We start from the raw sequence: 56723 nt of genomic DNA, 5'->3' as shown, positions 1-56723 counted from the left end.
TGGGCGGTCCGGTGGCGCACGACCTGTGGGTGACCGTCGGCTGGTCGGTGGCCATCACGGCGGTGATGGCGCCGATCGCCATCCACAAGTTCCGTACGAAGAGCTGACGGCCGCGTGCCGGACGTCAGATGAGGGCGGTCGCCTCCCCGGCGGAGAGGCGGGTGCCCTCGTCGTACGCCGTCCCGTACGCAGCGCCGCCCAGCACGTCACGGACCGCGTCGGCCGCGCGGCTACGGATCTCGCGCTCGGCGAGTCCGGAGACATGGCCGGGCGGCAGCAGGGCGTCGGCGGCGCCGAGGCAGCGGGCGGCGTCGTGGGCGCGAGCGGGGTCGAAGCCGACGAGGGCGGCGGCGCCGGTGGCCAGCAGGGTGGACCGCAGGTGGGGGGCGATGGCGCGGGACAGCTCGTCGTCCGCGCGGGAGACCGCTTGCCTGGCCTTGTCGATGGCCTCCTCGTAGTGTCCTTCCGCGACGTCGAGCCAGGACTCCGCGCCGAGGATGAACGCGTCGAAGACGACGAACGAGGCGGCTCTGAACTCGGCCCGCAGCAGCCGGAGTTGCTCACGCGACTCGGAGACGCGGTCGGTGACGCCGAGCCAGGCCGCGAGGAAGAGCCGGGCGGCGGGCAGGGCCTCGTTGACCATTCCTTCCGCCTTCTCGATCACGTCGCGCAGCAGTTGTTCGCCTTCCTCGGTCCGGCCCGCCTCCAGGAACACGTTGCCGAGGCGGGCGGCGAGGACGGTCTTCTGGGCGCGGGCGCCGAGTTGTTCGGCCAGTTCCATCGCGTCCCGGAAGTCGATGGCGGCGCTGTCGTACTCGGCCCTGCGTTCGCGGGCCTCACCGCGTGCGGAGAGCGCCTCGGCGGCTCCCCAGGCGTCCCCGAGGCGGCGGAAGATCTCCAGCGACTCGTCGGCGTCGCGGGTCGCGTCGCCGGCCCAGTCGCTGCGGTTGGCGAGGACGTTGGCGCGCATCTGCAGACAGGCGGCGAGCTCCCACTCGTAGGCGGGTTGCGCCTCGCGGCAGGTGCGCACGGACTCGCCGACGATGACGCTGAGCCGCTCCATGTCACGGGTGAGCATGACGGCGTAGAACCAGAGGAGGCCGGGGTAACGGCAGGTCTGCGGGGCGCCGGGTTCGTAGACCTCGGTGATGGCGCGCAGCTTCTGCCGGGCCTCGGCTGTCTGCCAGACCTCCAACTCCAGGTCCATGGAGGCGAGATGGACGAGGTGGACGCCGCGTCGGGCCTCTTCGAGGAGTTCGCCGTGCCAGGGCGGCGGGGTGTCCGTGCAGCGCTCCCACACGGGCTGGGCCGGGCGGGCCGGGAGGGTGAAGGGGTCGGGGCCGAGGGTCATGACCTCGCGGGACCAGTTGCGGCCGGCGAGTCGAAGGTCGCGCATCTGCCAGTACCAGGAGATCGACAGGACCAGGCAGAGCGCCTCCTGTTCGTCACGGGTGGTGACGGCGTGGCGGAGGGCGGCGCGAATGTTCTCGCTCTCCCGCTGGAACACGTCGAGGGCGGCGAGCTGACCGGGGCCTCGCAGCAACGGGTCGGTGGTGCGGGCGAGTTCGCGGTAGTGCGTGAGGTGCGCGCGCTCGGCCTCGGGTCGGGCGCCCGACTCGTCGAGTCGCTCACCGGCGTACTCGGCGACGGTCTCCAGGAGCCGGTAGCGCATGACGTCGCTGTCGTCCGAAGGGGCGGCCACGACAAGGGACTTGTCGACGAGTGAGGCGAGCGCTTCGAACGCGACGGGCCCGCACACCGCCTCGGCGGCGGCGAGGTCGCAGCCGCCCGCGAAGACGGACAGCCGCCGCAGGACGTCCCGTTCGTCCGTGTCGAGCAGGTCCCAGGACCAGTCGACGACGGCCCGCAGGGTCTGCTGGCGGGGCAGCACGGTACGGCTGCCGGAGGTGAGCAGCCGGAACCGGTCGTCGAGCCGGTCGGCGATCTGCCGCAGGGACAGCAACCGCAGCCGGGCGGCGGCCAGTTCGATGGCGAGCGGCAGTCCGTCGAGCCGTCCGCAGATCTCGGCCGCGGCCTCCGGATCGTCCTCGACCCGGAACCCGGGCCGGGCTGCCGCCCCTCGGTCGGCGAGCAGCCGGAGCGCGACGGGCTCGGGGAGCGGTTCGACGGGTCGCACCAACTCCCCCGGTACGCCCAGGGGTTCGCGGCTGGTGGCGAGCACGGTGATCCCCGGGCAGCGCGCCAGCAGCTCCGCGACGAGGTGCGCGGCGGCGTCGACGACGTGCTCGCAGTTGTCGAGGAGGATCAGCATCCGCCGGTTGGCGCAGTGTTCGGTGAGGCGTACGAGGGGGTCGTCGTGGCGTTCCGCGGAGGCGACGCGCAACTCCTCGGCGCCGGCCCCGCGCAGCACCGTCTCGCGTGCGCCGAGGGCGGTGAGGACGGCCTCCGGTACGGCGTCCGGGTCGACGACGGGCGCGAGTTCGGCCAGCCACACGCCGTCGGGCGCCGGGTCCGCCGTACCGTCCCGTACGGCTTCGGCGGCCTCCTGCGACAGCCGTGTCTTGCCGGCTCCGCCGGGCCCGAGCAACGTCACGAGCCGGGCGCCGGCGAGGTCGCCCCGGATGGCCTCGATGTCCGCCTCCCGGCCGACGAAGGAGGTGAGGCGGGCCCGGAGGTTGCCGGGCGGCGGGGGTGGCGTCGAAGGCGGCGGTGCGGGCGAGGCCGGGGGCGGGGTGCGGGAGGCGTCGGCGGAGACGCTGGGCCGGGGCGTACGGCCGGCCGGGGCGCCGCCGTGTGCGGGAGCGGCTCCCGCGGGGTTCGTACCGGCCGGGCCGAAGGCAGCGGTGGGGTCGACGGCGGCGGAGCCGAAGGCAGCGGCGGCGGTGTCCCGCGCGTCGTTTCCCGTGCCGCCCGGTCTCAGCAACTCCGCGTGCAGGGAACGCAGTTCAGGGCCGGGGTCCGCGCCGAGACGGTCGGCCAGCAGCCGGCGTACGTCGTCGTACGCGGCCAGTGCCTGGGCGGGGCGGCCCGCGTCCCGCAGTGCGCGCAGCCGGAGCGCCTGGAGGGGTTCGTCCAGGGGGTGGCTGTCGCACAGGGCGGTCAGTTCCGGCAGCGACTGTTCGGCGGCGCCCAGCGCCAGCGCGGCGGTGAGACGGGCGCGGCGGGTGTCCAGTCGGCGGGTCTCCCAGCGGGCGGCCTCGGCGGTGCGGTCGGGAAGGTCGGCGAGGGCCGGTCCCTGCCACAGTCCGAGGGCGTCGTCGAGGACCACGGCGGCCTTGGCCGGGTCGTCGTCGGCCAGCGCGCGCGTGCCCTCCTCCGCGAGCCGTGCGAAGCGGTGCAGGTCGACGTCGTCCGGCACGGCGCACAGCCGGTAGCCGCCCTCGGCGGAGGCGATGGTGTCCGGGCCGAGCACACGGCGCAGTCGACCGACCAGCGCCTGCAGCGCGGCCGGCGCGTCGGCGGGTGCGTCACCGTTCCACACCTCCTCCACCAGGACGCCCGCCGGAACGGTCCGGCCGGGCCGCAGGGCGAACACGGTCAGCAGGGCGCGCAGCCGCGCGCCGCCGACCGGGAGGGCGGTGCCGTCGGGACGGAGTGCCTGGGTGGTGCCGAGGATGCGGTAGCGCACGGGTCCATTCTCTCCGGGGACGGATGCGTGGCGCGCGCGGGTTTACGCGCGTGTGATCAGGGAGAAGTCCAGGATCTCCGGGAACATCCAGGAACCTCCGACCCTCGGTGGGACGTTCCTCGCAGAGCACGGGTACCGTCGACCCGCCCGCGCGGTCGCGTACGGCACTTACCACCGAGTCCTCAGGAGTCCCGCCCCATGACCACCGCCACCACCCGCAACAGCGACCGGCGGATCAGCCCGGTCTTCGTCGGGATCCTGGCCGTCACGGCGGTCACGGGCTGGGCCACCTGGACCGGGTTCGCCGAACAGCCCGGTGTCGCCGTGTTCCTGTTCGTGACGGCCGCGTGGATCGTGTCGCTCTGTCTGCACGAGTACGCGCACGCGCGCACCGCGCTGCACAGCGGTGACATCTCGGTCGGCGAGAAGGGTTACCTCACCCTCAATCCTCTCAAGTACACGCACGCCCTGCTCAGCATCGTGCTGCCGGTGATCTTCGTGATCATGGGCGGGATCGGGCTGCCGGGTGGTGCCGTCTTCATCGAGCGGGGGCGCATCCACGGCCGCTGGAAGCACAGTCTGATCTCGGCCGCCGGTCCGCTGACGAACGTGCTGTTCGCGGCGGTGTGCACGGCGCCGTTCTGGCTGGGCTCGCTGGACGGCGTACCCGGCGAGTTCCGGTTCGCGCTCGCCTTCCTGGCCCTGCTCCAGGTGACGGCGGCGATCCTGAACTTCCTGCCGGTGCCCGGGCTGGACGGCTACGGGGTCATCGAGCCCTGGCTGTCGTACAAGATCAAGCGCCAGGTGGAGCCCTTCGCGCCGTTCGGACTGCTGTTCGTGTTCGCGCTGCTGTGGGTCCCGTCCGTGAACGCCGCGTTCTTCGACGTGATCGACACGGTGCTGCGCGGGCTGGGGATCGCCCAGTTCGAGACGTACTGCGGTCAGGAGCTGTTCCGCTTCTGGCAGGGGACGAACGAGCTCTGCTCGGTCAGCTGACCGAGCGGCGGTCGGCGGCCCGGCGGTCGGCGGGCCTGCCGCGCCGGGCGTAGTACCAGCACATGTTGGACGACAGCCCGGCCAGCAGCACCCACACGATCCCCAGCCAGTTGCCCTGGACGAAGGACACGACGGCCGCGGCCACGGCGAGCACGCAGACGATCAGGGCGTAGAGGGCGAGGCGGGGCATGTGGACTGCTCTCCTGTTCGGGGACACCGGCCGGGGGACACTGCCGGAGACCCGCCCAGTGTCCCCCATCCGCTCAGATGTCGGTGACGCGCAGGCCCGCGTGGGCCTTGTAGCGGCGGTTCACGGAGATCAGGTTGGCGACCAGCGACTCGACCTGGTGGGCGTTGCGCAGCCGGCCGGAGAAGACCCCGCGCATGCCCGGGATACGGCCGGCCAGGGCCTGCACGATCTCCACGTCCGCCCGCTCCTCGCCGAGGACCATCACGTCCGTGTCGATCTCCTCGATCTCCGGGTCCTGGAGCAGTACGGCCGACAGGTGGTGGAAGGCGGCCGTGACCCGGGAGTCCGGCAGCAGGACGGCGGCCTGCTCGGCGGCGCTGCCCTCCTCCGGCTTCAGCGCGTACGCGCCCTTCTTGTCGAAGCCGAGCGGGTTCACACAGTCGACGACGAGCTTGCCGGCCAGTTCCTCGCGCAGGGATTCGAGGGTCTTGCCGTGTCCGTCCCAGGGGACGGCGACGATCACGATGTCGCTGCGGCGCGCGGTCTCGGCGTTGTCGGCGCCCTCGACACCATGGCCGAGTTCGTCGGCGGCGGCCTGGGCGCGGTCGGCCGCGCGCGACCCGATGATCACCTTCTGTCCGGCCCTGGCGAGCCGGTAGGCGAGGCCCTTGCCCTGCGGCCCGGTCCCACCGAGCACGCCGACGACGAGCCCGGAGACGTCGGGAAGGTCCCAGGGGTCCTTCGCGGGAGCCTTCGCGGGGGTCGCGGCGAGGCTCTCGGCAGGGGTCTGTGCACTGTCGGTAGAGGTCATGGGCCGACCTTACGTCCGTGTCCGCGCGCCCATGGGCTCAGGTGAGCCGGGTCACGGGGACGCGCCGGAAGGGGATCCTCTCGTACGGGCCGAAGTCACCGGTCTCGAAGAGCAGTCCGACGGTGTCGGCGTCGACACGGACGAGGTCGGAGTAGGCGGCGGGCAGCCCGTTCACCGTGTCCGCCGGGCGCCAGGTGGTGCCGTCGTCGGTGGAGACGCGGATGGTCATCAGGGCGCGGGCGGCGGGATCGGCGGGGCCGGAGAAGAGGAGCAGGTCGGGGTCGCGCAACTGGAGCACGCTGCCCTGGCACACGGGGGCCGGCAGTCCGGCCTGCGGGCGGAAGGGCTTGACGAGGGTCTGGCCGCCGTCCGTGGAGTGCGCGTCGGCGCGGTTGCCGGGCGACGGCGAGTCGTTACGGGTGTTGAAGTAGACGCGGCCGTCCGGGAGTTCGGCGGCGGTGGTCTCGTTGACGTTGATGTAGCCGTTGGTGTTCTCGTCGAGGTATCCGATGCGCCAGGTCTTGCCCCGTTCGTCGCTGAGCAGACAGTGGCCGCTGTTGTAGCGGGCCTCGTTGCCCAGGTCCGTCCCGGTGGGCGGGATCGTGTGGTTGGCGGCGACGACGATCCGGCCGGTGCTCAGCTGGATGGCGTGGCCGGGGGTGGTGGCGTACCAGCGCCAGTTCGCGTGCTTCACCTGGGCGGTGATCTCCACGGAGGAGGACCAGGTGAGGCCGTCGTCGTCGCTGTGGCGGACCCAGATCCGGCGTCCGTCGGCCGCCGACACGTTGCCGAGCAGGATGTCCTTCTCGGTCACCGTGCCCGAGGCCCGGATGTACACGAGGAGGATGCGGCCGTTGTCGAGGACGACGGGGGCCGGGTTGCCGGCGAGGTTCTGGTCGCCGTTCTTGGCGGCGACGATGAGCGGGCCCCAGGTGCGGCCGCCGTCCGTGGACCGCTTCAGGACGATGTCGATGTGCCCGTGGTCCGAGGCGGAGTCGACCCGGCCCTCGCAGAAGGCCAGCACGGTGCCGGCGTGGGTGACGACGACGGCCGGGATGCGGTAGCTGGCGTAGCCCTCCTGGCCGGACCAGAAGGGGATGCTCGTCTCTACTGTCATGTGCGGCTCCTTGACGTTGACGGTCACCGGGTCGATATCGGTGACCGGGTCGGTGTCGGTGTCGGTGACTGTCCGTACGGGGGTGGACCGGGTTCTTACCCATGTTGGGCGAAAACATGGTGAAGGGAGCGCCCCGGGTTGTCTGTTGCGGCAGGATGCGCGGTCATGGACGCCGTACGGGTCGCGTTGTTGCGCGAAGTGCTCGCTGGAACCGAGTGGTTGGGGGCCACCCGGAGGTTCGCGGCGACGTTACGGGGTTCCGTGGTGTCGTACGGGGGCGGGTTGCTGTTGGTGGGGACGCCGGAGTACGAGCCGTGGCACCTGGCGGCTCATCTCGTGGACGAGGCGGCCTGGTCGGGGACGCCGGAGCTGGCGCCGACCCTCGTACGGCACGACACGCCGGCGTCCGGTCCCGGGCGGCTGTCGGTCGGGCTCGGGCGGATCGAGGCGGCGCGCCGGGGTGAGACCTTGCTGGTGGTGGCGCCTGAGGGGATCGGCGGCGCCCTGCTGGAGCGGGTGCACGACGCTCGGCGGGGTGGGGCGAAGGTGCTGGTGCTGGGGTCGGGTGAGGGCGAGTTGGTGTCGATGGCGCACGAGTCGCTGGCGGTGCCGGAGGGGTTGGAGCTGGACCTGGACACCGTGCAGCACCTGGTGAGCGCGGCGGCCGGGGAGAACGGGGTCCCTGTCGCGCGGGGGCACCGGCGTTTCCGTGACCGGCTGGCCCGGCTGGCGGACGTCCTGACGGCACCGCCGCCGTCCCGCTGGTAAAAAACATTTCCCACCCACCCACCCGTCTCACCACGTCACCCGCCTTCGGCGGAACCACGCCACCTGCTCCCCGATCGGCGAACCGCAGCCAGCCCCGCCCCGCCCCGCGAGAACGGGTTACCGAGGGGCCTCCTCACCCCCCGAAAACCTGTTGCCCCGGCTCCTCCCCACCGCTCAACATGACCCCACGTGACCTCCCCTCTCCGTGCCCTCCTTCCCGATCTCTCGCCCTGGCGAGCCTCCGTCGATTTCCGGAAGCTCTGGATGTCGGGGCTGATCACCAACTTCGGGAGCTTCCTGACCTTCGTCGCGCTGCCGGTGCAGTTGAAGGAGCTGACCGGATCCGCCGCCGCGGTCGGGGCGATCGGGGCCGTGGAACTGATCCCGCTGATCGTGTTCGGGCTGTACGGCGGGGCGCTGGCCGACGCCGCGGACAAGCGGACGCTGATCCTGTGGACGGAGGCCGGTCAGGGGCTGCTGTGCGCGGTACTCCTCGTCAACGCGGTGCTGCCCGACCCGCTGATCTGGCCGCTGTACGTCGTCGCCGCGCTCACCTCGGCGCTCGGGTCGGTGCAGCGGCCCGCGCTCGATTCGCTGATGCCGAGGATCGTCGCCCATGAGCACCTTCCGGCCGCCGCCTCGCTGAACTCCCTGCGCTGGACGGTCGGCGGGGTCGCGGGACCGGCTCTCGCCGGGGTCGTCGTGGCGTATGCCGGGCTCGGCTGGGCGTACGCCGTCGATCTGCTGACCTTCGTGGTGTCCGTGTTCCTCGTCGTGGGGCTCGCCTCCTCCCCCGCCTCGCACGAGGCCGCGAAGCCGTCGCTGCGGTCCATCGCGGAGGGTGCCCGGTACGCGTGGAACCGCAAGGAGCTTCTGGGGACGTACGCCATCGACCTCGCCGCGATGTTCCTCGCGATGCCGCTGGCCGTCCTGCCGTTCCTCGCCGACGAACTGGACGCCGAGTGGTCGCTCGGCCTGATGTACGCGGCGATCCCGGCCGGCGCGCTGATCATGAGTCTCACCAGTGGCTGGACCTCGCGGGTTCATCGGCACGGGCGGATGGTGGTGCTCGGGGCCGCGGGGTGGGGGCTGGCGGTGGCGGCGGCCGGGATCGTCGGCAACGTGTGGCTGGTGCTGCTGTTCCTGCTGGTGGGCGGCTGCTTCGACATGATCAGCGGGATCTTCCGGGGCGCGATGTGGAACCAGACCATCCCGGACGAGCTGCGCGGACGCCTCGCCGGTATCGAGCTGCTCTCCTACTCCGTAGGCCCACAGCTCGGCCAGGTCAGGGCGGGTGGCGTGGCCGCGTGGCGCGGGGTACGGGCGTCCGTGTGGTCGGGCGGCCTCGCGTGCGTGGCCGGGGTGGGCCTGCTGGCCCTGTGCCTGCCGGGCCTGATGCGGTACGACGTACGAACGAACGAGCACGCGGTACGCCTGCGAAAGCAACGCGAGACGGCAACCGGCCTGGCGGCAACCCCCTAGGGGCGCGGGGAACTGCGCGACCAGCCACAGCGCACCCGCACCCCGAAAACCGCCTCGACCACCCCGCCCGTCAGTCCTCGCCCTCGCCGCGCGCGTGCGCATCGTGCCACTTGGGATCGTTCTCCCACTGAAGGTTGCGCTCGCGGGCCGTCTCCATCGCGTGTTCGGCCTCCGCGCGGGTGGTGTACGGGCCGAAGCGGTCCTTGCCCGGGCAGTCCGGGCCCTCCTCGACCTTCTTGTGCTCCAGGCAGTAGTACCACTCGCCCGGTTTGCCGACCGTGCGCTTCTTGAACAGGGCCATGGTCAGGACTCCTTTCACCAGGGTCATCGTCCCCCACCACAGCTCGTTAAACTCGCTGGCATGTCTGGCCAGTCACTGCTCGTACCAGGGGAGCTCTCTCCCATCCGCTCCGTACCCGGGAACATCCGTCGCCCCGAGTACGTCGGCAAGCCCGCACCGACCCCGTACACCGGGGCAGAGGTGCAGACGCCCGAGACCATCGAGGCCATGCGGATCGCCGGCCGGATCGCCGCACGGGCGATGGCGGAGGCCGCGAAACTCATCGCGCCGGGGGTGACCACCGACGAGCTGGACCGGGTGGCGCACGACTACATGGTCGACCACGGCGCCTATCCGTCCACCCTCGGCTACCGCGGCTTCCCCAAGTCGCTGTGCACCTCCGTCAACGAGGTCATCTGCCACGGCATCCCGGACTCCACGGTGCTGCGGGACGGCGACATCGTCAACCTCGACGTGACGGCGTACATCGGCGGGGTGCACGGCGACAACAACGCGACGTACCTGGTCGGGGACGTCGACGAGGAGTCCCGGCTGCTGGTGGAGCGGACCCGGGAGTCGCTGGACCGGGCCATCAAGGCCGTCCGGCCGGGACGGCAGATCAACATCATCGGCCGGGTCATCGAGTCCTACGCCAAGCGCTTCGGCTACGGCGTGGTCCGCGACTTCACCGGGCACGGGATCAACTCGTCGTTCCACTCCGGGCTGATCGTCCCGCACTACGACAGCCCGCACGCCACGACCCTGATCCAGCCGGGCATGACGTTCACCATCGAGCCGATGCTGACGCTGGGTTCGTACGACTACGACATGTGGGACGACGGGTGGACCGTCGTCACGAAGGACCGCAAGCGCACCGCCCAGTTCGAGCACACGCTCGTGGTGACGGACTCGGGCGCGGAGATCCTGACCCTGCCGTAGCTCGCCGGCCCGCCGGCCCGCCCTCTTCCGAGGGCGGGCCGTGCTGTTTCAGCGTTCCAGGAACACCCGGCCCCCGACCTCGACCCACCCCATCGGCTGCGGCGCCGTGAGGATCTGCGACCCCCTGCCCTGCGTGATGTTGAGCGCCCGGCCCAGCTGGTGGGTGAGCAGCAACGCCGCCGCCCCCGTGGCCTCGTCCTCCTCGATGCCGTCGTCGCGGCCGGGGAAGGCGCGGGCCCGGATCCGGCCCGCGGCCTCGTCCTCCCAGGCCCACGCGTAGATCCACTCCCCCGGCGGCGGCACCTCCAGCGCGTCGACCTCGGCAGCGGAGCCGTACCGCCGCAGTGTCCGCGCCGGTACCCACTCCGCCCGGGCCTCGATCCAACTGAACTCCCCGTCCAGCCGCGCCCCCACCAGCCCGGCCGGGGTGACCAGTTCGGGCACGTCGAGCAGCCAGGCCGTACCGACGCAGGGGTGGCCGGCGAAGGGCAGGCGCAGATTGGGCGTGTAGATGTCGATGACCCCGCGCTCGGGGTCGTCGACGAACACCGTCTCGCTGAAGCCGAGTTTCGCCGCGAACGCCTGCCGCTCGCTCCGCTCCGGCATGACGGAGCCCTCGCGGACCACGCCCAGCTCGTTGCCGTATCCCCCGTTGGGCGCGCAGAAGACGCGGAGTACGTCGTAATCAGTCACGCGCGCATCAAACACCCAGGTGGCAGCCGCCACCAACTCCGCGCCCCCGTAAGCCCCGACGCGTCCGTACGCCGACGCCGGACCGCGCGGACCGCACCCGCGCCCGGAGCTGTCCTGATCTCATCGATCCGACGCTCTTGACCTGTGCGTTACCTGTGATTGACGCCTGCTTTAGCTTCTCTTTAGATCCACATTAAGCGGCCGTGATCGGGGCGTGCCCAGGTGGCACCCATGAGAGGTGAATCACCGATTGTCCGGGTATCACTGAGGCAAGCCTTAGGTAAGTTAGGGCCGCCTCACCAAACCTGTGTGAGCCCGACCACGGCGTTTTTTCGCCATTCGCCATTCGCCGTTCGCCGTTCGCGATTCTCAGGAGCCCGCATGCGACCCGTCAGACTCTCCGTCGTCACCGCCGCCGCCACCGCGGCGGCTCTGGCAGCCGTCACGGGGTGCACGGAGAAGAGTGCTTCGGGCAGCGGCGACCGCGTCATCAGCGTCACCGCGACCGACGACAAGTGCGAGGTCTCGAAGAAGGAGTTCCCGGCCGGGCACGTCGAGCTGGCCATCGAGAACAAGGGCTCCAAGGTCACCGAGGTGTACGTCCTCTTCCCGGACGACCGGATCGTCACCGAGCGCGAGAACATCGGCCCGGGCACCAAGCAGAAGGTCACCGCCGAGGTGAAGGCCGGCGACTACACGATCGCCTGCAAGCCCGGTATGAAGGGCGACGGCATCCGTCAGGCCGTCAAGGCCACCGGCGGCAAGGTCGCCAAGCGCGACCCGCGTCTGGACGCGGCCGTCGCCGCCTACCGCAAGTACGCGCAGGAGCAGGCGGACGCGACGCTGCCGCTCGCCAGGACCTTCGCGGACGCGGTCAAGGCCGGCGACCTGGAGGCCGCCAAGAAGGCGTACGCGCCCTCCCGTATCGGCTGGGAGCGCACCGAGCCGGTCGCCGAGTCCTTCGGTGACATCGACCCGAAGGTCGACGTCCGCGCGGACGGTCTGGAGGCCGGTCAGAAGTTCACCGGCTGGCACCGCCTGGAGAAGTCCCTCTGGGAGGACAAGAAGATCACCGCCGAGGACAAGACCCTCGCCACCGAGCTGATCACCGACCTCACCGACTGGCAGAAGCGGGTCGGCAAGGCCGAGATCACCCCGACGTCGATGGCCAACGGCGCCAAGGAACTCCTCGACGAGGTCGCCACCGGCAAGGTCACCGGCGAGGAGGAGCGCTACTCGCACACCGACCTCGTCGACTTCAAGGCCAACGTCGAGGGCGCCCAGGACGCGTACGAGCTGCTGAAGCCGGTCGCGAAGGAGAACGACGCGGCGCTGGTCACCGAGCTGGACAAGCAGTTCGCCGCGCTGAACACGCTGCTCGACAAGTACCGCGCGGACAAGAACTCGTACGACTTCACCTCGTACGACAAGGTCGGCGACGCCGATCGCAAGCAGCTCTCGGACGCGGTGAACGCGCTCGCCGAGCCGCTGTCCAAGCTCGCCGCCGCCGTCGTGAAGTAGAGGGGACCGACGCCATGACGGAGACACCGGAAACGCCGGAGACACCGGAGAAGACCGACGGCGGCACCTCGCGGCGGGCGCTGATCGGCTGGGGCGGGGCCGGGCTCGCGCTCGGGGCCGCCGCGGTCGGGGGCGCGGTCGCGATGAGCCGGGGCGGCGACGACGTACAGACGGTCGCCGCCGACGCGGGCGGGGCCGTCGAGTTCCACGGCGGCAACCAGGCGGGGATCGCGACGCCGGTGCAGGACAGGCTGCACTTCGCCGCGTTCGACCTGGAGACGGACGACCGCGCCGAGTTCGTCCAGATGCTCAAGGACTGGACGGCGGCGGCGCGGCGGATGACCGCCGGGCTTGCGGTCGGCGAAGGCGCCTACGGGGGGCTGGCGGAGGCGCCGCCGGACGACACCGGTGAGGCGCTGGGGCTGAAGCCGTCGCGGTTGACGCTGACGGTCGGGTTCGGGCCCGGCCTGTTCGAGAAGCTCGGGATGGCGGACCGACGCCCTGAGGCGCTCGTCGATCTGCCGCAGTTCTCCGGCGACAACCTCGACAGGAACCGCAGCGGCGGCGATGTGTGCGTGCAGGCGTGCTCGGACGATCCGCAGGTCGCGGTGCACGCCATCCGCAACCTGGCCCGGATCGGCTTCGGCAAGGTCTCGGTGCGCTGGTCGCAGCTCGGCTTCGGCAAGACGTCGTCGACGACTCCCGAGGAGCAGACCCCGCGCAACCTGCTGGGCTTCAAGGACGGCACGCGCAACATCGCGGGCACCGAGACGGACCGGCTGAAGAAGTTCGTGTGGGTGGACGGCGCGGACACCGACGACAACTCGGCCTGGATGGACGGGGGTTCGTATCTCGTCGCGCGGCGCATCCGGATGCACATCGAGCCCTGGGACCGGACCTCGCTGCAGGAGCAGGAGGACATCTTCGGCCGCGACAAGGGCGAGGGCGCCCCGGTCGGCAAGGCGAAGGAGCGGGACGAGCCGTTCCTCAAGGCGATGAAGCCCGACGCGCACGTCCGTCTCGCACACCCCGACTCCAACCACGGGGCGACCCTGCTGCGCCGCGGCTACTCCTTCACGGACGGCACGGACGGCCTCGGCCGTCTGGAGGCGGGCCTGTTCTTCCTCGCCTACATGCGGGACGTCCGCAAGGGGTTCATCCCCGTGCAGCGCAACCTGGCGACGGACGCGCTCAACGAGTACATCCAGCACGTGGGTTCGGCGGTCTTCGCGATCCCTCCGGGCGTCCGGGACAAGGACGACTGGTGGGGCCGAGCACTGTTCTCCAAGGAGGCGTAGGCGTCGTGTTCGCGAACTATCTGATCGGCCTGCGCGAGGGCCTGGAAGCCAGTCTCGTCGTCTGCATCCTCATCGCCTATCTGGTGAAGACGGACCGCCGGGACGCCCTGAAGCCGATCTGGATCGGCATCGGGGTCGCCGTCACGCTGGCCCTCGGCTTCGGCTGCGCGCTCGAGTTCGGCTCCCAGGAGCTGACGTTCGAGGCGCAGGAGGCGCTCGGCGGCTCGCTGTCGATCCTCGCCGTGGGTCTGGTGACGTGGATGGTCTTCTGGATGCGGCGTACGGCCCGGCATCTGAGGTCGGAGCTGCACGGCAAGCTGGACGCGGCCCTCCAGATGGGCACGGGCGCGCTGGTCGCGACCGCGTTCCTGGCGGTGGGCCGGGAGGGCCTGGAGACCGCGCTGTTCGTGTGGGCGTCGGTGCGCGCGTCGAGCGACGGCACCGAAGGTCCCCTGATCGGCGTGCTGTTGGGCATCGCGACGGCGGTCCTGCTCGGCTACCTCTTCTACCGGGGCGCCCTGCGCATCAACCTGTCCAAGTTCTTCACCTGGACCGGCGGCATGCTGGTCGTGGTCGCGGCGGGCGTCCTCGCCTACGGCTTCCACGACCTCCAGGAGGCCGACTGGGTGCCCGGCCTGACGAACAAGGCCTTCGACATCAGCGAGACGATCCCGCCGGACAGCTGGTACGGCACGCTCCTCAAGGGCGTCCTGAACTTCCAGCCCGACCCGACCGTCCTCCAGGTCACGGTGTGGGCGCTGTACCTGGTCCCGACGCTCGCGCTCTTCCTGGCCCCGGTAGGGTTCGCCTCCGGGAAGTGGAAGGTGAAGCCAGCTGATGAGCAGCGTGAGCAGGGGGCGCGGCCCTCGAAGTCCACAAACGCCTCGTAGGCCGCGAACGCCGCGGAGTCTTCTTGACCGGAGCGTCCTCGCGGCAGCCTCGGTGACCGTGCTGGCGCTGGCCGCGAGCGGCTGTGTCGTGGTGCACGGCGAGCGAGAGGTTCTCCCGGCGGCGAGCCCGACGGAGGCCGCGGAGGCGCTGAAGGACTTCACAGCCGCGTACAACAAGGCGGACAAGGCGTACGACCGTGCCCTGGACGCCGACTACGTCACCGGCGCCCTGGGCGCGATCGACGCGGCCCGGCTGGACGCGGGGCACGAGGTCAGCCCGGCCGGCAACCCCTCGTACGTACCGCTGGAGTTCACGGACGCCAGGTTCACGATCCCGAAGAAGGCGGGCTGGCCGCGCTGGTTCGTCGCGAACGCCGACGCCAACAAGGGTGACGACGCGCGCTGGCTGATGGTGTTCACGCGCAGCAACGTGGCCGAGCCGTGGGCGGTGGCGTATCTGACGCTTCTCGACCCGGACGACGTGCCGAGGTTCAGGACGGACAAGGACGGCCTCGCGGAGCCGGTGACGGCGAACTCGGCCGAACTGGCGGTCGCGCCGAAGGACTTGAGCGCGGACTACGCGACGTATCTGAAGGACGGCGGCGGCGACGTCTTCACGGCGGGTGTGCACACGAGCGGCTGGCTGGAGCAGCGCAGGAAGAGCGCCATCAAGCCCGGGCTCGTCACCCAGTACATCGACGAGCCGCTGGCCAAGGACGACTTCGCCCCGCTGGGCCTGCGTACGGCGGACGGCGGCGCACTGGTCTTCTTCGCGACGCACCACTACGAGAAGCAGACGGCCGCGCAGGGCACGTCGATCCCGGCGCAGAGCGACAGTGTGCTGGCGCTGACGACGGGCGAGATCAAGCAGTCGCTGACACTGGAGTTCGTGTCGAACCAGGTCGTGCTGGACCCGGGCCGGGGCGCCGCGAACCAGGGTGTGGAGTTCCTGAGCCGCATCCAGGGCCTGACCGCGGCGCAGGGCGAGTAGCCCGACTCCCGCTCACCAGGGGGCTGTTCGCCCTCAGCCCCGGTGGGGCCAGGCCGCGGTGGCGTGGTCGGGTTCCTCGCCGGCGTAACGGGCGCAGGCGTCGGTGAGGACTTCGAGCAGACTGAGGGGGTCGGGGAGGGCGAACTCCGGCCCGCGCACCCAGTACACGCCCTGGTCATTGGGCAGCCGGGCGGGCGGTACGAGGACGTAGGAACCCCGGCAGTGCCAACGCAGGCCCGGATGCTCGTCCGCGGTCTCGGGGTGGCAGTCCAGTTCGCAGGGCCACCACTCGTCCTCGTCGTCCGGGGTGCCGCGGGTGAGGGTGAAGAAGAGGAGCCGTCCGTCGTCGCTCTCGGCGACGGGTCCGACCTCGATCCCGGCCCCGAGCAGCCGCTCCAGCGCCTCGCGCCCCGCGTCGAGGGGTACGTCGAGGACGTCGTGGACTATGCCCGTCGCGGTGATGAAGTTGGCCTGCGGCTGGTGCTTGGCCCACCGCTCGATCTGGGCCCGGTCGGTGGTGGACTGCGTGTGCCAGGCGAAGGAGACCGGGTGCCGGGCGGGCGTGGGACAGCCCACGCGGTCGCAGGAACACCGGTAGGCCGAAGGGTGCGCGGCGGGCGCGAGGGGCAGTCCGGCGCGGGCGGCGGCGAGCAGCAGTTCCTCGCGGCGCCCGCTCTCGGCGGCGGTGGCGGCGTCCTCCCGCGCGCTCGTACGGCGTCCGCGCAGCCACTGGGAGATCCTGCCCTGCCGGCCCGTCGTACTACCGCCGAACTCCGCGCTCATGTATCGCCTCGCCTCGCTGCTGTTGTGCGGACAGCCTGCTCCATGCTCCCACCATCCTGCGCCGTGGGGGGACGGAGTCGCCATCCGGGGTAGGGGGGACGAGGTGTACGAGAGGTGGGATCAACCGTTTTCCTGCTGATTAGCGGTATTTACCACCCACTGTTTTCAGCCAACTTCGCGCTTGCCGCCGCCGGTGGAGCCGATCCCGTTGAGGGCGTAGTCGACGAGGGTGTCCGTGTACTCGTACGAGATCGGGCCGGTGTACTGGAGCCAGCGCTGGGCGAGCGGTGAGACGAAGAGTTCGAGGGCGATCCGGGGGTCGACGCCGGCCCGCACCTCCCCCGCGTCCTGGGCGGCGCGCAGTCGCTGGACGTAGAGCTGGAGGGAGGGTTCGAGGAGCTTGGCGACGTATCTGCGGCCGAGTTCCTCGTTGACGAGGCCCTCGGCGGCGAGGCCTCGGGAGGGGACCGCGAAGACCGGGTCCAGCAGCTGGTCGACGGTGAGACGCAGGACGGCCTTGAGGTCGGCGGCGAGGTCACCGGTGTCGGGGATGACGTACGCCTGCCCGGGTGCGGCGGCCTCGGCCGCCTGCTCGCTCAGATCGAGAAAGGCCTCCATGAGCACGTCCCCCTTGGAGGACCACCACCGGTAGATGGTCTGCTTCCCGACTCCGGCGCGGGCGGCGATGCCCTCGATGGTCGTCTTCTGGTACCCGACCTCGCCGATGAGCGCGAGGGCGGCGTCGTAGATGGCGCGGCGGGACTTCTCGCTGCGGCGGGTGGAGTCGGGGGCGGGTTTCTGGACCATGTGGGGAACTTATCAGGTTGACAAGACGGAGCGTCTCGCCGGACAGTGGAGACGTTCGGTGCGCGAGACGATACGTATCGTCCTACATGGAGGGAATCTGTCATGTCACGAGGCGGAGCCGGAAACATGCTCGGGGTCGGCGGCACCCGCAGCAACCTGGGCCGCGGTGCCCTGCGAGGCGGCGGCCGGGGCGGGCAGGTGGGTGGCGGGATCGACCCGCAGGCCCGGAAACGGGAACTGCTGCGCAAGCTTCAGGAGAAGCGCGCGGAGGAGGAGAGCACACAGCGGAAGCAGTGACGCGGCGCTCAGCGCAGTACGGCCGCCAGCAGGTCCGTCCCCAGTGCCGTCAGGTCGGGCAGGTTGAGGCTGTAGCGGACGTAACGGCCGTGCCGCCGGGCCGTGAGGAGGTCCGCGCGGCGCAGGACGGCGAGGTGGCGGGAAACCTCCGGCGGTGAGAGGTCCCACACATGGGCCAGCTCGCCGGTGGTGTGCGGGCCACGGGCCAGGGTGCGCAGCAACCGCAGCCGTACGGGATGGGCGAGTGCCTCCAGCCGCAGGGTGACCGTTTCCAGCGGTACCGGCTCCGCCGGGCCGGGCTCGGCCACGGGGTACTGCACCACCGGATGCCAGCCTGGCGCGTGGACCGCCACCAGATGGGGGCGGCCGAAGACGCTGGGGATGAAGGTGACTCCGGCGCCGTGGGCGGCGGTCGCCTTGTCCTGGAGCTTGTCGACGACGATGCAGTCGCCGTCGGGGGCGAGGGCGACCGCGCCGGAGACCGAGGCGAGCGCGGCGCCGACGCCCTGGCGCTTCAGCAGGTCGTTCTTCACCCGCAGGTCGGTGGCGAGCCGTACGGCGACCTCCGCCCAGGCGGCGTCGAAGAAGGCGCCGGCGCACTGTTCGAGCGTGTCGCGCACCCGGGCCCGTACGGCGGCCGGGTCCGCGAGGAGCCGTTCCGCGAAAGCCTCCTGCCGTGCGCCACGGGCCTGGGCGAGGTCGAGGGCCCACTCACGCGCGGTCGCGTCGCTGAGCGGCGACGGCGAGCCGAAGTGGACGCGGCTGCTGCCGCAGGTGGTGACGAGCGCGGCGGTCACGTACGTCTCGTCGTCGAGCCGGTCCACGTCGTCGAGTTCGTCGGCGAGGGTGGGCCGAGGCCGGGCGGGGATCAGGAAGTCGGCCTGCGAGGAACGCCAGAGGAAGTCGGCTTCGCGCAACCGCTCGGCCAGCTCGGGCCGCAGCCCGGCCCAGACGTCCGCCGCCCAGCCCGCGAGCTGCGGGTGGTGCCCGGGCTCGGCGAGCACGTGCAGCATCGCGGTCAGCTCGGCCAGGGGGGAGGCGGCGAACCGGACCCGCTCGGTCTGCACCCGCTCGGCAGCCGACCGGTCCGACGGCAGCCGCTCGGCCGGCAGTCCGCTGATGTCGATGCGCAACGTCATTCGTCCATCATGGCTGGCCGGAGCGCCGGAGCCGGCGTGGATTGACGGTGTCCGTCAACTGGCGTGCCCGGCCGGGCGGCCGTACGGACCGTTGGCGCCATGCCGACAACCACAACCACAACCACCACGCCCACGCCCACGCCCAAGGTCGGTCCCCGAGCCCTCATCCGCGCCTCCGGCGGCCCCCGGTACGCCATCGCCCTGGCCGTGGACGCGCTCGGCACCGGCCTCCTCCGTCCCTTCCTCCTCCTCTACGGCGTCACGGTGCTGGGCCTGTCCGCACCGGCCACCGGTATCGCCATGACGGCCGGGATCGTGGCGGGGCTGGTGTGCATGCCCGGGGTGGGCCGCTGGCTGGACCGGGGTGCGCGCAGCACGGTCGTGGCGGCGTCGATGCTGGTGCGGGTGGTGGGCGTGGCGCTGCTGCTGGCCACGCCCACCGGCCACGTCGGGCAGTTCGCGGCGGCCGCGCTCTTCCTCGGCATCGGCAACCAGGCCTGGCCGGCCGCCCACTCGGCCCTCGTCGCGACGATCGCCCACGGCAGGGACCGCGACGCCGCCCTCGCGGCGGGCCGCGCCCTGCGCAACGCGGGCCTGGGCGTGGGCGCGCTCATCGCCACCGCGAGCCTGGCGGGCGGCGCCGACGCCCTGCGGGCACTGGCGGCGGTGACCGGGCTGGCGTATCTCACAGCGGCGGCCTTGGCGTGGTCGGTCCGGCTGCGCGCGGACCGGCCCGCACGGGCGGAGGCGGGGAGCGACGGGCCCGTTCCCGTCCCTCGGATGCGCGCGCTGCTCGCCGCCAACGTGGTCTACGTCTTCTGCCTCAACGTCCCTGAGATCGCGCTCCCGTTGGTGCTCGTGACGCAGTCGCACGCGTCCCCGATGTGGTCGGCGGCCATCTTCGTGGCCAACACGGTGCTGGTGGTCACCCTCCAGGTCCCGATCACCGTCCTGCTCTCCCGCTACCACCGGCGAACGGTCCTGGCCGGGTCGGGCGTCGTGCTCGCGATGTCCTACGTCGGCTTCCTCGCCGCCACCTCACTGGGCCACGGGTGGGCGGCCCCGGCGGTCGCGGCGGTCGCGGTGCCGTGCACGATAGGCGAGATCATCTACGCGGGCAGCGCGACAGCGCTGGTCACGTCCCTGGCTCCGGCGCAGGTCATGGGCCGCACCATCGCCCGGTTCGAACTCTCCACGGGCTTCGGCCTGGCAGTGTCCCCGGCGGTGATCACGGCGCTGGCTCCCCACGGCGCGACGGCACTCTGGGGCAGCCTCGCGGCGGCGACACTCGTGTCGTCGGCTGCCGTAGCCAAGGACAGGAAAACGGAAGAGGAGAACGACATGGAGAAGCGGAGAACATGACCACGCACCCACCCCACCCCGTGGACCACGAACTCATCGAGGCGGCGGCGCACATCGCCCGCACCCGCTGCCGGGGCGACAACCACACGATGGCGGCAGCGGCCCGCGCCCGGGACGGCCGGATCATCACGGCGGTGAACGCCTACCACTTCACCGGCGGCCCCTGCGCCGAGCTGGTCGTCATCGGCACGGCGGCGGCCCAGGGCGCGTACGACCTGGACACGATCGTCGCGGTGGGCGACCGCGAGCGCGGGGTGGTCCCGCCGTGCGGCCGGTGCCGTCAGGTGCTGCTCGACTACTTCCCGGCGCTCAGGGTGATCGTCGGCAGGGCGGACGCCCTCCGGGCGGTGCCCGTCACCGAGTTGCTTCCCGAGACGTACGTCTGGGCGGACCATCAACTGGACGCCGATTAGCGGGGCTGGGCATCCAGGGTGCCCGAAGTGACCGCACGCCGAACGATCGTGACATGGTTCCGGGAAGAGGCGTTCGGCACCGTGTCAGATTTTTCGGCGGCCCGACCGAGCGGCAGGCTCTCCGGCGACCTCACGTTCACGCTGAAGCGCTGAGCCCTACTCCCCGCTCGCCTCCACCGGCGGCCAGGCGTCCCCCCAGTCCGTGTCACGAGCGGCCCGGTAGAGCGACCCATGCCGCTTCGTGACCGTCTCCCGGCGCAGCGAGGGCTCGGTCTCGCACAGTTCGAGGAGTACCTGGCCCTTACGGATCTGCGGCTTGCGTACGACGCGGGCGGGCGCCGGGGTCACCGGGAAGCGGGTGGCCGCGACGTAGCTGAACTTCTCGTCCTCGTACGGGAGGGAGCCGCCCTTCACCTTGCGGTGGAGGGAGGAGCGGCTGACCCGGGTGGCGAAGTGGCACCAGTCCTCGCCGGGGACGATCGGGCAGGCCACGCTGTGCGGGCAGGGGGCGGCGATGTGGAAGCCGGCGCGGACGAGCTGGTCGCGGGCCTCGATGACGCGGAGGTAGCCGTCGGGGGTGCCGGGTTCGATGACGACGACCGTCTGGGCGGCGCCGGCCGCCACGTCGACCACGGAGGTGCGGTCGGCCTCGGTCAGTTCGCCCAGGACGTAGGAGATCGTGACGAGATCAGTGCTCTCGATGGTGAGCGCCGCTCCGATTCGAGAGCGCTGCCACTCCGCACTCTTCAACTCCGGGTTGGCGGCGGCGATCTCGCGCCCGAGGGCGAGTGCGGGCTCGGCCCAGTCGAGCACGGTGACGGGCCGCGCGCCCTCCCAGACGGCGTTGACCGCCCAGGTCGCGGCCCCTGTCCCGCCCCCGACGTCGACATGGCTGCCGGGCGCCCAGCCGGGCGCGGCCTCGGCGAGCGCCTCCAGCGCCGAGCACACCGCCTCGAACGTGGCGGGCATCCGGTAGGCGGCGTACGCGGCCACGTCGGAACGGTCCCGCAGCACGGGCGCATCGGTCGGCGTCCGCCCCCGGTAGTTGGCGATCAGCCGCTCGACCGCCTGCGCGGCTGCCTTCGGCGGCAGCCCGTCGAGCAGACCGGCGAGGGCAGCGCGCAGGGCGTCGGCGGGGGAAACGGGGGTGTTCACGGGGTGATTCTAGAGGTGGGCGTGAGTATGACGAGCTTCCCCGGGCCTCCCTCGGCATCGCTGCCGAGCGCGCCGGTGTCCGGTGACCGGCACCCCGAGGACGAGATCACGAGGACGACGTCACGAGAGGCCTGGGCGCGGTGGCGGCCCGCTCCCACCTCCGTTTCCGGCCATACGCGGGCGGCACAGCATGGTCGGCGAGACACAGGGGCACCGATGCCCTCGTGCACACAACAGACGAGACGGCCACCTTCACGGTGCTGTCGCAGGAGTTGACCGGGTTCGACTCGGCGACGCTGCGCGGCACCGGACTCACCGAGACATACCTGGCCGTGGCCTCCGAGCAACTGGGCCGGGATCGATTACGGCGGCTGCTGGAGGCGAGCGGAAGCCCGCTCGGCGAGCTGGACGACGACCTGAGCGGTGCCGCCCGCGCCCTCACTCTCCTCTGGTACACGGGCAGTTGGCCGGAACCGTCCCCCTTCGTGGTGTCGGCGCGCGCCTACGCCGAGGGGCTGGTCTGGAAAGCGGCGGGAATCGCCGCCCCCGCCACCGCACCCGGCGGATACGGCAGTTGGGCCGCTTCCCCGTCGCCTTCCCTCTCCCCCTCCCCTTCACCCTGCCCCTCCCCGGCGGACTCTCTGTGAGCCGTTCGGTGAGTCACTACGACGTGATCGTCGTGGGCGCCGGCATCGCGGGCTCGCTCGTGGCGAAGGAACTGGGCCGCCGGGGGCGCCGAGTCCTGGTCCTGGAGGCCGGAGAGCGCGAACCCGACTCCGAGCGGGGTCACCGTGAGGCCCTCGACCGGTTCGCCACGGCGTCCGCGAAGGTGCCGGGCTCCACCCATCGGTCCCACCCCGCCGTCGGCTGGCCCGACGTCACCGACCTGACGGGCACGGACGGCGTCCCGGGATTCCGTGCGTCCGGCCATCTGCTGCAGGACGGCCCGCTGCCGTACGCAAGCGGCTACGTCCGGGCCAACGGCGGCACCGGCAACGTCTGGACCGGCCTCGCCCCGCGCATGCTGCCGGAGGACTTCGACACCGAGGCCTTCGGGTACGGGCGCCGCTGGCCGCTCACCTATGACGACCTGGAGCCTCACTACCGGGCGGCGGAAGGGGAGTTGGGGGTGGCCGCCGACGCCGACGAGCAGCGCGCGCACGTCGGGCTCGGCTTCCCCGAGGGCTACGCCTTCCCCATGCGCGCCCTGCCCGCCAGTCACCTGGACCGTCTCCTCGCGGCGAGCCTCGACGGACGGCGCGTCAGGGACCCGGTGACCCTGGACGAGGTCGAACTGCGAGTGGTCGGCACCCCGCAGGCCCGTAACAGCGTGCCGGACCCGGAGTACGACGGCGGGCGCGGCTACGTTCCGCGCGGCGCCCAGGGGCGGCCCGACCCGGCCAGCCGGTGTGTGGGCAACGCGACGTGCATCCCGCACTGTCCCTCGTACGCGAAGTACACCCCGCTCAAGACGCAGGGACAGTGGGGGAGTTCGGTCGGGCTCGTGGACCGGGCCGTGGTCAGCCGTGTGCTCGTGGACGGGAACGGGCGCGCCACGGGCGTGGAGTACCTGTCGTACGAAGGGCGGGCCACCCGGGTACACGCCGATGTCGTCGTGCTCGCCGCGCACGCCATCGAGAACGCCCGACTGCTCCTGCTGTCCCGGCTCGCGAACCGCAGCGGTCAGGTCGGCCGCAACCTGATGGACCACCCGGTGCTGCTCACCTGGGGCCTCATGCCGGAAGCCGTCGGCGCGTACCGCGGGCCCGGGTCCACCTCGGGCTTCGAGGGTTTCCGTGCCGGGCCGCAGCGGCGCGCGCGGGCGCCCTTCCGTATCGAGGTCGGCAACTGGGGGTGGGTGTGGGCCAAGGGGCCGATCGACGGCGACGTTGCCCAACTCCTCCATGAAAAAGGCCTGTTCGGAGCCGAGTTGCGACGCGCCGTCGGGGACCGGGTACGCCGCCAGTTCAGCTTCCAGTTCGAAATGGAGCAGGGCGCCGACCCCGCCAACCGCGTCACCCTCCACCCGCACGCCCGCGACCGGCTCGGCCTGCCCCACCCCCAGGTCACCTACGACCTGTCGGACCACGTCAAGGAGGGCATGGCCACCGCCAAGCGCGCTTCCGACCAGATCTTCGCCCTGCTCGGCGCCGAGGACCACACCGACTACGAGCCGGCGGCGGCCTGGCCCGGCCGCTTCGAGCACGGGGGCCACCTCTACGGCTATCGCGGCGCCGGCCACGCCGCCGGCACCCACATCATGGGCGACTCCCCCGGCACGTCGGTGGTCGACTCGTGGCAGCGGTGCTGGGACCACCCCGGCCTGTACGCCGTGGGCTGCGGCAGCATGCCGTCCGTCGCCACCTCCAACCCGACTCTGACCATGGCCGCCCTCGCTCTGCGCAGCGTCCGGCGCATCGAGGCCGACCTCGCCGAACGGGACCGCCCCGTCGCCCTCACCCCAGACGAACCCGCATGAGTACCCCAGGAGTGCCCGTATGAGCCCGCTGCCCCTGCCGCCCGTCGCCGAGCCCTTTCAACTCCCCTTCCACTACGGGGCGTTGCACCACATCGGTATCGACTGGCTCACCGAGGCGGAACCCGTCCGTGACCTGCTCGCCAAGCACCACCCCGCCCTGACCGCCGCCACCTTCGACGGCCGGGCCCTGGTCTCGCTCAACTACCAGCTGTACTTCGCGCAGTACGCGTTCGGCGGGGGTGTCACCCAGGAGATCGAGTACAACGTCGTCGCCTTCCCCACGGACCAGGCGGACCGGATCCCCGAGCTGACCTACGCGCAGTACGCGCAGGGCTGGGACCAGACGAAACTCCTCGGGATCGCCCGTATCCACGTCGTGTGCGACAACCCGTACGCCATCACGGCCGGTCGCGAGCTGTACGCCGAGCCGAAGTACCCGGGCTGGTTCGAGGTCGATCTGCCGTCCCTGAACGGTCCGGCGGGCGAGACCTGGACCGTGCACTGCAAGGCCGGCGAGGTGGCCAAGGACGACACCCTGGTGCGTAGGGACACTCAACTGGTCTCTCTGACCGCCGAGTTGGACGGCCTGACGGCCGCTCCCGCCAACAACACTCCCATCACCGGCTACGGCACCGACACCGACGGGCGAGCGCTGGCCGGCCCCATGAACGTCTACCAGCCCTACCGCTGGTACGACCTGGGCGCCCCGCACCACACCGACCGCGTACGCCTGACCGTCCACGCCACCGACAGCGACCTCGGCGTCGACATCCGCCAACTGCTCGGTGACACCCCCGCCGCCGGTGCCTGGACCTATCAGTCACCACCGGTGGCGGCCCACAATCGGCCCTACTACCTGAGCTCCCGGCGTTGACGGAACACCGGACCCGCGCGCCCCGGCCCCGATAGCGTCGCCCCCATGTCCGACGAATGCTTCCGGCACCCCCGCCTGGCCGCGATCTACGACCCGCTCGACCCCGATCGCGGCGACCTGGACGCGTACGTCGCCGTCGCGGCCGAGTTCGGCGCCCGCCGGGTACTCGATCTCGGCTGTGGCACGGGGGTGTTCGCGCTGTCGCTCGCGCGCCGGGGGATCGACGTGATCGGCGTCGACCCGGCCCTGGCGTCCCTCGATGTCGCCCGTGCCAAGTCCGGTGCAGAACGTGTTCGCTGGATCCACGGCGACGCGACAGACCTGCCGGCCCTCCAGGTCGACCTCGCGACGATGACCGCGAACGCCGCCCAGGAGATCACCGATCCACTCGCCTGGCGGCGGACCCTGCGGGGCGTCCATGCCGCCCTGCGGCCCGGTGGCCACCTCGTCTTCGAGACCCGGGACCCGTCGAAGCGGGCCTGGGAGCAGTGGAACCGGGACTCCTCCTACCGGGTGACGGAGATTGCCGAGGTCGGTGCGGTCGAGAGCTGGGTCGAGGTGACGGGGGTCGACGGCCCCCTGGTGACGTTCCGTTGGACCTTCGTGTTCGCCGCCGACGGCCAGGTGCTGACCTCCGACTCCACGCTGCGCTTCCGTGAACGGGAGGAGATCGAGGCGGAGTTGCTCGCCCAGGGCTACGAGGTGCGGGAGGTGCGTGACGCGCCCGACCGCCCTGGCCGGGAGTTCGTGTTCCTGGCCCGGCGGGCCGCACCACCGGCGTGACCCGCCTCCGACTCCGCGGGCCGACCCGGTCGGTGCTCAGCCGGTGCGGTGCTCAGCCGGGGCGATGCTCGACCGGCTGGGCGTTCAGCTCTCCGCTCGCTCCAGGGGCGCGGGCCGGTTCCAGGGGCGGCACATCCCGACGAAGCAGCCGACCGCCACCAGTGCTGCCGTCAGTTGGACGATCGCCATCGGGACGGCCGTGTTCTCGCCCGCGATGCCCACCAGCGGGGAGGCGACCGCGCCGATCAGGAAGGACGTGGTGCCCAGCAGGGCGGACGCGGCGCCCGCGGAGTGGCGGGTACGCATCAGGGCGAGGGTCTGGGTGTTGGGCATCGCCAGGCCCATCGCCGACATCAGGACGAACAGCGCGGCGGCCACCGGGAACAGGCCCGCCTCGCCGAACACGCCCGTCGCCATCACCAGCAGTGCCGCCGCCGAGGCGGTGACGACCGTGAGGCCCACCGCCAGCACCTTGTCCATCGACACCCGGCCGACCAGCACCTTGCCGTTGATCTGCCCGACGATCACCAGCCCGACCGAGTTGACGCCGAACAGCAGACTGAACGTCTGCGGGGAGGCGCCGTAGATCTCCTGGATCACGAAGGGAGACGCGGCGATGTACGCGAACAGGGCCGCGAAGGCGAAGCCGCCCGCCAGGACGTAGCCGGTGAAGACCCGGTCGGCGAGCAGCACGCGCATGGAGTGGAGCGCCTCGCCGACGCCGCCGGCGTGCCGGTCGGCCGGGTCGAGGGTTTCGGGGAGGCGGAACCAGACCAGCACCGCCAGGGCGGTCCCGACCACCGTGAGGACGACGAAGACGCCCCGCCAGTCCGTCACACGCAGGATCTGGCCGCCGATGAGCGGCGCGATGATCGGGGCGACCCCCGAGATCAGCATGAGGGTGGAGAAGAAGCGGGCCATGGCCACGCCGTCGTAGAGGTCACGGACGACCGCCCGGGCGATGACTATTCCGGCCGAGCCCGCCAGTCCCTGGACCAGCCGGAAGGCGACCAGGAACTCCAGGTTGGGCGCGAGACCGCACAGGACGGTGGCCACGACGTACACAGCGAGGCCCGCCAGGAGGGGGCGCCGACGGCCCCACCGGTCGCTCATCGGGCCGATCAGGAGCTGCCCGAGGGCCATGCCGGCCAGACAGGCGGTGAGGGTCAGCTGGACGCTGGCGGCGGGGGCGTGCAGGGAGGTCGTGACCTCAGGGAGGGACGGGAGGTACATGTCCATCGCGAGCGGGGGTGTCGCCGTCAGCCCGCCGAGGATGAAGGTGACCAGGAGACCGGTGCGGCGGAGGGAGCGGGCGGGGCGAGGGAGGTCCTTCGGTGTCTCCGTCTGTCTCCGGGGACTTTTCACGTCCTCCCGGGGACTCTTCGCGTCCCGCGTGGTTCTGCCACGCTCGGGCATACGCCCTCCCTTTTCGAGTAATCCGCCACCTATGCTCTCAGCTCGTACAGGCGGTTCGTACATTCCGTTCGTACAGAGTGTTCGAGGTAACAGAGGTCACGGGACTAGGGGCTGGTATGTCGGCTGAGCGCGTGCGGTGGGGAATTCTGGCTACGGGAGGGATCGCGGCGGCGATGGCCGCGGATCTGGTGGATCTGCCGGACGCGGAACTCGTCGCCGTCGCCTCGCGGAGCGATGCCTCGGCGAAGGCGTTCGCCGAACGGTTCGGCATCCCCCGGGCCTACGGCGACTGGGCGTCGCTGGCCGAGGACGCCGAGGTCGACGTGGTGTACGTCGCCACTCCGCACTCGGCGCACCGGGCCGCCGCCGGACTGTGTCTGGAGGCCGGGCGGAACGTGCTGTGCGAGAAGGCGTTCACGCTCAACGTGCGGGAGGCGCAGGAGCTGGTCGCGCTGGCGAGGGAGCGCGGCGCCTTCCTGATGGAGGGCATGTGGACCTACTGCAACCCGGTCATCCGGCGGCTGAAGGCTCTGGTCGACGACGGGGCGATCGGTGACGTACGGACCGTGCAGGCCGACTTCGGGCTGGAGGGTCCCTTTCCGCCCTCGCACCGCCTGCGTGACCCGGCACAGGGCGGCGGGGCGCTGCTCGACCTGGGCGTGTACCCGGTGTCGTTCGCGCAGTTGCTGCTCGGGGAGCCGGACGGCATCTCGGCGAGAGCGGTGCTCTCCGACGAGAACATCGATCTCCAGACGGGAGCGCTGCTCTCCTGGGAGAGCGGCGCTCTCGCTTCGGTGCACTGCTCCATCGTCGGCGGTACGTCCATCAGCGCGTCGGTGACCGGTTCGAAGGGCCGGATCGACGTACCCGACGGGTTCTTCTTCGCCGACCGGTTCGTGCTGCACCGCGACGGCCGTGACCCCGAGGAGTTCGTCGCCGCCCCCGACCACGGCGCCCGCAACAGCTTCCGGCACGAGGCGACCGAGGTGATGCGGGCCCTGCGGGCCGGCGAGACCGAGTCACCGCTCGTCCCGCTCGACGGCACCCTCGCCGTGATGCGGACGATGGACACCATCAGGGAGCAGATCGGCGTCCGCTACCCCGGCGAGGCCCGCTGATGAGCGAGGGGCACTCGACAAACGCAACAAACGCCGGGCACCCGGCGAACACCCGGCGCGGGAAGGTCGCGGTGGTGACCGGTGCCGGTTCCGGTATCGGGCGGGCGGTCGCCCTCGAACTGCTCGGCGCGGGCTGGTCGGTGGCGCTCACGGGCCGCCGTACCGAGCGGCTGGAGGAGACGGCGACCCTCGCGCCCGAGGGTGCCTCGCTCGTCGTACGCGCCGACGTGGCCCGGCCCGACGACGTGGCCGCCCTGTTCGCGGCCGTACAGGAGCGGTTCGGGCGGCTCGACCTGCTGTTCAACAACGCGGGGACGTTCGGGCCGGGCGGGGTGGCGGTCGAGGATCTGGCGTACGAGGCGTGGCGGCACGTCGTGGACACCAACCTCAACGGGGCGTTCCTCTGCGCGCAGGCGGCGTACCGGCAGATGAAGGAGCAGGATCCGCAGGGCGGCCGGATCATCAACAACGGGTCGATCTCCGCGCACACGCCCCGGCCGCACTCGGCCCCGTACACGGCGACCAAGCACGCGTTGACGGGCCTGACCAAGGCGTTGGCGCTGGACGGACGGCCGTATCGCATCGCGGTGTCCCAGATCGACATCGGGAACGCGGCGACCGACATGACCGCGCGAATGCAAACCGGGGCCCTGCAGGCGAACGGGGAGACGGCTCCGGAGCCCGTCATGGACGTGGCGGACGTGGCCCGCACCGTGCGGCACATGGCGGAGCTGCCGCTTGAGGCGAATGTGCAGTTCGCGACGGTTCTGGCGACCGCGATGCCCTACGTGGGGCGCGGCTGAGGGCGTCTCGCGCAGGCATTCGAAGACTCAACCTGCACAAACGGAATTGATTGCTCCGTAGCGTTCGGGCCGGTCGCAGGCTTATGCTCAACACGCCTTCTCCACCAGAGATTCACACTTGGGGCTCTGGGGTTCCGGTAGTACGAAACGGACCACACCGAGGGGGGAAGGCGACAGCCGCTCCATGGCGCAACCGGGTGGGGGTGGACTTCGCGTGGGACCGCGAGGTGCGCACCGGGTCATGGAGCGGCTGTCGTGTGCTCCGGCACACGAGCCCCACGGGCGGGACGAGCATCGCGGGATGGGCGGCACGCCTTGATCACCCGCGGTGGCACGACCTGATCGTCCCTGGTGGCGCGGCTTAATTGTTCGTGATTGTTTCGGCGTCGCTTTCTCAGCTCCCGCACATCGTTTACCCAGTTCCCCACAAAGGTTCCTCCCTAGCTTGTGGCAGCGCCCACAGTGGGCGCCGTCCGCGAGCGGGCGCCAAGAACCTTTGGGGAACTGGATGTTTGGCATCTATCTCAAGCGTGAACTGAGCCGGCGCAAGAAGGCGGCTCTGGTGATCGCCATGGGTCTGGCGCTCGGTATCGCGCTGGTCATCACCGTCAACTCGGTGTCGGCCGGCATGCAGCAGGCACAGGACAAGGTCCTGCAGTCGCTGTACGGCCTCGGCACCGACATGACCGTCACCAAGGCCAGATCGGCGCCCACCGGCAGCCAGTCGGGCCGGCCGAGCTTCGACTTCGACGCCAGCTCGAACGACTCGACCGAGACGCAGAGCAGTGACCGGGTGACGACCCAGGGCGGACAGACGCTGAAGTCGGCGCTGGTCACCAAGGTCGCGGCCCAGAAGGGCGTGGCCACGGCGGTGGGCGCGCTGAGCCTCAACGTCACCAAGGTCGACGGCTCCTTCACCCAGGGCAAGGCGAAGACCGACACCTCGTCGTCGTCCTCGTCGTCCGGTCAGCAGGGCGGGCCCGGCGGCGGCCAGGGCGGCAACTCCGGCAGCACCGCCCCGCCCGAGATCCAGGGCGGCGGCGCCTCGTTCGACGTCAACTCCTACTCCGTCACGGGCGTCGACGTGACGAACCAGGAGCTCGGCCCGCTGGCCACCACGACGATCACCAGCGGCAAGACCTTCACGACGGCACAGACCAACGCGAAGGTCGCGGTGCTCAGCAAGTCGTACGCCAAGGAGAACAAGTACACGGTCGGCAAGACCCTCACGATCTCCGGTACGAAGTACAAGGTCATCGGTATCGCGACCCCCGAGAGCAGCGAGTCCACGACCGACGTCTACCTGCCGCTCAAGCAGGCCCAGACCCTCGGTGACTCCGCGAACCTGGTCTCCACGATCTACGTCCAGGCGACCGACTCGAAGCAGATCGACACCGTCAAGTCGACGATCCAGAAGAACATCTCGGGTACGACCGTCACGACCTCCGCCGATCTCGCGGAGACCGTCTCCGGCTCCCTCTCCACGGCGTCCAACCTCGCGACCAGCGTCGGCAAGTGGCTGTCCATCGCGGTCCTCGCGGCGGCGTTCCTGGTGGCCGCGCTGCTCACCTCCTCGGCCGTGTCCCGGCGGGTGCGGGAGTTCGGCACCCTGAAGGCGCTGGGCTGGCCCTCGCGCAGGGTGACCCGGCAGGTCGTCGGCGAGTCCATCGTGAACGGTCTGCTCGGTGGCGCGCTCGGTATCGGCATCGGCCTGGCGGCGGCGTACGCGGTGACCACGTACAGCCCCAAGCTGACCGCGCAGCTCGGCAACACGGGTGGCGGCGGCGGTATGGGCGGCGGCCCCGGTGGTGGTGGCCCGGGTCGGCAGTCGGCGGCCAACACGATGGAGATCGCCCTGTCGGCGCCCGTCTCCCTCACCACCATCGCGCTCGCGGCCGGCCTCGCCATCGCCGGCGGTCTGATCGCCGGGGCGATGGGCGGCTGGCGAGCCTCGCGGATGCGCCCGGCGGACGCTCTGCGCAGCGTGTCGTAGACCCCCGGTCCCCCGGTCCCCCGGTCCCTCGTTCCGGTTCCGGTACCCCGGACATCCCCCTTCCCCTGCCCCAATTCCCGTACGTCACGGAGTCGTTCATGTACAAGCTCACCGGTGTCACCAAGAGATACACGCGGGGCAAGGAGACGGTGGAGGCGCTGCGCGGCATCGACCTCGTCATCGAGGACGGCGACCAGCTCGTCATCCAGGGTCCCACCGGCGGCGGCAAGTCCACCCTCCTGCAGATGATCGGCGGCCTGGACCGGCCGACCGAGGGCAGTGTCGAGCTGGACGGCGTCGATCTCGGCGCCATCAGCGAGGCCAAGCTGACGCGGCTGCGCGCCGAGAAGATCGGCATCATCTTCCAGGCGTTCAACCTCATCCCTACGCTGACCGCGCAGGAGAACGTCGAGACGGCCCTCGTACCGCTCGGTGTGAAGCCCGCCGAGCGGCGCGAGCGGGCGGCCGAGGCGCTGCGCTCGGTCGGTCTCGGGGAGCGGCTGTCGCACGTCCCTACCGAGCTGTCCGGCGGTCAGCAGCAGCGGGTGGCCATCGCCCGCGCCCTGGTGAAGAAGCCGAAGGTGCTGCTCGCGGACGAGCCCACCGGCAACCTCGACGAGGGCACGCGCGACGACATCATGGCGCTGCTCGAAGGGCTGTGGCGTGAGCACGGGCTGACCTTCATCCTGGTCACCCACGACTCGTCGATCGCCCGCAAGGCCCCTCGGGTCGCGACGATCAAGGCAGGTCAGCTCACGGTCACTGATCAGGATCAGTACGTCGGCTGAGCGCATGCGGTTCGACTGCGGGTCCGTTGTGGCTGGTCGCGCAGTTCCCCGCGCCCTTTTGGGGCACGGCCGTTCACCGCCCGAGCAGTTGGTCGATCTCGGCCGACTGCCCTGCGGTGAGCGGCCCTTTCACGACCGGTCAGGCCTGGCCCGTCTCGAAGCGGAGGATGCGGCCGTCGTCGACGGTGAAACGCCACTTGGTGCGCATCTCGCCCCAGGTGTCGTTGCTGTAGTTGGCGACGAGGACGCGGCCCTCCCCCGACTCGTTCGCGACGTCCATGTGCCCGTGGGAGGAGAAGATCTCGCGCTCGGTCCAGTCGGCGAGGTCACGGTCGGAGCCGTCGTCGGACATGGTCGCGCCGGGTGCCAGTACGGCCTCGAAGGCCTCGCGGTCGTGCGCGTTCACGGCGTTGACGAAGGCCCGGACGGCCGGGTCGCTGAGCTTGGCGGTCTGAATCGTCATGCCGGTCACACTGGCACCGGCCCCGGGCCCACGCCACCCGAACGGCAGGTACGAACGGCCCCCTCGGGTGCGGTGGGCGTGATCGGTGCGACGGTGGAGGCATGACCTGTGACGACCGATACGACCGGCGTGACCTGGGCCTGCTGCTGCTCCGTCTGGGGACGGGCGGGGTGCTGGCGGCGCACGGCGCGCAGAAGCTGTTCGGCTGGTTCGGCGGGCACGGCCTCGAAGGCACCGGCGCCTTCATGGAGTCCGTCGGCTACACGCCCGGGAAGGCCAGCGCCACGGCGTCGGGCCTCGCGGAGACGGGCGGCGGCGCGCTGCTCGCGCTGGGCCTGGCGACTCCGGCGGCCGGCGCGGCCGCGGCGGGCGCGATGGTGGGTGCCACCGCCGTGCACGCGCCCAACGGGTTCTTCAACACGGGTGGCGGCTACGAGTACGCGGCCACCCTGGGCCTCGCCGCGGCGGGCCTCGCGGTGACGGGCCCGGGCCGGCTCTCCCTGGACCACGCGCTGGGCCACGTACTGGATCGCGGCTGGATGGTTCCGGCGGCCCTCGCCGGAACGGCCGCGGTCACGGCGGTGGTCGTGGGGGCGCGGAACCGGCGTGTGCGGGAGCGTCAACAGGGCACGCAGGACGCGCTGTTCGAGGAGTAACAGGACGGACGAGAGCCCCATCCGCGTGGCTCACCGGGAACGGGCCAGGGAACGAACGCTCCCTGGCCCGGCCCCCTTCCGGCATCGGCCGGTCAGGACCCGTCCGCGTTCGACCGTCCGAAGAACTCGATCTCGGCGATGGCCACCTGCTTGTCGCCGGACGCCGCGTGCGCCGAGAGGATGACGAAGCGTACGGAGGTGACGGCGCCGACGCGGAAGGCCCGGGTCTGGGCGCCCGCGCCCTGGTCGAGGTTGAGTATGCGGGTCGTCTTCTTTCCGTCGGCGGTGGTGATCTGTGCCTCGACGCGCTTCGGGAGCGCCGACTCGGAGAGCGTGTCGGCGCGGGCGGAGACGCCGGGCGTGATGAGGACGTCCAGCAGCCGGGTGGGCTCGGCGAAGCTGGCCTCGATCCACTGGCCCTCGCCGGACTGGGTGACGCCGGGGCCCCACCAGGTGTTGCTCCGCTTGTCGAAGGCCAGTTCGGGCTTGTGGCCGGGGTAGGAGCGGGACGCGGTGACCTTGTCCGGGTCGGCCGGGGCACGCTTGGCGAAGTGGTCGCGTACGCCGTTGACGGCATCTCCGAAGTTCATGGCGGCCGCGATCAGCAGGGTCAGCACCAGCGCGCCGACCACCCAGTTCCAGACACGGCCGAAGCCGCGGCGCAGTCGCGGTCGGTCCCCCGCCCACGGGGTCTCGCCGCCCCGCAGGTCCAGCAGCCGGCGCCACCACGGCAGCCGCCGACCGGGCTCGCCGCCGCCCTGGGCCGACATCGGCATGGCGCAACGTCCGCAGAAGTGCCGGTCGGGCATGTTCGGGGTCGCGCACCAGGGGCACGGCAGGCCGCCCTGTACGCCGGGTTCCCGGCCCGGGGTGCGGACCTGCGGGCGGTCGGTGACCGGGAGGCCGGGCAGCACGGGTGCGACGGAGGGCTCCGGGGCCGTCCGGGGTTCGGGGTCCGAGAGCGGCACCAGGAGGGACCTGGCGCGGGCTGCGGTGTCGTCCGGCTCGGGGGCGGGAGCGGGGGTGGGGATGGGGGTGGGCGCGGGCGCGGGGGTGTTCTCCCCGGGGGGTACGGCGGGCTGGGGCAGCGTGTCCGCGTCGGCGCTCTGGGGCGGTTCCGGGGTGGCGGTGGCGGGGTCCGACCGGGGTGCGGGCGCGGGTGCGGGTTCGTCCAGCCTGGCCAGGGCGGTGCGGGGCACCCCGGTGCCGCCGGGGCCCGAGCGGGCGAACGCGTCCCAGCCGGGGCCGTGAGCGTCGGCGCTGCCCGACGGCCCGCCGCCGGACCTCGTCTCCTCGCGCACGCCCGCCGCCACGGCGAGCTCCCCCGCCGGAACGGACACGGGATCGCCGGCACCCGTACCCCTGGCGGAGCTCGCCCGGCCCTCCTGGTCGGCGCTTCCCGCGCCCGCTTCCCGTCCCTCGCGGACCTCCCGCTCCTCGCGGTCGGACCAGCTCAGCACCGCCCCGCAGGCGTCGCAGAAGGATTGGCCGGGCTCCGCCCGTGTTCCGCATTCGGCGCAGCTCTGGCTGGTCATCTTTCCGGGGTCCTTTCGGCGACGGTCACCTTGACCGTGTAGGGCATGTGGGCGGGGCGGGCCGCGGCCACGAGGCTGTCCAGCCGGTGTTCGTCCGCGGGTGTCGGGTCGGGCAGCCGCAGGGCGACGTGCAGATGGGGGCGAGGATCGCCGGGGACGGGTCCGAGGGGCCGGGCGTGCCAGTCGGCGCCGCCGCTCTCCGTGATCTCCGGGATCACCCCGAAGGCGAGCCGTACGGCCTCGGACAGGCCTCGCCGGGTGCCTCGTACCCGGTGCAGGTACGCGGCGGCGGCGACGGCGGCGCGCAGCCGGTCCTCCGGTTCGGTGCCGTCGATCTCGGCGCCGACCCAGCTGCCGAGCCAGCGCGTGAAGTCGAGTGGGGCCAGGGACGGGGTGAAGTAGGAGTCCAGGCAGTCGAGGGCGTTGAGGATGGGCGCGACGACGTCGTCGAGACCGCCGACGAACCGCTGGGCCAGGTCGTCGTCGGCGAAGACCGCCGGGAGCATCGCGCCGATGGGCGCGGAGGAGCCGAGTCCGTCGATGGAGCCTCTCAACGGGCCCTCCCTGTCTGCTGGTCGCGCTTCGTCACGTGCTGTCCCCGATGACCCGCACCCGGTGGTCGAAGGAGAAGACGAGGGAGGGCGGGGCGAGGTCGATGCGGTTCGTCGACTCGCCGCGCTTGCCGGTGAGCGGGTCGGCGGGATGCAGTTGCACCTCGTCGACCAGTTCGACGCCGGGTACGCGTTGGAGGACCGCGAAGACCTCGCCGGACTGCACGGGACGCCCGAAGGGCCAGCCCTTGCCGTCGGCGCCGCCGGTGAGCGGATCGAGGTGGCGGTAGAGGGCGTCGTGCGCCTTTCGGCGTACCCGGTCGGTGTCGACGCCCCTGAAGGCGTGCACCGTCGCGACGACGGTGACCCCCTGGTAGAAGGGCGGGCCGACCGCCAACCGCGTCCCGATCAGGCGCCGTTCGTCGAGATATCGGGTGATGCGCTGCAACAGGGCGTCGCCGGGGACGAGTTGCTCGAAGCGCAGCCGTCCACCGGGGTCGGGTACGGCCTGCGGTACGACCAACACCCGTACGGCGTAGGACCCGTGCTCGCCCTCGTCGCCCTCCAGGCAGGTGATGCGGGCGGTCTCGGGGGCGGCGCGGCGGGCGAGTTCCTCGTAGTCCCGCAGGGTGACGGCGCGTTCCTGGGCACGCAGGGTGATCGGCGCCCTGACCTTGGCCTCCTCGACGGTCTCGCCGTCGACCCCGCCACGCGCGGCCTCCCGGTTGACGACTTCGGAGACGTACGGGATCGAGCTGCGCAGCACCTGTACCGCGCCCCGGGCGACGTTGCCCCCTTTGCCTCCGCCGGTGCGGTAGCGGCGGGCGCGCAGGACCGCGCCCTTGGGCGGGACGGCTCCGTACTGGCGCAGGGTGCCGTCGGGTTCGCGGACGGCGGGGCCGAAGGCGATCTCGCCGGTCGCGGCGTCGAGGGTGAGGTGGCGGTCGTCGGGGGCGGAGGCCGAGAAGTGCGGGACGACCTGCCAGTCCGTCCACCCCTCGGGGCCGGCCGCGGACTGGACGAGTACGGGCGGGTCGTCGCCGACGACGGGCGAGTTGGCCAGTCGCAGCCGTTGCCCGGGCAGGCCGGTGGACTCGCCGAGGGCCTCGTCGTACACGGTGTCCGCGTGGACCGCGCGCGTGGTGCCGCCCAGGGTGAAGGCCTCGGCGGACCGGATGGTGGGTGAAGTGGTGTAGAAGGGCTGGTTGTTGAGGGGCTCGGTGACCCGGCAGCGCAGCCAGCCGGCCTCCCTGCCGCCGGTGCGGGAGAGGGTGTGGCCGCCGGGGACGTGCAGGACGACGTCGCCGGGCCGGTTGAGGCCGCCGGTGCCGTCCCGGTGGACCTCGCAGACCGCCCAGCCGTCCTCGGTCCACGCCTCCCACAGGAGGGGCGGCTGGCGTGGGTCGACGCCGACGCCGTCGACGCGGCTGTCGAGGTCGAGGGCGACCGCGCAGTGCGGTACGGCCGCGCTCAGCCCGAACAGCATGCAGTCACCGGGGCCGGGGGCCTCGGCGAAGCAGAGCACGTCCTTGCCCTCGGTGAGGTCGGCGGTCCGGTCGGCGACGGGCGCGCCGTCGTTCTGCACGACAAGGTGCTGCAACTCGCAGGGCACGACGGCTAGTTCACGTTCCGTGGCGAAGACGACGGCTTCCTCGCTCTCGGTGCGGAGCGTGGCCGCCTCGGTGCCCGACGGCAGCAGCACCGTCTCCTCCTGGGGCGCCGACAGCCAGAACGTCACGTCCGTGCGGGCGGCCGAGGGCGGAAAGAGGGTGATGCCGACGAGGTCGAGGAAGGCGAGGTGGTTCTTCTCCGGGACGCGGTTGAGGCGGTAGACGATCTGGTCCGCCATGTGCGCGACCGTCTCCACGAGGGTGACGCCGGGGTCGGAGACGTTGTGGTCGGTCCACTCCGGGGCGCGCTGCTGGATATAGCGCTTGGCGTCGTCGACGAACTGCTGGAAGCGGCGGTCGTCAAGGTTGGGTGAGGGCAGGGCCATCGGTGATCAGCGGTCGCTTTCAAAGGAGTTGCCCGTGTCGCCGGACGCGTCGGGCCCCTCGTGGGAGGGGATGACGTAGAAGGGGAAGACGAGGCTGCGCGGGTTGTTGGTGCCGCGGATCGAGTAGCGGACGTCGATGAACAGGACGCCCTGTTCGGCACCGGCGGTGACCTCGACGTCGTCGACCTCGATGCGCGGCTCCCAGCGGTCGAGGCTGGAGTACACCTCGTGCTGGATGCGCCCGGCGGTGGCCTCGTTGACCGGCGCGAACACCAGGTCGTGGATGGCGCAGCCGAATTCGGGCCGCATCGGGCGTTCCCCGGGCGCGGTGGCGAGGACGAGCCGGATGGCCTCCTCGACCTCCCGTTCCCCGCTGACGAGGGCGATGCCCCCGGTGGGCCCGATACGCAGCGGGAACGCCCACCCGGAACCGACGAACTGCTCGGCCATCTTCGGACCCACCTGCCTTCTTCTCCGCACGCTTCCGCGGACCAGGAACTTCTCGGCCGTCACGGGAGCGGATACGGCTTGGTGTTGACCGTCACGATGCCGTTCAGCATGAGAGCGAAGCCTCGAATGCCCACGTTGGCGACGGAGTTGACCTGGACGGAGGCGGTACCGGTGAGGGTCGCGGCCCCCGCCGCCTTGAGGTTGAGGGCGCCGACCGCGTCCACGTTGACCACGCCGCCGAGCGACTTGAGACTGACCATGCCCCGGCCCTGGAGGTTGAGGATGCCGCCGCTCCTGATGTTGATGGCCCGGCGGGCGCTCAGCGTCAGATCGGTACCGGCGTCCACGGAGACGGAGGTGCCGCCCGTGATGCTGACGGAGCCCTTGCTGTCCACGGTGATCTCGGTCTTGGTGCGGTCCAGGTTGATGGTCAGCCTGTCGTTGCCGCTGGCGATCCGCACGCCCTGTTTGCGCAGGCCGGTCTGCTGGCTGAGCAGGTCGACCCGGTTGCCCTCCCGGTCGGACAGGGTGTGCCGGATGGCCTTCTTCTTCAGCGGGTCGTGCAGCCACACGTCCTTGACGACGGTCGGCTTGTCCCGCCCGTTGTAGAGCCCGCCCACGACGAACGGATGGTCGAGTGCCCCCCGGTCGAAGGAGACGAGCACCTCGTCCCCCACGTCGAGCGGGAAGATACCGCCCCCGCCCTTCCCGCCGAGCTGCACGACCCGCGTCCAGTCACTCACGTACGCGTCGTCCAGCCAGGGGAACTGAAGCTTCACCCGCCCCTGCTTCAGGGGGTCCTCCACATCCGTGACCAGCGCGTTCGCGACGCCGGGCAGCCGGGGCGCGGTGGTCGCGGCGCCGCCGGAGGTGAGGCCGAACAGGGAGCGCCACTGGCGTCCGCTGACCGTCACGAGGGTCTCGTAGTGGTCGCCGTCGCCGAAGACGTGCCGTACGGACGTGCAGGTGTACTTGCCCTCGAAGGGCTTGCCGACGTCCGCCAGGGTCACCGGAATCCCGGGGCGCAGCTTCGGATTCCCCCGCACCGTGACCTCCAGCTCGGCGAAGGAGGTGGCGACGTCCTCGGCGAGGGCGCCGGCCGCGAACTTGACCTCGGCCTGACGGTCGTACGGCGTGTCGGTCTCGACGAGCTTGCCCGCCTTGAAAGCCGCGGAGGCCTTCTTCGGGGTCGTGCCGATGCCGATGAGCGCGGTGCTCCCGGCCGGGGCGATGGCGGTGAGCTTCCTCTTGGTCGTGACGTCCCAGCCTCGGGCCTCGACCTTGGCGATCTGGTCGGCGGAGGTGACGGCGGCCCGGCAGCGCAGGATGTCGACACCGCCCTCCAGCAGGAAGGGGCTCTTCTCACCCGGAGTACTGACCGGCGGCGCCCCGGCCGCGGGGTCGGGCTTCACGAACTGGAACATCCCCTCGGCGTCGAGGGACATGACCATCTCGCTCTCGTCGGCGAGCCGCGCGAGAAAGTCCCAGTCGGTCACGTTGGCCTGGCTGATGAAGTCGTAGACGGTCCTGGTCGCCTGGATCTTCCCGACCTGGACTCCCGCCTTGGCGACGACCTTTCGGACGATGTCCGAGGCCGTCTGGTTACGGAAGGCGGCCACCCGGCTCTGCCGCATCAGGCGGTGACCGGCGTCGTAGCCGCGGATGACGGTGAAGGTGCCGTTGCCGTCGTAGTCGGTCTCCATGCCGGTGACCTCGCCGGTGATCAACGGGTCGGCGGCGCCCTGACCGGCGGCAACGGGCGCCAGGATCACGGGAGTTCCGAAGTCGACTTTGAGCTCGCCGAGCACCAGGTACTTCGGGTCGCGGAAGGTGATCCGGAAGGCCCCGGGAACCCCGGCCCCCAGGTCGACCCAGCCGCCGACGAGCAACGGGGCGATGTCGTCGGGCAGTTTGGCACCCCCGACCTTGACACTGAGGGAGCTGGAGAAGGTGATCTGGACCATCAGGCGCTCGCCTCCTCCGCCGCCGGCAGGATGAGTTGGAGCCCGGTCGGCAGCCGGCCCGGGTCGTCGATGCCGTTGCGCTCGGCGATGGCCCGCCAGGCGGTCGCGTCCCCGTACTCCCGCCAGGCGAGCGACTGCAACGAGTCCCCGGCGACGACCCGGTGCACGCGCTGCGCGGTGAGCGCGCCCGACGTCGGGTTCTGTCCCTTGGTCTTGCTGGGGATCTCGTGCAGATGCACCTGGCAGGTCGCCCGGATGGGCACACCGGTCGTCCCGAAGAGGCTGTAGGTCGCGTCCACGGAACTGACGTACGCGGTGAACCGCGCGGTGGAGAACGACCCCCACTCGAACACGACCCAGGGCGTCGACGACTGATTGGCGGCGATGCTCTTGGCGGTCGTCTCGCAGCAGGAGAAGAGCGCCTCGACCTTCTTCAGCACACTGGTGCTGCTCGGGTCGTCGGACGAGTCGAGGAAGATCTCCACGGTCATCTCGCGTGGCAACGGCCCCTGGAACTCCGGCAGCGAGCCGTCCCGGACAGCCGCTGTGGGAGTGGTCTTCCACTGGGCCCGGCGGCTGAGCGAGAGCTGGGAGGGGTTGAAGTCGAAGCTGAAGTTCTTGATGAGCGCGCCGGGTGTGGTGCTGTAGCCGATCGGCGGCTCGTGAATGGCGAGCGTGGCCCGTACCAGGCTCTTCCCGGCACCGCCCTTGCCGCCCTTGCTTCCCTTGGCCATGTGGTTCCTGCCTCTTCCCGTCCGCTCGCTCAGTCCGTGAAGCCGTGGTGGGTGATCTCCAGGACCTCCGTGGCGACGCCCGGGTTCGCCGGGTCCAGGGAGGGGCCCTGCCAGCTCACGGGCAGTACGTCGATGAGCCCCCAGCGCGCCACCTCCGAGCCGTCGGCGCGCAGCGCCGCGATCTGGGCGGTGGGGCGGGTGACTCCCGTGGTCACACTCGAGATCCAGGCGGCGACCTTGGAGGTGTCCGGCGTCAGCGGCCGGGTCAGCCGGATGTTCGAGAACGTCACCCGCGACGGCAGCGCCCACACGAACCCGTTGTTGCCGCCCTCCTGGTGATGCTCGATCTCCACCGCGGACGACAGGCCCTCGCACCCGTTGAAGTACCCGAGGCTTTCGCCGTCGATGGTGAGGGTGAAGAAGATCGTGGAGCCCGGGTCGGTATCGGTGGACATCGGGGCCTTTCAACTGACTTGTGGAGGGGCGGAGATGTTCGTGCGGTCAGCGACGGGGGTCGCGGAGTTTTCCGATGCGCTCACGGTCGAGACGTAGTTCGGTACGGACCTTGCGGGTGACCCTGTCGATCAGCCGGTGGGTGAGTTCGTCGAGCTGGTGGTCGTTCAGGTCCCCGACCTTGAAGGGAGGAGTGGATTCGCGCTTCGCCTGCTGCGCCTGCTGGGTCCGCTCGGACTGCTGAGCCTGTTGGGACTGCTGGGTCTGTTGGGTCTGTTGGGGCATGGCTTGGGTTGCGGGTGCGGCCCTCCGCTGGATGCGGACGGCCGCGGGTGCGGCTGGGAGGGCCGGCCGCGCGGGGGCGGCACTGGTCATCGCCGGGCGCGGCGGCATCGGCGAGGTGGAGTGCGTGCGCTGTACGGGGGTGCCGGCGCCGGTGCTGTGCGGCACCGGCGCCGGCTGCGGAGCGGAGGCGGGCGAGTGGCGGACGGGGGTCGCGACCGGCTGCCCCACGACGGGCGGCGCGGGACGCCTCAGGGGGGCGGCCTTGGGGGCGACGGGAAGCGCCTGGGCGGGGCGCGCGGGGCTGGGTGGGGCGGGGAGGGAGGTGGTCAGGGGGTGGGCGGAGGAAAGCACCCGCTGTATTCGCGGTGGGGCAGGAGGCGCGAGTTGTGCGACGGCGGGGCGGGCTGGGAGTGCGGGATGTACGGGGGGTGCGGGTGACGCGGGTGACGCGGGTGACGCGGGTGACGCGGGTGACGCGTGAGGTACGGGGGCTTCGATCGGCGCGTTCGGCGCCGGGTGGGTCGGCGGGGCCGGGGTCGGCGCGAGCGCCTTGGCTGCCGTCGCGGCAACCGGGTTGCCGGGTACGGAGATCGCGGGTGCCCGGGGTGTCGCGACGGCACGCTGGACCGGCACGCCGGGTGCGGAGATCGGCACCGGCGCGACAGATGTGCCGGTGCTCGCTGCGGGGCTGATTCCGGTGACACCCGGGGGCGTTGACGCGGCGGGGCGGCCCATCAAGGGGGACGCGTCTGCGGGCGGTGCGGAGAGCGGGGCTCCCAGGGCGCTACGCCGACGGGGCGTACTCGGTGTCGGGGTCGCGAACGCCGAGGTAGGCGTGGGCGTCGAGGTGGGCCCTGCTGTGCGCCGAGGCGCTGTGGCGGCCGTTCGCTGGATCGGGGCGGCCAGTCCGGCCAGGGGCTTGTGCTGGGCGGAGGGCGCGGCGGGCGTGACCGGGCTCGGGGTGGAGGTGGGGTGCGAGGGCGCCTGGGGAGAGATGGGCCTTGGGGCAGAGGGCGCGGCCGGGGTCACGTCAAGGTGGGAGGGCGCCTGCGGGGTGGCGGGCGTGACGTCGGCGGTGGCGGACGCGGTGTCCGACGGCCGGGCTGTGCCGGCGTGCGGTGGCGCCTGGGTGGAAGCCGGCTGCACGCTTCGAGTGACGGGAGGGACGGAAGTTACGGGGGTGACTGCGCGCGGGACGCCGGGCGTCGCCGGTCCGGATTCCCCGGGCTCGGAAGTACGCACCGGAGGCGTCGAGTTAGCGGCTCGGGTGTCGGCGGACGCCGACTGCCGGACGGGGGCGCCGGACACCGGGGGCGGGTTCGTGGAAGCGGTGAGCGGGGTTGTACCGGGGGTCGCCGGGCCAACCGGAGCGGCCAGGCGCTGCACGGGGGAAACCGGGCTCGCGGAAGCAGCGACGGGGCTCCCGGGAGCGGTCGCCGGTCCCACAGGTGTACCAGTACGACCCGTCGAGGTGGCCTCTTGTCGCACCGGCGACGGGCCGGCGGAAGCGGCGACCGGGGCGGTAGCAGCGGACGCCGGTTTCACAGGGGTGGGTGTCGGTCCAGCAGGGGCGGGCGTCGGTCCCACAAGGTTGGGCGTCGGCCCCACAGGGTTGGCCGTTGGTCCCGCCGGAGTGCTGACTCGCCGCACGGAAACCGGATTCGCGGGGACGGCGACCGAGCCGGCCGAACCGGCCGCCGGTCCTGTCGGCGCGGCAACTCGCTGCACCGGCGCCGGACTTCCGGAACGCGCGACCGGCCTCGCGGGCGCGGCAGCCTCTTCCACAGGGGTGGCCGCCGAACCTGTCGAGGGGGCGACTCGCCCCACCGGAGCCGAGCTACCCGAGGCAGCGACCGGAGCCCCGGAGGGCGCCGCCGTACTCGCGGAAGGAGTGACCGCCTCTCCCGCCGAGGTGGCCGCTCGCTGCACCGGCGGGTTCCCTCCCGCAGTCGGACCAGCCTGGGCGGCGCTAGCGGTCCTACCGGCACTACCCGCACTACGGTCCGGCCGAGCCACGTCGGAGTGCGTCAGGGCAGCGCCCCGCTCGTCGGCCGGGGCGGTTGGGGACCCCGGAGGCGTGCGATCCGAGCCGCCCGTTGTCGCGGTAGTGACCGGGCTCGCCGGGACGGCAGTTGCCCTCGTCGGAGCGGCGGTCCGCTGAACCACGGGCGTGGACGGCGCCCCGGAGACCCGGGACGACTCAACCTGCCTCACCGGTACGCCAGTTGACGTGCTCTTCGAGACTGCCGGCCTCTGCGCGACGGCCGGGCCCGGCGCCGTGGATGCGGCCCCTGGTCCTGGTGACGCGGCAGCAACCGGCCCTGTCGACCCGGCAGTCCTCTGCACGGCAGCCGTATCCGTCGCCGCAGGTACAGGACGCGACACCGCGGCCGGCCCCGACACCTGGGGGGCCAACTGGACGGACGCGGCACCCGGACCCGAGGAAGCCACGGTCGGCCGTACGGGAGGAGTGGCGGACTCCGTCGAGCCTGCCGAGGCAGCGTCCGCTTCCACGGCGGAAGTCGAGGAAGGAGGGGATGCCAGGGATCGCGCCGACGCCTCCGAGACGACAGCGGGGGGAACCTCGGGAGCAACCGTGCTCCCGGCACCCCCGGAACTCCCCGTGGCCGCCGCCGACTTCCTCGCCACCGGCAAGGTACGCCGCTGCACGACCGCCACACCGGAAACCCTGGTCAGCGGCGCGACCCCGGCCACGGGGGAAGCCACGGCAGCGGGGGAAGCCACGGCAGCGGCGGAGACCCTGTCACCCGCAGTTCCATCAGTTCCAGCACCTCCAGCAGAGGCAACAGGCGCCACGCCCGAAGCCGACGCCGAACCCGAAACCGCACCCGAACCCGAGGCCGACGACGTCCCGCCCACCGCCACCACCCGAGGTCCCGACGCCCGAGCGACCGCCCCAGGAAACGCCACACGCTGGATGGAAGCCGCACCGGAAGCCGTACCAAAAGCCCCACCAGAGGCAGCGGCACCTCCCGCCGTTCCGGGCTCCGCGTCCCCCATCACGGCCAACGGCATGGACACTGACGGCAGTTCAAGCCCAGGTCCCGGCCCCCGCGACTCGACGAGCGCGCCGCGCACCAGGCCGCTCGGCGCGTCGTCGAGGACGGCGTGGGAGAGGGTGCCGGTGAAGGAGGGGTTCTGCCAGGTCGTGAGTCGGGTGGCGAAACCGGCGTCGGCGACTCCCGTACGGCCGACGGCGGTCGCGCGCTGCATCGGCGGCAACGCGGACCACCCGGCCGACGGAGCACGGGACCCGGAAGGGGACGTGTCCCCTCCTCCGGTCTCACCCCCGACGTCAACTCCCCCACTGGAGCGCGAACTTGCCGCGCCCTCAACCCCAACGAACCCATCGGACCCCTCGGCCCCACGGCGACGTGCCCTCAACCGGTCGACGATCCCCACGACCTCACCCCTCTCCCGCGCCGCGCGTGACAAGGGCCGCGATCCGGTCCGTGTATCGGCGCCGGTCGCGGTGTTCGAGGTCGAGGATGTCGTCCATGCTCCAGTGGAAGTGGTAGGCCACGTACGCGATCTCCTCGTACAGCCGGTCGCTCGCGTACGTCACGATTCCCCCAGGCGGCTCCCGCCGAGTTCGACTTCGAACGGCTGCTCGCAGTGCGGGCAGGTCACCCCGGCGCGGGTGTGTCCCTCGGCGTTGATCTGCCGGTAGAAGTCCTGGAGGAAGGCGAGGTCGGAGGCGAACATGTTCTCCACCACGCCGTCGTGCACGAGCGGCAGCGAGCCGAGCCGGGTGATGACCCGGCCGAGCAGGACCACCGACAGGTACGCCGGGTTCTCCTGGACGCGCATGTCCCGCAGGGGGATCAGCTCGTCCCGGGCCGTTGCCAGCCGCATCACACCGTCGCGATGCACCGTGCCGGTCTCGTCGACGTACCCGCGCGGCAGCTCGAACTCGAACTCGGTGCGCAGCCGTTGGGGAGCCGAGGCGGCGGCGACCTGTTCCGTCGCCGGTGCCGCCTCCGCCCCGGGGAAAGCCGGACCGGGGTCGGCGACTGCGGCCCCGGCCGGCCTGGGAGCCGTACGACGCATTACTCGATGACCAGTTCTTCGAACGTGATCGTGACCGTCTCCTGCAGCGCGGACGCCTCGCCGGCCTTCACCGTGCTGGTGTCGATCTTGCTGCACCAGGCGTTGCGCATGTTGTAGCGCTTGACCGGGTTGTTCATGTAGTCCATGACCATGATCGTGGCGTTCTTGCGGGCCGTGGCCATCTGACCGGCGACCGACTCGGTGATCCACTGGTTGAAGGCCGAGGACTGGGTCATCCCGCGGACGACCGTGCAGGTGCCCGCCTTCTTCACGCCCGGCAGCTTCTTCGTGACGGGCTTGCCCTGGGCGGAGACCTGCTGGTACTCGATGACGTCCTGCTCGATGCTGAGGCCGCTGACCTCGGCGAGGTACTCGACCATCACGCCGTCGATCTGCAGGCCGAAATTGTGTGAGGTGAGGGCGTCACCCGGCTGGAGACTCATCTGGCTCTCTTAACTCTCTTGACTCTGGGCGTTTCTGGGGGACTTGGCTGTCGCGCGTGAATCCGGAGAGCGGGCCTACTCCTCCAACTCGCCGCTGCCGCCCGAGAACTGGGCCAGCCGGAAGATCACGAACTCGGCGGGCTTGACCGGTGCGATACCGATCTCGCAGACGACACGGCCGAGGTCGACCGACTCCGGCGGGTTCGTCTCCTCGTCGCACTTGACGTAGTACGCCTCCTCCGGCCGCTGGCCGAACAGGGCGCCGCTGCGCCACTCGTTGACGAGGAACGCGGAGACGTTGCGCCGGATACGGGCCCACAGCTGGTGGTCGTTCGGCTCGAAGACCACCCACTGGGTGCCGATCAGGATCGACTCCTCCAGGTAGTTGAAGTAGCGGCGCACGTTGAGGTAGCGCCACGCCGGGTCGGAGGACATCGTGCGGGCGCCCCAGACGCGGATGCCCCGGCCCGGGAAGGCCCGGATGCAGTTGACGCCGATGGGGTTGAGCAGGTCCTGCTCACCCCGGGTGATCTGCATCTCCAGGTCCACAGCGCCGCGTACGACCTCGTTGGCGGGCGCCTTGTGCACACCGCGCTCGGAGTCGTTGCGGGCCCAGATGCCGGCGATGTGGCCGCTCGGCGGGATCATGCGGGCATGGCCGGTGGCCGGGTCGAACGCCTTGATCCACGGGTAGTACAGGGCCGCGTACTTGGAGTCGTAGCCGGCCGTCTCCTGGCGCCAGACGCGGATCTGACGGGCGTTCAGGCCGGGCGGCGGGTCGATGACGGCGACGCGGTCACCCATCAGCTCGCAGTGGGCGATCAGACCGAGCTGGACCGCCTTCACCTGCTCCAGGTCGATCGCGCCGCGCTGGTAGGCCGCCATCAGGTCGGGCACGGCGACCATCGACACCTCGTCGACGGCCTCCAGGCCACCGAACCCGGTGCGGTCGGCGGAGTCGCCGAGGTACTCGGCCGCGCCGGCGTGCTCGCCCTCGTTCTCCACCGCCGCCGGGGCGACCGGGGCGGGAGCGGCCGGGGCGGCGAGCGCCACGGTCTGGTTGTCGGGGCGGACGAGCTGCGCGGCGGGCGCCGTCTCCTGCACGGTGATGAGCTTGGAGCGCTCCTTCACCTGCGTGACGACGTAGTTGCGGCCGCCCTTCTTCGCGGTCACGTCGAACGTCTCGACGGCCTTGTCGCCGTCCTTGACGATCAGCTTGAAGCGCTCGGCCGGGCCCTCGCCCTCCGGGTCGGCGATCTCGACGTTCAGCGAGCCGCCCGCTATCGCGGTCACACTGAAGGTGCCGAGCTGCTTCGGCTCCCCGGCCGACAGCGCGGCCCGGTCGCCCGCACCCGCGACAGCTCTGGACGGCGCGGAGCCGCCCACGACACCGCCGGACGCACCGCCGACCCGGACGACGTAGGCGGCCGAGCCGCCGTTGTTGAAGAAGCCGTAGACGCTGTGCGCGAGGTAGTAACCATCGGTGAAGTCACCGAAGGCAGCGACGTACTGCGTCCAGTTGGTCACCAGTGTCGGCTCGTTCAGCGGGCCGGTCGGCGCGAGGCCGACGAAGGCCGCGACCGAGGTGCCCACTCCCTCGATCGGACGTGAGCCGCTGGCCACCTCCTCGACGTATACGCCGGGCGACAGGTAGGACGGCATGCTCTGATCTCCTCGGGGTACGAGACAGGACACCTCTCACCCTCACGCGCGCGCCCCGTCCACCGGAACGGCCTGCGGTACCTGGTGAGGGGCAACTCCCGTGCCCGCAAGGGCAGCCCAGGAGGCTCTGCGGCCCCGGGCCCCGTCCGCCCTGCCCGTACGTCTGCCCCTTCGGCTCTCCCTCCAACCCGCCCGCACCGGTAAGGCTGGGGGGCCGACCGAACCGGGCCCGACGGGACCCGCCCCAACTGGCCCGTACCGGACCGGAATCGGACCGTTCGGGGAGCGCGGTCGCCGCGGCCCAGATCACCTACACACCCGGGAAGTGAACACCCCAGTGAGCCTTTGGACTTCCCTGGAGCCCGCCTCCGCGACCGTCGACCCCGGCGGCAGCACGACCGTCCGACTGCGCCTGCGCAACACCGGTGACGTCGTCGACGAGTACCGCTTCGAGCCGGTCGGCCCCATCGCCCCCTGGACCCGGGTGGAGCCGCAGACGGTCCGTCTCTACCCGGGTACGACGGGCACGGTGGACCTGACCTTCGCCCCGCCCCGTACCCCGGACGCGACGGCCGGTCCGAACCCGTACGCCGTCCGCATCACACCCACCGAGCACCCGGAGGCGACCACCGTCCCCGAGGGCAACCTGACGATCACCCCATTCTCGGAGGTACGGGCCGAACTCGTCCCGCCGACCGTGAAGGGCCGCTTCCGGGGGCGCCCGAAACTGGCCGTCGACAATCTAGGGAACACCAAGCTCACCGCGTCCATCAGCGGCAGCGACAACGGCGACAACCTCTCCTACGACATCCACCCCGGCAGCGTCCAAGTCGCGCCGGGGCGTGCGGTGTTCGTCGACGCCCGTCTCAAGCCACGCCAGATCATCTGGTTCGGCAGCAAGGAGGAACGGCCGTTCAAGCTGGCCGTGCAACGCTCGGGCGCCGTACCGATCGACGTCGACGGCACGTACGTACAACGCGGCTTCCTGCCTCGCTGGCTCGCCACCTTCCTCGGTATCTTCCTGGCCCTCGCCATCACCTTCGTCATGCTCTGGATCTCCTACCGGCCCCAAGTCGGCACGCGGGCCAAGGAGTTCACGGAGGCCGGCAACGTCAGCACCCTTCCGCCGCCGAGCCCCACGGCCGCCCTCAGCAGCCCGCCCGTGGCGCCCAGTCAGGAGCCCGCCCAGGACCCCGTCGTCGTCCCGCCCCCGGCGGCGGAGACCCCGCCGGCGGGCGGCGGGGGCAGCGGCGGCAACGGCAGCGGCGGGGGCGGGGGCGGTGACGCGCCGAAGAAGGAGACGAAGCCGCCGAAGCCGCAGGTGGTGACCGCCGCCGTGGCGGTGACGCGACTGGCGGCGCGCAGCGCCGGCCGGCACATCTGCTACCGCGCCTACGTGGCCGACCAGGGCTGGCAGGAGCCCGTGTGCGACGGCGCCGAGGCGGGCACGGTGGGCAAGGGGCTGCCGATCAAGGCGCTCAACATCGCGACGTCCGGCACGAAGGGGAACAAGGGCAGCGGTGCCTTCCAGTACAAGATCTGGAAGGACACCGAGTGGACTCAGGTCGCGGACGGGGTGGACAACTACCTCGGCAGCACCAAGGAGTCGGCCGAATCCCTGCAGGGCTTCACCATCCAGGTCTTCGACGGCAGCGTCTGCGGCAACCCCCATGTCGCGGACGGCGGTTGGCTGGGCGTGGTCTGCACCGACCCCGGCAACTGGAAGTACATCGGGAGCCGGGTGGAGGACCACAAGCAGTTGGAGGCGGTCCGCTTCACCGTGTGAGCCCCGGCCCCGCGACATCGGCATCGGCATCGACGGCGACATCGACGGTGTCGGTGTCGGTGTCGATGTCCGGGCGAGGGCCCGCCTACCAGGCCCCCTCGCCCGGCACCAGTCGGCCGGCCTTCCTGTACTCCCGTTCGGCGCCCTCCAGCAGGTCCGCCGCCGTGACCGGTTCACCGCGTCCGGCGGCGGAGTAGGCGGCCGTGACGACCGCGCTGCGGATCGAACCGCCGGCCAGTTCGAAGGCGTCGGCGACCCGCGCCGGGTCGGTGCCTGGGGCGCGGGGCACCCGGGCGAGGCTGTGCTGCCACAGTGCGAGGCGCTGGCCGGCGTCCGGGAACGGGAAGTCGACCACCAGGTCGAGCCGGCGCGTGAACGCCTCGTCGATGTTGGCGCGCAGGTTGGTGGTGAGCAGCGCTATACCGTCGAAGGACTCCAGCCGCTGGAGCAGATACGCGCTCTCCATGTTGGCGTACTTGTCGTGCGCGTCCTTGACCTCGGAACGCTTCCCGAAGACGGCGTCGGCCTCGTCGAAGAGGAGCACGGCGTCGGTACGGTCGGCCTCGCTGAAGATCCGTTCGAGGTTCTTCGCCGTCTCGCCCACGTACTTGTCGACGACGGACGACAGCTGAACCACATAGAGATCCAGGCCGAGTTCGGCGGCGACGACCTCGGCGGACAGCGTCTTGCCGGTACCGGACTCCCCCGCGAACAGTCCCAGCACCCCCCGGCCCCGGCCGCCACCCGCGCTGAGCCGCCAGTCGCCGAGGACCTGACCGCGGTGGCGGGCACGCAGGGCGAGTTCGCGCAGCTGGGCGAGCGGCTTGCCGGGGAGGACGAGGTCCTCCCAGCCGACGTCGGGCCGGATGCGCCGGGCATGCCGTTCGAGCCCGGACGCCGACTGCTGGCGGGCGGCCAGCCGCAGATGGTCGGCGGTGAGCGGCGTCCCGTCGAAGCCGGCGAGACCCTGGGCGGCCCGGGCGGCCCGCGCGATGCGGTCGGCGCCGAGCCGGTACGGGGCGACGGTGGCCGCCAGCTCGAATCCCAGGTCATGGGGCTGGTCCGGGCTCCGGCGCAGTGCGTCTCCCCAGACGTCCAGCTGTCCCGCCCCCTGCCGGGGTGCCTCAAGCACCAGCGGATCGTCCTCGGACCAGTGCGGGTCGTACGGGCCGGACCCGGTGAGCAGCACGGGTACGTCCGACACGTTCGGCCCGGTCAACGCCCTGACGAGGGCCGCTGGTTGCTCGGGCAGGGGCGACACGACGACGACCCGGCCACTGAGCCGCGCCTCACGCAGCAGGTCGGGAACCCTGTCCTCGGGCCCGGAGAAGTGCAGCGCGTCGAGTCCGGCGGTGTGCAGGGCCGCCGTGACGCAGGCCAGCCCGTCGCCCTCGCGATGTTCGCGCAGGTAGACGGTGGGTGGTCGCGGATCACCTGGAGCCTTGGCGGTGAGCAGCGCGGCCAGCCTGACGGCGAACTCCGTCGCGGAGGACGACGACGGAGAGGGAGATGGAGACAGGGACGGAGCTGGGGCGTACGGGGTTCTGGGTGCGAGGGGTCGGATGTGGCCGGCGAGGGCCGCGTCCAGGGTGTCGTCGCCGAGGAGGTGGGCGACGACCCGGTCGGGGACGCTCAACTGGCGGCTGGGAAAGGGACGTTCGGGCTCCTCGACGGTCAGAAGGCCGAGCGCGGTCAAAGGCGCCGAAGGATGGAAGCGGGCCCTGGCCGCCGGCTCGTGCACGGGGAGTCCGCACAGGTCGAGGGCGAGGCCGGTGGTGGCCCGGCGGCGGCCGACGTCGTCGTTGAGATAGCCGTAGAGGGGCTCGAAGGAACGGTCGAGGTCGGGGGCGAGAGCGGCGAGAAGGATGTGGACGTCCAGGGCGAGGAGGCCGAGGCGGTCGGCGAGACGCGCCATCGGGTCGTCACCGTCGACCACGGGCGAGAGGCCGGGCCGCTCCTCGGTGGAGTCCTGCGGTTCCTGGGTTCCGGGCCGCAGGAGCAGGTGCCGTACCGCCTCCTCGGACAGGTACAGCCCACGCAGCGGATCGTCGGCCGTCGGGTCATCGGCGCTGCGTGATTCCACCAACCGTGCTACCTGGGCACGCAGTTGGGAGAGGCGGGCGAGAAGCCCGGAAGCCACGGAGGTCCGAAGGGTCGCGGAGGTCATGAGGTACGCGTCCCCGTCCCCGTCTGCTCCGCCGACTGCCCCGGCCGCCCTGTCTGTCGCCCTGTACGTCCGTTCTCCAAGTGCCGTGGCTGATGGGCCCGTTCGGGGGAGTCCTCCAGCGAGCCGTCGATCGCGCGGACGCGGACGGCGGCGCCCTCCGTGACCGGGGGTCCGGCGTCGTATTCGGGGTAGGCCGGGAAGGGGGCCGTGACCACGAGGTCTAGGGACGGCTTGAGTTCACCGCCGAGAGCGGACCAGATCTCGGCCAGGGAGCGGGACTCCGTATGGGCCCCGGACACGGACAGCGGGACAGAGAGGCCCAACTCGCGCAGGGGAGCCGGGAGTTCATCGGGCGAGAGCAGCTCGCGAGGCAGCAGGTTGGTCAACGCGGCGGACAGGATGCGGTGTTCGTCCTGGGGTTGCTTGGTCCAGGCGGTGACGAGGTAGGACAGCCTGAACCAGCGGGGTGGCTGTCGGCGCCGGACGATCACGTCACGCTCGTCGCGGATGGACACGGTGCCGCGCTGGCGACGGGCGGTGTCCTCACGGATGTCGTACAAGTAGGCGTTGATCGCGGGGCCGTTGCGTCGGGCGGCCCAGTCCCGGGTCGGGGCGTCGAAGAAGACGTCGATGCCGGATCCGGCGAGGGCGCCACCACCGAGCAGCCCCTTGAGGACCTCGTCCACCTCGTGGATCACTGTCGCGCTCCCGCCGCCCTGCCGTACTGCCCTGCTCCGCCGTACTGCCCTGCTTGCCGTACTGGCCTGCTCTTACCGGGCGGGTGCGTGCCGTTTTCGGTCCCCGGCGCGCGTGTTCCCGTACCCACGGTCATCGTGCCGTCATGGGCGCCTGTCCGCGCAGGCACGCAAGGGACGGGTGACGGGCATGAGTTGGTGTCCGCGCGCCGTTTCCGATTGCCCGTTCGATCAGATGTAGCCTTCGCGCAAGGCATAGGCCACGGCATGCGCCCGGTTGCGCAGATGCAGCCGTGTGGTGAGTCCATGCATCACGTTCTTGACTGTGCGCTCGGAGTAGGACAGCTTGCTGGCGATCTCCCCCGTGTCGAGCCCCTCGGCGACGAGGCGCAGGACATCGACCTCGCGAGGCGCGAGGCCCGAGGTGGGGGCACCGGGCTGGCCGGCCGCCGTGCGGTGCAGTGTGCCCACCTGGCTGATGAGACGGCCGAGGAGGTCGGAGGGCAGGTCGCCGTCGCCCCGGGCGGCGGCGAGTACGGCCTGCGCCAGCCGGTGTCCGGTGGCCTCATGGCGCCAGACGATGGCTCCGACACCGCACTCGATGACGTCGAGGAGTTCGTTCTCGCGCAGCATGCCCACCACGAGGACGGCCTTGGCGCCCTCGCTGCGGACGAGTCGGCGCAGCCGCGACAGCGTCGTGTCGTCGAGGGTCTCGCTGACCAGCAGGGCCACGACGCCGGGTCCGCTGTCGGCCTCCTCCCGGAGCTCGACCACCGGGTGCTGTCGCAGTTGGCTGACCGCGCCGGCGCGCGAGATCGGGTCGGCCGCGTGCACGGCGACGGGTACGCGGCGCCCGGGTTCCGACGACGGTCCGTTACTGGCCCTCGTGCCGGTCCCGGCCCCCGTGCCAGGGCCTGTGGTGCGGAGTGTGGTGCGCAAGAACTGCCCCCAGGGTCAGGTGCCGCCACCTTCGAGGGGTCGGTGGCAGACGTGCGCATCCCACACTTCTGTGGCTGATGGGGCACGCACAATCGTGGACCACCACGAGAGACACCACGAGATCGGCCACCAGTTCGACCACGAGACCGACCGCTACCTACCCAAGACAGGAGGCAGGCATGCCCTCACCATCGTCCTCATCGCACTCGTCGTTCTCGTCGTCGTCATCACTCTCATCGTCGTCATCGTCATCGTCATCGTCGCTGTATGAGCGCCGGGAGGCTCTGGCACTGGTTGCCGACGAGGCGGCACGCGCCCGTGAGGGAACGGGCCGTCTGGTCCTGCTGCGCGGCGCGACCGGCACCGGCCGTACCGCCCTCCTGGAGGCCGCCACCGAGCACGCGGAGACGCACGGCATGCGCGTCCTGCGCGTCCGCTGCTCCGCGGAGGGCAGCGCGACCGGCGTCCACCTCCCGGTCGTAGAGCAACTGCTGTCCCCGATACAGGAGTCTCCCGTCGAGGCCCCGCACCCGGCCGCCAGGCTCTGGCGCTCGCTGCACGCGTACGCGGCCGACGGTCCGGTGCTGGTCGCCGTGGACGACGTACACCTCGCGGACGAGGACTCCCGGTGCTGGCTGATCGAGGCGGCGCGCAGGGTGGACCGATTACCTGTGCTCCTGCTGGTGACCGAGCGCAGTCAGTACGACGTCGACCCGCCGTCCGCCGGGCTGGTCCACACCCTCTCCCCCGCTCTCGTACGCACCCACACCCTCGCCCCGCTGAGTCGCGACGCGGCGGCGGAGCTGGTGCGTTCGGCCGTCGGCGACGCGCCGAAGAGGTGGGTGGCGGACTACGTACGGGCGAGCGGGGGCAACCCGCTGCTCCTGCGCGCCCTCCTGGAGGACCTGGACGCCACCACCGGCACACCGGCCGCGCTCCCGGAGACGTGCGCCGCGCTGTATCCGGGGGCCTACCCGGCGGCGGTGGCCTGGTGGCTCGACAGCGCCGGGGCCGCCACGGCCGACGCGGCACGCGTGTTCGCCGCGCTGGACGAGCTGCCGGAGGGCGCCGATGTCGAGCTGTTCATCGAAACCGTCGGATCCATGGGGGCGTTGGGCACACCGGGCGCATCGGGCGAGTTGAGCGTGTCGGGATCATCAGGGTCAGAGGCAGGGTCGGGGTCGGATCCGGCGCGGGTTCGAGGGTGGCTGACCGCCATGACCCGACTGGGTCTGCTGCGCCTCGGCGTCGACGGCCGTCCCCGCTACGCCCACCCGCTGCTGCGGGACGCGGTTCTCGCCGGCTGGCCCGCCGCCGACCGGCAGGCGGCACACCGGGCGGCGGCCGAGGCGATGCTGCGGCGCGGCGACCCGACCGAGACGGTGGCCGGGCAGCTCCTGCGGTCGGGCACGGTGGCCGAGGCGTGGGCGACGGACGCCCTCCTGGACGCGGCCACCGGCGCGGTCCGTGACGACCGCACCGACGACGCGGTGGTCCTGCTGCGCCGGGCACTGACCGAGCCGATGTCGGCGGGCCGCCGGGCCGAGGTGCTGACGGAGCTGGGCTCGCTGGAGTTCGCCGCCGTACGTTCCTCGGCGGGCATCCCCCGGCTCACGGAAGCGATGCGGCTGCCGGGTCAGCCCCGGTACCGCGTACAGGCGGCGGTGGCCCTGGGCACGGCGCTGGCCAGACGCGGCGAGGCACGCGCGGCGGTGACCCTGCTGCACAACCTGGACGGCCAGTTGACGGACCACCCGGACCTGCTCCGCACGGTCCAGACGGCCTCGGCCCTGCTCTCCGACCACGACCAGACGATCCGCGAGGAGACGTACCGCCGGCTGCGCGAGACCGCCGAACACTCCCCCCAGGCACTCGGCCCCGCCGGCCGCGCCCTTCTCGTACGGTACGAGGCGACCGCGGGCCTGACCTCGGCGGACGCCGCCATGAAACGCGTACGCGCCCTGCTCACGGAGCCGGCGGGCCCGCTCGCGGAGCCCTTCCTGCTCGGCACGGCGGCGGCGGTGGCCCAGTGGGCCGACGAACTCGACGAGGCCGAACGCCTGACGGACCGGGGCCTGACCGGCCAGCGCCCCACCCTGCTGCACCCGATGCACGAGGCCCTGCTGAACGTACGCGCGGACATAGCCGCCGCCCGCGGTGACTACAGGCGGCTGCTGAGCGAGCCGGAGTCGTGGCGAAGGGACGGGACGGCCGAGACAGCCGAGAGCGAGGAACTCGGGTTCGGCTTCGGGTGGGAGTGGGCGGCCGGGGTGGGGACCGGGACGGAACCGTGGGGCGAGTCGGTCGACGAGAGGAAACCCACGACAGCGGCAGGCCCCGGCCCCGGATACGGACACGGGAACGGGAACGGGAACGGTCCGACGAACGCGGAGGCGCACGTGCTGCTCGCGCTCGTCGAGACCGGCCGCCTGGACGAGGCCTGGCGGCTCGCCGACGCCTTCGACCTGCGGGAGGCGCACGACTCCTGGGAGTTGAACCGTTTCCTGTACGCGCGGGGCGTGGTGCGCGCCGCCTCCGGTGATCCGGCCGGCGCCCTCGGGGACTTCCTGGAGTGCGGGCGCCGCCAGTCCGCACGCGACGTACTGAGCCCGGTGGTCACACCCTGGCGAGCCGCCGCCGCCCAGTGCCAACTGACCCTCGGCCACCCCCGGGAGGCGCTCGCACTGGCCGAGGAGGAACTGCGGCTGGCCCGGGTCTGGAACACCCCGCGCCTGATCGGCCGTTCACTGCGCGTACTCGGCACAGCGACGGGCGGGCGCCGCGGCCTCGACCTGTCCGACGAGTCCGTACGGGTCCTGCGGGACGCCTCCGTCGATACGGAACTGATCCCGGCCCTGATCGCCCGGGGCCGCCAGCTCATCGCCGCCGGCGAACGGACCCGCGCCCGCAAGTCCCTGCGCGAGGCGGCCGAACGCGCCGAGCACCTGGGCGCCGTACGCCTCCGGTCCGCCGCCGACGAGGCCCTCCGCGAGGGCGGCGCCCGCCGCACGGCGACGACCCTGACGGCGAGCGAACGCCGGATCGCGGAACTCGCGGCGGAGGGCCGCACGAACACGGAGATAGCGGAGTCCCTCCACGTGGCCCGCCGCACGGTGGAAACCCATCTGACCAGCGCCTACCGGAAGTTGGGCATCCGGAGGAGGGGGGAACTGACGGGGGCGCTGGGCCGTGGCGGTCCCGGTGCGGGCCCTCGGACCGCCACGCCGTAAGGACGACGCGGCCGGCCCGCAGGGTCACCCCTGTCCCCCTGTCACGCCTGCCACCCCTGTCATCCGTTGACGACGGGCGAGGCGGCATCGATGAGCTGGCGCAGGGCGCCGTAGTAGACCTCGCTGTCGGTCACGGCGGGCACGATGGCGGCGAGGTGGCCGGTCAGCACCGGGAACTCCGCCGGGTCGAGCGCGGCCAGCGCGGTACGCGTGGCGGCCTGGGCGGCCTTCGGGTCGCGGTGGTCGACGAAGCTCGCGCTGCCGAGGGTGAGCAGGTACATCCTCCGGTACGCGGTGATCGCCTCCGTGGGGCTCATCCCGGCCGCGAGGCTGTCGGCGAGTTGCGGCTCGACCAGGCGGGCCAGCAGGTTCGGGCCCAGCCAGGGCCGCGCCCCGCGCAGCGCGACCAGTCCCGGATGAGCCACGAGCAGCCGGTACAGCGCGGTGAACCGCGTCTCGGTGGCGGTGGCCCAGTCGGTGCCCGGCTCGATGTCGGGCAGCCGGGCGGCGAGGTGGTCGGTACACAGGTCCAGCAGCCCGGCCAGGTCGGTGCAGCGCCGCTGGAGCGAGGCGAGGGAGATGTCCAGCCGCGCGGCCAGCGCACGGAAGGTCAGCGTCTCGGGTCCGCTCTCGTCGACCAGCAGCAGGGCGGCGTCGGCGATGCGGTCGGGGGTGGCGCGATCCAGGGAAGGGGAGTGCCGGGGCATAAGGGTCACTGTACGATACGGCGTACCGAACAGCCGAATCACGAATAGCCGCCCTCACCCTCCCCCGTTATCTTCTTCGCGGTCCTGCAAGAGGGCCGCTGGCCTCCGGGTCCGGCATGACTGTTCCCCCCTGTCGAACGAATGACCTGGGGGGGTGGTGT

The 56723-nt window shown here is 71.6% G+C and carries 51 protein-coding genes (1 of these 51 running past the window's edge); 23 read left to right on the top strand and 28 right to left on the bottom strand.

Features of this window, described 5'->3' with window-relative positions; all coding sequences use genetic code 11:
• Positions 1-107, top strand: partial view of an ABC transporter permease gene (locus tag PV734_RS41285; RefSeq protein ID WP_319096343.1) — the 3' portion only. 721 nt of this gene lie to the left of the window's left edge; the window shows 107 of its 828 coding nt (coding positions 722-828); its start codon lies beyond the left edge, outside the window; it ends in the stop codon at positions 105-107.
• 17 nt (positions 108-124) lie between these two features.
• Here the strand turns inward: PV734_RS41285 and PV734_RS41280 are convergent, their stop codons facing one another.
• A complete protein-coding gene (locus tag PV734_RS41280) occupies positions 125-3589 on the bottom strand; it encodes an AfsR/SARP family transcriptional regulator (RefSeq protein ID WP_319294556.1) in 3465 nt (1154 codons plus the stop codon).
• 198 nt (positions 3590-3787) lie between these two features.
• On the opposite strand from PV734_RS41280, the gene PV734_RS41275 reads away from it, so the two are divergent.
• The gene (locus PV734_RS41275) at positions 3788-4585 is read left to right on the top strand and encodes a site-2 protease family protein (protein ID WP_319096341.1); all 798 of its coding nucleotides are present in this window, start codon (positions 3788-3790) and stop codon (positions 4583-4585) included.
• Here the strand turns inward: PV734_RS41275 and PV734_RS41270 are convergent.
• The 3 genes from PV734_RS41270 to PV734_RS41260 form a co-directional block, all read right to left on the bottom strand.
• Positions 4578-4775, bottom strand: coding sequence for a hypothetical protein (locus PV734_RS41270; protein WP_319096340.1), 198 nt, complete (start codon positions 4773-4775; stop codon positions 4578-4580). The two genes, PV734_RS41275 and PV734_RS41270, sit on opposite strands and share 8 nt — an antisense overlap.
• Positions 4776-4848: 73 nt before the next feature.
• Positions 4849-5586, bottom strand: coding sequence for an NADPH-dependent F420 reductase (gene npdG / locus PV734_RS41265; protein ID WP_319096338.1), 738 nt, complete (start codon positions 5584-5586; stop codon positions 4849-4851).
• Positions 5587-5623: 37 nt separating this feature from the next.
• The gene (locus PV734_RS41260) at positions 5624-6703 is read right to left on the bottom strand and encodes a sialidase family protein (protein WP_319096337.1); all 1080 of its coding nucleotides are present in this window, start codon (positions 6701-6703) and stop codon (positions 5624-5626) included.
• 165 nt (positions 6704-6868) lie between these two features.
• On the opposite strand from PV734_RS41260, the gene PV734_RS41255 reads away from it, so the two are divergent.
• Positions 6869-7471, top strand: a complete 603-nt coding sequence (locus PV734_RS41255) for a hypothetical protein (protein WP_319096336.1) — start codon at positions 6869-6871, stop codon at positions 7469-7471.
• Between the two features lie 189 nt (positions 7472-7660).
• Entirely contained in the window at positions 7661-8953 is a 1293-nt protein-coding gene (locus PV734_RS41250; RefSeq protein ID WP_319096335.1) for an MFS transporter, read from the top strand.
• 70 nt (positions 8954-9023) lie between these two features.
• Here the strand turns inward: PV734_RS41250 and PV734_RS41245 are convergent, their stop codons facing one another.
• On the bottom strand, positions 9024-9254 hold the full coding sequence (locus PV734_RS41245; protein WP_319096430.1) for a hypothetical protein: 231 nt from the start codon (positions 9252-9254) through the stop codon (positions 9024-9026).
• Positions 9255-9314: 60 nt separating this feature from the next.
• Here PV734_RS41245 and map point away from each other — a divergent pair, with 60 nt between their 5' ends.
• On the top strand, positions 9315-10172 hold the full coding sequence (gene map, locus PV734_RS41240; protein WP_319096334.1) for a type I methionyl aminopeptidase: 858 nt from the start codon (positions 9315-9317) through the stop codon (positions 10170-10172).
• 48 nt (positions 10173-10220) lie between these two features.
• Here map and PV734_RS41235 read toward each other — a convergent pair whose 3' ends face one another.
• Positions 10221-10865 (bottom strand): PhzF family phenazine biosynthesis protein, encoded by a 645-nt coding sequence (locus PV734_RS41235; RefSeq protein ID WP_319096333.1) that lies wholly within the window; start codon positions 10863-10865, stop codon positions 10221-10223.
• A gap of 381 nt (positions 10866-11246) precedes the next feature.
• Here PV734_RS41235 and efeO point away from each other — a divergent pair, with 381 nt between their 5' ends.
• The 4 genes from efeO to PV734_RS41215 are packed head-to-tail and all read left to right on the top strand — an operon-like array spanning position 11247 to position 15565.
• Complete coding sequence (gene efeO / locus PV734_RS41230) at positions 11247-12386, top strand: iron uptake system protein EfeO (RefSeq protein ID WP_319096332.1); 1140 nt, start codon at positions 11247-11249, stop codon at positions 12384-12386.
• 14 nt (positions 12387-12400) lie between these two features.
• Complete coding sequence (gene efeB / locus PV734_RS41225) at positions 12401-13684, top strand: iron uptake transporter deferrochelatase/peroxidase subunit (protein ID WP_319096331.1); 1284 nt, start codon at positions 12401-12403, stop codon at positions 13682-13684.
• Between the two features lie 5 nt (positions 13685-13689).
• Positions 13690-14574 (top strand): iron uptake transporter permease EfeU, encoded by an 885-nt coding sequence (efeU, locus tag PV734_RS41220; RefSeq protein WP_319096330.1) that lies wholly within the window; start codon positions 13690-13692, stop codon positions 14572-14574.
• A complete protein-coding gene (locus PV734_RS41215; RefSeq protein WP_415924357.1) occupies positions 14531-15565 on the top strand; it encodes a hypothetical protein in 1035 nt (344 codons plus the stop codon). Before efeU ends, PV734_RS41215 begins: the two co-directional genes overlap by 44 nt.
• A 33-nt stretch (positions 15566-15598) precedes the next feature.
• Here the strand turns inward: PV734_RS41215 and PV734_RS41210 are convergent, their stop codons facing one another.
• Complete coding sequence (locus PV734_RS41210; protein WP_319096328.1) at positions 15599-16348, bottom strand: bifunctional DNA primase/polymerase; 750 nt, start codon at positions 16346-16348, stop codon at positions 15599-15601.
• A gap of 165 nt (positions 16349-16513) precedes the next feature.
• Complete coding sequence (locus PV734_RS41205; protein ID WP_319096327.1) at positions 16514-17155, bottom strand: TetR/AcrR family transcriptional regulator; 642 nt, start codon at positions 17153-17155, stop codon at positions 16514-16516.
• A 102-nt stretch (positions 17156-17257) separates the two neighbouring features.
• Here PV734_RS41205 and PV734_RS41200 point away from each other — a divergent pair, with 102 nt between their 5' ends.
• Positions 17258-17452, top strand: coding sequence for a DUF6243 family protein (locus PV734_RS41200; RefSeq protein WP_319096325.1), 195 nt, complete (start codon positions 17258-17260; stop codon positions 17450-17452).
• 8 nt (positions 17453-17460) lie between these two features.
• Here PV734_RS41200 and PV734_RS41195 read toward each other — a convergent pair whose 3' ends face one another.
• Positions 17461-18591: a helix-turn-helix domain-containing protein gene (locus tag PV734_RS41195; protein WP_319294554.1), complete on the bottom strand. Its 1131-nt coding sequence runs from the start codon at positions 18589-18591 to the stop codon at positions 17461-17463.
• A gap of 99 nt (positions 18592-18690) precedes the next feature.
• On the opposite strand from PV734_RS41195, the gene PV734_RS41190 reads away from it, so the two are divergent.
• Together PV734_RS41190 and PV734_RS41185 are read left to right on the top strand one after the other, a co-directional pair.
• A complete protein-coding gene (locus PV734_RS41190; RefSeq protein ID WP_319096323.1) occupies positions 18691-19953 on the top strand; it encodes an MFS transporter in 1263 nt (420 codons plus the stop codon).
• The gene (locus PV734_RS41185; protein ID WP_319096322.1) at positions 19950-20366 is read left to right on the top strand and encodes a cytidine deaminase; all 417 of its coding nucleotides are present in this window, start codon (positions 19950-19952) and stop codon (positions 20364-20366) included. The genes PV734_RS41190 and PV734_RS41185 overlap by 4 nt, the downstream gene beginning before the upstream one ends.
• A 156-nt stretch (positions 20367-20522) precedes the next feature.
• Here PV734_RS41185 and PV734_RS41180 read toward each other — a convergent pair whose 3' ends face one another.
• The gene (locus PV734_RS41180) at positions 20523-21521 is read right to left on the bottom strand and encodes a small ribosomal subunit Rsm22 family protein (RefSeq protein WP_319096321.1); all 999 of its coding nucleotides are present in this window, start codon (positions 21519-21521) and stop codon (positions 20523-20525) included.
• Between the two features lie 224 nt (positions 21522-21745).
• Here PV734_RS41180 and PV734_RS41175 point away from each other — a divergent pair, with 224 nt between their 5' ends.
• From PV734_RS41175 to PV734_RS41160, 4 genes are read left to right on the top strand one after another with little or no spacing between them, the layout of a single operon-like run.
• Positions 21746-22168 carry a hypothetical protein gene (locus PV734_RS41175; protein WP_319294552.1) on the top strand — a complete coding sequence of 141 codons (423 nt, stop codon included), beginning with the start codon at positions 21746-21748 and terminating at the stop codon, positions 22166-22168.
• Positions 22165-24000: a GMC family oxidoreductase gene (locus tag PV734_RS41170; RefSeq protein WP_319294550.1), complete on the top strand. Its 1836-nt coding sequence runs from the start codon at positions 22165-22167 to the stop codon at positions 23998-24000. Before PV734_RS41175 ends, PV734_RS41170 begins: the two co-directional genes overlap by 4 nt.
• Before the next feature lie 19 nt (positions 24001-24019).
• Positions 24020-24874: a hypothetical protein gene (locus tag PV734_RS41165; RefSeq protein ID WP_319096318.1), complete on the top strand. Its 855-nt coding sequence runs from the start codon at positions 24020-24022 to the stop codon at positions 24872-24874.
• A 45-nt stretch (positions 24875-24919) separates the two neighbouring features.
• Positions 24920-25657, top strand: coding sequence for a class I SAM-dependent methyltransferase (locus tag PV734_RS41160; RefSeq protein WP_319096317.1), 738 nt, complete (start codon positions 24920-24922; stop codon positions 25655-25657).
• Between the two features lie 84 nt (positions 25658-25741).
• Here PV734_RS41160 and PV734_RS41155 read toward each other — a convergent pair whose 3' ends face one another.
• Positions 25742-27073 carry a multidrug effflux MFS transporter gene (locus PV734_RS41155; protein ID WP_319294548.1) on the bottom strand — a complete coding sequence of 444 codons (1332 nt, stop codon included), beginning with the start codon at positions 27071-27073 and terminating at the stop codon, positions 25742-25744.
• A gap of 116 nt (positions 27074-27189) precedes the next feature.
• On the opposite strand from PV734_RS41155, the gene PV734_RS41150 reads away from it, so the two are divergent.
• The 4 genes from PV734_RS41150 to PV734_RS41135 all read left to right on the top strand — a co-directional run bounded on the left by PV734_RS41150 (position 27190) and on the right by PV734_RS41135 (position 31775).
• On the top strand, positions 27190-28191 hold the full coding sequence (locus PV734_RS41150; protein ID WP_319096315.1) for a Gfo/Idh/MocA family oxidoreductase: 1002 nt from the start codon (positions 27190-27192) through the stop codon (positions 28189-28191).
• A complete protein-coding gene (locus PV734_RS41145; protein WP_319294545.1) occupies positions 28191-28994 on the top strand; it encodes an SDR family oxidoreductase in 804 nt (267 codons plus the stop codon). The genes PV734_RS41150 and PV734_RS41145 overlap by 1 nt, the downstream gene beginning before the upstream one ends.
• A gap of 508 nt (positions 28995-29502) precedes the next feature.
• Entirely contained in the window at positions 29503-30987 is a 1485-nt protein-coding gene (locus PV734_RS41140; RefSeq protein WP_319294543.1) for an ABC transporter permease, read from the top strand.
• A 98-nt stretch (positions 30988-31085) separates the two neighbouring features.
• Entirely contained in the window at positions 31086-31775 is a 690-nt protein-coding gene (locus PV734_RS41135) for an ABC transporter ATP-binding protein (protein WP_319294541.1), read from the top strand.
• 139 nt (positions 31776-31914) lie between these two features.
• On the opposite strand, the gene PV734_RS41130 is transcribed toward PV734_RS41135, so the two are convergent.
• Positions 31915-32238, bottom strand: coding sequence for a nuclear transport factor 2 family protein (locus PV734_RS41130; protein WP_319096310.1), 324 nt, complete (start codon positions 32236-32238; stop codon positions 31915-31917).
• 101 nt (positions 32239-32339) lie between these two features.
• On the opposite strand from PV734_RS41130, the gene PV734_RS41125 reads away from it, so the two are divergent.
• A complete protein-coding gene (locus PV734_RS41125) occupies positions 32340-32894 on the top strand; it encodes a DoxX family membrane protein (RefSeq protein ID WP_319096308.1) in 555 nt (184 codons plus the stop codon).
• Positions 32895-32986: 92 nt separating this feature from the next.
• Here the strand turns inward: PV734_RS41125 and PV734_RS41120 are convergent, their stop codons facing one another.
• The 12 genes from PV734_RS41120 to PV734_RS41065 form a co-directional block, all read right to left on the bottom strand.
• Positions 32987-34429 carry an NADase-type glycan-binding domain-containing protein gene (locus PV734_RS41120; RefSeq protein ID WP_319294539.1) on the bottom strand — a complete coding sequence of 481 codons (1443 nt, stop codon included), beginning with the start codon at positions 34427-34429 and terminating at the stop codon, positions 32987-32989.
• Complete coding sequence (locus PV734_RS41115) at positions 34426-34983, bottom strand: phage tail protein (RefSeq protein WP_319096306.1); 558 nt, start codon at positions 34981-34983, stop codon at positions 34426-34428. The genes PV734_RS41120 and PV734_RS41115 overlap by 4 nt, the downstream gene beginning before the upstream one ends.
• Before the next feature lie 31 nt (positions 34984-35014).
• The gene (locus PV734_RS41110) at positions 35015-36976 is read right to left on the bottom strand and encodes a putative baseplate assembly protein (protein ID WP_319096305.1); all 1962 of its coding nucleotides are present in this window, start codon (positions 36974-36976) and stop codon (positions 35015-35017) included.
• A 6-nt stretch (positions 36977-36982) separates the two neighbouring features.
• Positions 36983-37426 (bottom strand): GPW/gp25 family protein, encoded by a 444-nt coding sequence (locus tag PV734_RS41105; RefSeq protein WP_319096304.1) that lies wholly within the window; start codon positions 37424-37426, stop codon positions 36983-36985.
• A gap of 59 nt (positions 37427-37485) precedes the next feature.
• A complete protein-coding gene (locus tag PV734_RS41100) occupies positions 37486-39390 on the bottom strand; it encodes a VgrG-related protein (protein ID WP_319294536.1) in 1905 nt (634 codons plus the stop codon).
• Positions 39390-40124, bottom strand: coding sequence for a LysM peptidoglycan-binding domain-containing protein (locus PV734_RS41095; protein ID WP_319096302.1), 735 nt, complete (start codon positions 40122-40124; stop codon positions 39390-39392). Before PV734_RS41095 ends, PV734_RS41100 begins: the two co-directional genes overlap by 1 nt.
• A 29-nt stretch (positions 40125-40153) precedes the next feature.
• Entirely contained in the window at positions 40154-40579 is a 426-nt protein-coding gene (locus PV734_RS41090; RefSeq protein WP_006377862.1) for a phage tail protein, read from the bottom strand.
• Positions 40580-40625: 46 nt separating this feature from the next.
• On the bottom strand, positions 40626-41213 hold the full coding sequence (locus PV734_RS41085) for an extensin (protein ID WP_319294534.1): 588 nt from the start codon (positions 41211-41213) through the stop codon (positions 40626-40628).
• Positions 41214-44289: 3076 nt separating this feature from the next.
• Positions 44290-44448: a DUF6760 family protein gene (locus PV734_RS41080; protein ID WP_319096300.1), complete on the bottom strand. Its 159-nt coding sequence runs from the start codon at positions 44446-44448 to the stop codon at positions 44290-44292.
• Positions 44445-44933, bottom strand: coding sequence for a hypothetical protein (locus PV734_RS41075; RefSeq protein WP_319096299.1), 489 nt, complete (start codon positions 44931-44933; stop codon positions 44445-44447). Before PV734_RS41075 ends, PV734_RS41080 begins: the two co-directional genes overlap by 4 nt.
• Positions 44933-45376: a phage tail protein gene (locus tag PV734_RS41070; protein WP_006375239.1), complete on the bottom strand. Its 444-nt coding sequence runs from the start codon at positions 45374-45376 to the stop codon at positions 44933-44935. Before PV734_RS41070 ends, PV734_RS41075 begins: the two co-directional genes overlap by 1 nt.
• A 75-nt stretch (positions 45377-45451) precedes the next feature.
• On the bottom strand, positions 45452-47038 hold the full coding sequence (locus PV734_RS41065; protein WP_319096298.1) for a phage tail sheath subtilisin-like domain-containing protein: 1587 nt from the start codon (positions 47036-47038) through the stop codon (positions 45452-45454).
• Between the two features lie 337 nt (positions 47039-47375).
• On the opposite strand from PV734_RS41065, the gene PV734_RS41060 reads away from it, so the two are divergent.
• Positions 47376-48824: a hydrolase gene (locus tag PV734_RS41060; protein ID WP_319096297.1), complete on the top strand. Its 1449-nt coding sequence runs from the start codon at positions 47376-47378 to the stop codon at positions 48822-48824.
• An 85-nt stretch (positions 48825-48909) separates the two neighbouring features.
• Here PV734_RS41060 and PV734_RS41055 read toward each other — a convergent pair whose 3' ends face one another.
• The 3 genes from PV734_RS41055 to PV734_RS41045 form a co-directional block, all read right to left on the bottom strand.
• Positions 48910-50991, bottom strand: a complete 2082-nt coding sequence (locus PV734_RS41055; RefSeq protein WP_319294532.1) for an ATP-binding protein — start codon at positions 50989-50991, stop codon at positions 48910-48912.
• Complete coding sequence (locus PV734_RS41050) at positions 50988-51689, bottom strand: DUF4255 domain-containing protein (protein ID WP_319294530.1); 702 nt, start codon at positions 51687-51689, stop codon at positions 50988-50990. The genes PV734_RS41055 and PV734_RS41050 overlap by 4 nt, the downstream gene beginning before the upstream one ends.
• 228 nt (positions 51690-51917) lie before the next feature.
• The gene (locus PV734_RS41045; protein WP_415924354.1) at positions 51918-52625 is read right to left on the bottom strand and encodes a helix-turn-helix transcriptional regulator; all 708 of its coding nucleotides are present in this window, start codon (positions 52623-52625) and stop codon (positions 51918-51920) included.
• A 179-nt stretch (positions 52626-52804) separates the two neighbouring features.
• Here PV734_RS41045 and PV734_RS41035 point away from each other — a divergent pair, with 179 nt between their 5' ends.
• Positions 52805-55855, top strand: coding sequence for an AAA family ATPase (locus tag PV734_RS41035; protein WP_415924353.1), 3051 nt, complete (start codon positions 52805-52807; stop codon positions 55853-55855).
• A gap of 59 nt (positions 55856-55914) precedes the next feature.
• Here the strand turns inward: PV734_RS41035 and PV734_RS41030 are convergent, their stop codons facing one another.
• On the bottom strand, positions 55915-56562 hold the full coding sequence (locus PV734_RS41030; RefSeq protein WP_319096293.1) for a TetR/AcrR family transcriptional regulator: 648 nt from the start codon (positions 56560-56562) through the stop codon (positions 55915-55917).
• Between the last annotated feature and the right edge of the window lie 161 nt (positions 56563-56723).

Origin of the sequence: Streptomyces sp. AK08-02 (genome assembly GCF_033795085.1) — a bacterium.
In the GTDB taxonomy this organism is placed as follows: Bacteria; Actinomycetota; Actinomycetes; order Streptomycetales; family Streptomycetaceae; genus Streptomyces; species Streptomyces echiniscabiei.
The sequence above is the reverse complement of the archived record's forward strand: the minus strand, read 5'-3'. Positions and strand labels throughout refer to the sequence as shown.

Coding starts and splice junctions, on each gene's coding strand:
- PV734_RS41275 (WP_319096341.1), top strand. CDS start 3,788: ATGACCACCGCCACCACCCGCAACAGCGACCGGCGGATCAGCCCGGTC.
- PV734_RS41270 (WP_319096340.1), bottom strand. CDS start 4,775: ATGCCCCGCCTCGCCCTCTACGCCCTGATCGTCTGCGTGCTCGCCGTG.
- npdG (WP_319096338.1), bottom strand. CDS start 5,586: ATGACCTCTACCGACAGTGCACAGACCCCTGCCGAGAGCCTCGCCGCG.
- PV734_RS41260 (WP_319096337.1), bottom strand. CDS start 6,703: ATGACAGTAGAGACGAGCATCCCCTTCTGGTCCGGCCAGGAGGGCTAC.
- PV734_RS41255 (WP_319096336.1), top strand. CDS start 6,869: ATGGACGCCGTACGGGTCGCGTTGTTGCGCGAAGTGCTCGCTGGAACC.
- PV734_RS41245 (WP_319096430.1), bottom strand. CDS start 9,254: ATGGCCCTGTTCAAGAAGCGCACGGTCGGCAAACCGGGCGAGTGGTAC.
- map (WP_319096334.1), top strand. CDS start 9,315: ATGTCTGGCCAGTCACTGCTCGTACCAGGGGAGCTCTCTCCCATCCGC.
- efeO (WP_319096332.1), top strand. CDS start 11,247: ATGCGACCCGTCAGACTCTCCGTCGTCACCGCCGCCGCCACCGCGGCG.
- efeB (WP_319096331.1), top strand. CDS start 12,401: ATGACGGAGACACCGGAAACGCCGGAGACACCGGAGAAGACCGACGGC.
- PV734_RS41210 (WP_319096328.1), bottom strand. CDS start 16,348: ATGAGCGCGGAGTTCGGCGGTAGTACGACGGGCCGGCAGGGCAGGATC.
- PV734_RS41205 (WP_319096327.1), bottom strand. CDS start 17,155: ATGGTCCAGAAACCCGCCCCCGACTCCACCCGCCGCAGCGAGAAGTCC.
- PV734_RS41200 (WP_319096325.1), top strand. CDS start 17,258: ATGTCACGAGGCGGAGCCGGAAACATGCTCGGGGTCGGCGGCACCCGC.
- PV734_RS41195 (WP_319294554.1), bottom strand. CDS start 18,591: ATGACGTTGCGCATCGACATCAGCGGACTGCCGGCCGAGCGGCTGCCG.
- PV734_RS41190 (WP_319096323.1), top strand. CDS start 18,691: ATGCCGACAACCACAACCACAACCACCACGCCCACGCCCACGCCCAAG.
- PV734_RS41185 (WP_319096322.1), top strand. CDS start 19,950: ATGACCACGCACCCACCCCACCCCGTGGACCACGAACTCATCGAGGCG.
- PV734_RS41165 (WP_319096318.1), top strand. CDS start 24,020: ATGAGCCCGCTGCCCCTGCCGCCCGTCGCCGAGCCCTTTCAACTCCCC.
- PV734_RS41160 (WP_319096317.1), top strand. CDS start 24,920: ATGTCCGACGAATGCTTCCGGCACCCCCGCCTGGCCGCGATCTACGAC.
- PV734_RS41155 (WP_319294548.1), bottom strand. CDS start 27,073: ATGCCCGAGCGTGGCAGAACCACGCGGGACGCGAAGAGTCCCCGGGAG.
- PV734_RS41150 (WP_319096315.1), top strand. CDS start 27,190: ATGTCGGCTGAGCGCGTGCGGTGGGGAATTCTGGCTACGGGAGGGATC.
- PV734_RS41145 (WP_319294545.1), top strand. CDS start 28,191: ATGAGCGAGGGGCACTCGACAAACGCAACAAACGCCGGGCACCCGGCG.
- PV734_RS41140 (WP_319294543.1), top strand. CDS start 29,503: ATGTTTGGCATCTATCTCAAGCGTGAACTGAGCCGGCGCAAGAAGGCG.
- PV734_RS41135 (WP_319294541.1), top strand. CDS start 31,086: ATGTACAAGCTCACCGGTGTCACCAAGAGATACACGCGGGGCAAGGAG.
- PV734_RS41130 (WP_319096310.1), bottom strand. CDS start 32,238: ATGACGATTCAGACCGCCAAGCTCAGCGACCCGGCCGTCCGGGCCTTC.
- PV734_RS41125 (WP_319096308.1), top strand. CDS start 32,340: ATGACCTGTGACGACCGATACGACCGGCGTGACCTGGGCCTGCTGCTG.
- PV734_RS41120 (WP_319294539.1), bottom strand. CDS start 34,429: ATGACCAGCCAGAGCTGCGCCGAATGCGGAACACGGGCGGAGCCCGGC.
- PV734_RS41110 (WP_319096305.1), bottom strand. CDS start 36,976: ATGGCCCTGCCCTCACCCAACCTTGACGACCGCCGCTTCCAGCAGTTC.
- PV734_RS41105 (WP_319096304.1), bottom strand. CDS start 37,426: ATGGCCGAGCAGTTCGTCGGTTCCGGGTGGGCGTTCCCGCTGCGTATC.
- PV734_RS41100 (WP_319294536.1), bottom strand. CDS start 39,390: ATGGTCCAGATCACCTTCTCCAGCTCCCTCAGTGTCAAGGTCGGGGGT.
- PV734_RS41095 (WP_319096302.1), bottom strand. CDS start 40,124: ATGGCCAAGGGAAGCAAGGGCGGCAAGGGCGGTGCCGGGAAGAGCCTG.
- PV734_RS41090 (WP_006377862.1), bottom strand. CDS start 40,579: ATGTCCACCGATACCGACCCGGGCTCCACGATCTTCTTCACCCTCACC.
- PV734_RS41075 (WP_319096299.1), bottom strand. CDS start 44,933: ATGCGTCGTACGGCTCCCAGGCCGGCCGGGGCCGCAGTCGCCGACCCC.
- PV734_RS41070 (WP_006375239.1), bottom strand. CDS start 45,376: ATGAGTCTCCAGCCGGGTGACGCCCTCACCTCACACAATTTCGGCCTG.
- PV734_RS41065 (WP_319096298.1), bottom strand. CDS start 47,038: ATGCCGTCCTACCTGTCGCCCGGCGTATACGTCGAGGAGGTGGCCAGC.
- PV734_RS41055 (WP_319294532.1), bottom strand. CDS start 50,991: ATGACCTCCGCGACCCTTCGGACCTCCGTGGCTTCCGGGCTTCTCGCC.
- PV734_RS41035 (WP_415924353.1), top strand. CDS start 52,805: ATGCCCTCACCATCGTCCTCATCGCACTCGTCGTTCTCGTCGTCGTCA.
- PV734_RS41030 (WP_319096293.1), bottom strand. CDS start 56,562: ATGCCCCGGCACTCCCCTTCCCTGGATCGCGCCACCCCCGACCGCATC.